Below are 57,671 nucleotides of genomic sequence, written 5' to 3' on the forward strand. Positions count from 1 at the left end.
AAGGGGGGGAGATAGATTTTCATACATTTCATTGTAAAAATTAAAATGTTACCCATAAACCAGAGAATTTATACCAGGACTAAAGAACTATTTTCTGTTATGCAAACGTAATGGTGACGCGGTTTTTGTAAATCAGTGTAAAAATTGTGTATGCAAAATAGTTAGAAAACTTGTATAATACGAGTTGTGGGCGAAACGAATCAAAAAAATCTCTCGTAAATTGTTGGATAATTTGATGAATTTCGTCATGCGGATTACTAGCTTTTATAGCTACATATTTTAAGGGAGGTCACACAGCATGAAGAAATCAAGATGGACGCTTGTCCTATCTCTTGTGCTTGTATTGAGCGTATTCCTGTCGGCTTGCGGCGGCGGCTCAAACAACGGGGGGAACAGTGGCGGAGAAGGCGACGGAGAAGGCGGTTCTGCTGAACAAGTACTTAACTTAGTAGAAACAGCTGAAATTCCTTCAATGGATACAACTCAAGCTACTGATAACACATCTTTTAAAGCAATGAACCAGGTTTTCGAAGGACTTTATCGTCTTGACGAAAATAACGAGCCTACACTTGGTATGGCTGCTGACGAACCAGAAGAAGAAGAAAAAGACGGTGAAACTGTTTACACATTCACAATTCGCGATGACGCTAAATGGTCTGACGGATCTGATGTCGTAGCAGGAGATTTCATCTATGCTTGGCATAAAGCACTAAATCCAGATACAATTTCTCCTTACGCTTCTATGTTTGGTACTGCAGGAATCAAGAACGGTAATGCGATCATTACTGAAGGCGATCCTCTTTACGGTAAAGTAGAAGAGCTTGGAGCTAAAGCAGTAGACGAGAAAACACTTGAAATTACTGTAGAAAATCAAGTTCCTTATTTCAAATCATTGCTAACTTTTGCAACTTTCTATCCACAACCAGAAGGTTATGCTGAAGAGCAAGGCGATAATTTTGCACTAGAAGCTGACACGATGCTTTACAACGGACCATTCGTATTCTCTGAGTGGAATCACGGTGAAGGCTGGACTTTCGAGAAAAACCCTGAGTATTGGGATGCTGACACTGTAAACCTTGAAAAAGTTACAACTAAAGTTGTACAAGATACAGCGACAACAGTTAATCTATACGAAACAGGCAAGATTGACCGTGCAGGTCTATCAGCTGACTTCGTCGACCAGTTCAAGGACAACGAAGAGTTCTCAACTCTTGTCGATCCTACAATGTACTTCATGCGTCTAAACCAGGAAACTGAAGCACTAGCGAACAAAGATATCCGTAAAGCACTTTACCTTGCATATGACCGCGAAGGACTTGTAAATGTACTTCTTAACAACGGATCAATTGCAGCTAAATATTTTGTGCCAAAAGACTTTGTAAAAGGTCCAGAAGGTGATGACTTCCGCGAATTCGCTCCAGACGGCTTCTATGCTGATCAAGGTGAAGAAGAAGCGAAAAAAGCTTGGGAAGCTGGACTTGAAGCACTAGGTACAGATTCTGTTGAACTTGAATTCCTAACAACTGATAATGAGCTTGCTGCTAAAATTGCAGAATATGCTAAAGATCAGTTTGAAACAAAGCTTGACGGTCTTACACTTACAATCAACAAGCAGCCTTGGAAACAGTTCCTTGAGCTTGAAGATTCAGGCGACTTTGATATCTCAACTGGTGGTTGGGGACCTGACTATCCAGATCCAATGACGTTCCTTTATATGTTTGAAACAGACGGCGCATACAACCGCATGGGTTACTCAAGCGAGAAGTATGACGAGTTAGTTTCAGGAGCTAAGAAAGAAACAGATGAAGCGAAGCGTTGGAAAATGATGCAAGATGCTGAGAAAGTTCTAATGGAAGAGGACATTGCAATCGTTCCTACTTACCAAAAAGGTAACGCAGTCCTTAAAAAGGATTACGTTAAGAACTTCTATGTTCACTCCTTTGGAGCTGACTCATCTTACAAATGGATCAAGATTGAAAAATAAGATTAGATTTTCAGGAGAGTATATGTCATCCTGACATATACTCTCTTTTTTACCTGTAATAAGAAATATGTCGAAAAGTAACCTAGATATGAAATAGATAGAAAATTTATTCTAGTGAAATTCCATTTTTCGACTTATAATAAACAGGCAGGTATCTTTTGAGGAGGTTGGTTGTAGTGGGACGTTATATTGGCGGAAGAATCATATCAATGTTGATTACCTTCCTAATTATTGCTTCGCTAACATTTTTTCTAATGAAGCTTCTCCCTGGTACACCGTTTAATAACCAGGATAAGCTAACAGAAACACAAATTGTTCAATTGAATGATAAATACGGTTTGAACGATCCAATTCCAGTACAGTACTTCAATTATATGAAGAACTTATTATCTGGTGACCTCGGTGTTTCCTTCCAGCAGGATGGCCGTGAAGTATCAACAATTATCGGTGAGCGTATTGGACCATCTGCTTACCTTGGATTACAGTCCTTAGTAGTTGGAACGATTATTGGTCTTTTCCTTGGAATCATTGCAGCATTAAAACACAATTCATTCCTTGATTATGGAACAATGGTGATTGCCGTTCTAGGTATTTCCATTCCAAACTTCGTTATCGCTGGCCTTATGCAATACTGGTTTGGCGTAAAGTGGCAGCTTTTACCAGTAGCTTACTGGGATGGCTTCGCCTATACGATCATGCCAACGATTGCAATAGCTTCGATTGTTGTGGCAACTATAGCTCGTTTTATGAGAACGGAAATGTTAGAAGTTCTTGGACAGGACTATATTATAACAGCGAAGGCAAAAGGCTTAAGTAGCACAGCGGTTGTTATTAGACATACAATCCGTAATGCTTCTATACCTATCATTACCATTATGGGACCACTGGTTGTAGGTCTAATGACAGGTACTCTCGTAATTGAGCAAATTTTTGTTATTCCAGGACTTGGTGAAAAATTCGTTAACTCGATTTTAACAAACGATTTCCCAATTATTATGGGTACAACGCTTTTCTTCAGTATATTATTTATTGTTGTTATCTTATTGGTAGATATTATGTATGGTATTATTGATCCTCGAATTCGTCTAGCGGGAGGTAAGAGTTAATGAGTATGAAACAAGAAAAGCTACACGACATCTCAGACGACATGTTTCAACCCGCTAAAATTGATTCTTCTGAAAATGAACAAATAGCACGTGAAAGCACAGGGTTTTGGAAAGATGCGTGGAGAAGACTAAAAAAGAATCCAGGGGCTATTACTGGACTGATTATCATCGTTGCGATTATTTTACTTGCGATTTTTGGGCCGGGAATGAATGAACACTCATATTCGGAACAAGAATTAACGCGTGCCAAGCTCCCAGCAAAAGTTCCTGTTTTGGAAAATGTTGATTTCCTCGGTGTAAATGGGGTCGATATTCGTGGAACGGATCAGTACGAAGCAAAAGGTTATGAAGACGAATACTTCTGGTTTGGTACCGATGAGTTCGGTCGAGACCAGTGGACGCGTGTATGGCAAGGAACGCGTATTTCTCTCTTTATCGCAGCAGCAGCAGCGTTTATTGATTTTGTAATTGGAGTAGCTTACGGTGGTATTTCCGCCTATTACGGTGGACGAGTGGATAATTATCTCCAGCGTATTATTGAAGTGCTAGTTGGTATTCCAAACTTAATTTTGATTATTCTCTTTATTTTAATATTTGAACCAGGTATATTCTCGATCATTTTGGCCTTATCAGTCACCGGCTGGATAGGGATGTCGCGGATAGTTCGAGGACAAGTTTTAAAACTTAAAACACAAGAGTTTGTATTGGCTTCTCGTACTTTAGGAGCTACAAGCGGACGAGTAATTGGGAAGCACTTAATTCCAAACGTGTTAGGACAAATTATTATTACAACGATGTTTACCATTCCGAGTGCAATATTCTTCGAGGCGTTCCTAAGCTTTATCGGTCTTGGACTACGCCCACCAGAGGCTTCACTAGGATCCATTATCAACAACGGATTTAAGAGTCTACAAATTTATCCGCATCTTGTGCTATGGCCATCTATTATCATTTCATTGATTATGATTGCCTTTAACCTTCTTGGTGACGGCCTTAGAGATGCATTTGATCCAAAGCTACGTAAATAGGGGGGAATTAGAATGGAAAAGATTCTAGAAGTGAACAATTTGCACGTCTCCTTTGATACGTTTGCTGGAGAGGTACAGGCAGTTCGTGGAGTAAACTTCCATTTAAATAAAGGTGAAACATTAGCAATTGTAGGAGAGTCAGGGTCAGGTAAATCCGTTACATCAAAAGCAGTTATGCGCTTGATTCCAAACCCTCCTGGACGTATTAAAGAAGGTGAGATCAAGTTCGGTGATCGTGATCTTGCTCAGCTGTCCGAAAAGGAAATGCAAAAACTTCGCGGATCTGAAATCTCAATGATTTTCCAGGATCCAATGACATCATTGAACCCAACCATGACAATTGGAAAACAAATCATGGAAGGGTTAGTAAAGCATCAAAACATGAGTAAGTCTGAAGCGAAAGAACGTGCGATCGAGCTTTTGAAACTTGTTGGTATTCCAAATGCAGAGGGAAGAGTGAATGAATTTCCTCACCAATTCTCTGGTGGTATGAGACAGCGTGTTGTTATCGCAATTGCCCTAGCGTGTAATCCACGTGTTCTTATTGCGGATGAGCCAACTACAGCACTTGATGTAACGATTCAGGCACAAATTCTTGAACTATTAAATGACCTTCAAGAAAAAATGGGTACGTCGATTATCTTTATTACGCACGACCTTGGGGTTGTAGCAAATATTGCAGATCGTGTAGCTGTTATGTATGCAGGTAAAATTGTTGAAACAGGAACTGTTGATGAAATCTTCTACAACCCTCAACATCCTTACACTTGGGGACTTCTTGGTTCCATGCCAAGTCTTGATTCAACGGATGAAGAGCTAATTGCGATTCCAGGTTCACCTCCAGATCTTCTTGATCCGCCTAAAGGTGACGCATTTGCACCACGTAATCCTTATGCGATGAAGATTGACACGGAGATGGAACCACCTTTATTCAAGATTTCAGATACGCACTATGCAGCTACATGGCTATTGCACGAAAAGGCACCTAAAGTAGAACCGCCTGCAGCGATTAAAAAGCGGATGCAGGGAATGGCTCCAAGCGAGCCGATCATTGGCGCGAAAGATGGTGGGAAGAATGTCTAGTCAAGAGAAACTATTAGAAATCAAAAATTTGAAGCAGCATTTTAAAGTAGGTAAAAGCACTGTAAAAGCTGTTGATGGTTTAACATTTGATATTTATAAAGGTGAGACGTTCGGCCTTGTAGGTGAGTCTGGTTGTGGGAAATCGACAACTGGACGAACGATTATTCGCCTCTACGATGCAACAGATGGTGAAGTTCGTTTTAATGGTGAAGATGTTCATGGAAAGAAGTCTGCAAAAGAGCTTAAGAAATTTAATCAAAAAATGCAGATGATTTTCCAGGATCCTTATGCTTCATTAAATCCGAGAATGACCGTTTCTGATATTATTGCTGAAGGCATTGATATCCACGGTCTTGCAACGTCTAAGAAAGCTCGTATGGACAAAGTGGTTGAGCTTCTTGAAACAGTAGGATTGAACAAAGAGCATGCGAACCGCTACCCCCACGAATTTAGTGGTGGACAAAGACAGCGTATCGGAATCGCTCGCGCCCTTGCTGTAGATCCGGAGTTTATCATTGCTGATGAGCCAATTTCTGCACTGGATGTTTCGATTCAAGCACAGGTCGTTAACTTGATGAAGAAGCTCCAGCGTGAAAAAGGCTTAACGTATTTGTTTATTGCGCATGACCTTTCGATGGTGAAATACATCAGTGACCGGATTGGTGTTATGTATCGTGGTCAAATTGTTGAGCTTGCTGAAAGTGAAGAGCTTTACCGTAACCCGCTGCATCCCTATACGCAGTCGCTACTTTCTGCGATTCCACTTCCGGATCCAGAATATGAGCGTTCAAGAAAGCGTAAAATTTATGATCCTGAAAAGCACCTTCCTAAAAATGGGGAAGAGCGTGTCCTTCGTGAAGTAGTGGAAGGCCACTGGATTGCTTGTACAGAAGAAGAGTACCAAAAGTATCAAGTAACGGTTTAAAACCGTTAAGGACCGCATTTCAGCTGAAATGCGGTCCTTTTCTATGATGCTTTTTTGTTTTTAAATTTTGTTACAAGATAAGCGATGTAAGTGATGAGTGGTACGATCAGAAATCCTTTAATATAAAGGGATAAGTCAGTGTACACCGAATAGTCTACTAAAATAAGGCCACATAGAATAAAAGTGGAAATGAGTAAACTAAGTTTCAATTTAGACATAAGAGCTCCTTTTGGATGGTGAAGTTTTAAATTAAGCTAGCGTTAAATACAAAATAGGTCGTTTAAAGAGGAGGTATTGTATGATTTTTTACGCATATAACCCTGACTTTGATAACGAAACACTCGAATCAATCAGGTCTGAAAACGTCATAAGAGTCGGAAATGCACCTTCCCCTTATTCTACAATATACCTTTTTGAATCAAAAGATCAAACAGTTGGTTACGTGTGGATGGAAAGTTTATCAGAGTGCATGGAGTTATTGGAGTTTTTTTATCAAGGTTCAGAAGAAAAAAGATGGGGTCTTTATGATTTTGTGGTTAAGTTAGCTGAAAAACAGAGAAAAAAAGCAATTAGAATGAAAACGCCGGCTAATGAAATGGGAGAGAAGTTTCTTAAAAAATGGGGAGGGATGGTGGTGGAAAGGGATGAAAGGGGGATGCTCATTGAAATCCCTTTCCTATGCGAATAGGAGTAAGTCTATACACTTTGTTGCCACTCATTTTGATTGTTTAAACTACTTTCAACTAAGTCATCCAATGCATTAAGTTCAGCTCTTGCTTCCTCTTCAGACATCACTTTGTAGTGGTGTTTGCCACCGGGCTCTTCGTCAGCTTCATCAGCCATAGCGACGACTTCTTGCAAAGCATTGCGGTTAACGGTACCCATAAAGTACGAATCTGTATGAAAAAGAATGGCGACGGCAATTTCTTTAGCTGATACAGGATTTTCACCGAGGCGAATAAGCATTTTGTGTGCTCGCTCAGCTCCCTTAATCGCATGAATGTCATTTTGTTTATATAAATTATAGTCCCATTGTCCATTGCGGTACCATGTATAGTGACCAATATCGTGAAGTAAAGCTGCTTTTGTCGCAAGATCGGGATTAACCTCATGCTTATTTGCAAAATGATAAGCGTGTTTGGCCACGGTAATCGCATGAGCCAGTCCAGCGCGTTTTAGGTATTTTCGTGCAAATGGAAGTTGGAAAATATCTGATAAGGTGACGTTTCTCATGTTAATGGCCTCCTAACTTTCTTGAATTTATTTTTCTAAACATCATACCATCTAGAAAAAAATAAATCAATCATAAGAGTTCACGAAAAAGACATGAGAAATTTTACTGGAAGTTCTTTCAAAGCCCGGTTATTCGTCTTATAATAGAGGAGGCAAACTAATAAAGGGGAGAGAAGCTGTGCGTATTTTTAAACTTGGGTTGAAAAGCCTGCTCGCGTCATTTTTGCTATTTTCTGTGTTCGGACAACCTGTATTTGCAGAAGATGGACGATCCGCGACAAATCTTAAAGGTTTTGAATTAGAAAACAAAGAATTAACACTTCCAGATCGTCTTCCAAGATTTGTATATGATTCTGGACTGGATTTTAAGTATCCAGATGCAGTACGAGGTATTTATGTAACGGGAAATTCAGCTGGGGGAAGTCGTTTTAGTAAGCTCACGGAGTTCGTGAATTCAACAGATCTAAATGCAATGGTCATCGATATTAAAGATGATTTTGGAAACCTTACATATGAACCAAAGAAGGACTCGCCATTGGCAGAGTACGAGATTGGGAAACCTTATATGAAAGATCCTCGTAGCGTATTAGAAGAAATGGAGAAAAACGATATTTATCCAATTGCGAGAGTAGTTGTTTTTAAGGATACTGTTCTTGCGGAAGCGAGACCAGAACTTTCCTATAAAGAGGGCGGTTCTGTTTGGAAAAATGGACGCGGAGAAGCGTTTGTTAATCCATTTAAAGAAGAAGTGTGGGATTATAACGTGGAAATTGCGATTGAAGCAGCTAAAATGGGCTTCAAAGAAATCCAATTCGACTACGTTCGTTTCCCAGAAGGATTTGAAACACGCGAAGACACATTAGAGTATTCGATGGGCAAGTATGCCGATATGGATATGGACAATGTCCAAAAACGAGTTCAAGCTGTCACTGATTTTGTGGAGTATGCTAATGCTAAGCTTGAACAATATGATGTGGATGTATCGGTTGATATTTTTGGCTACTCAGCGACGATTCCTGAAGCACCGGGAATTGGACAAAACTTCTCTAAAATTTCAAGTAATGTTGATGTGATTTCGTCCATGATCTACCCAAGTCATTGGGGATCTTACTTTGGCATCGCTAAGCCGGATCTTGAGCCATACAACTTAGTGAACGAATATGCGAAGGTAGAAAACGCAGTGTTAGGTAAGCTTGAAGAAGCACCTACAAGTCGTCCTTGGATTCAGGATTTCACTGCAAGCTATCTTGGTAGCGGAAATTATTTAAACTATGGTAAAGCGGAAGTTGAAGCGCAAATCAAAGCTTTAAATGACAACGGCATTAATGAATTCCTACTATGGGATGCGAGTAATAGTTATACAAAAAACGTCGATTATACACCATGATTTCAAGTAAAGACCGCCAATGATGGCGGTCTTTTCTAATTAGTTAGGATCATTCGATAATTTTTTCCAGTTTTTTTGACTACTATGAAGTGGTTTCTGAAAAATATTCTTTTTCTTTTGGAAAAGGAGACGACCTGAAGCATTTAAAAATATAGCAATAAAAGCTGTAAAAGTAATAAGTAGCGCAGCTAATAAAAGAAATTCACTAAAAAAATTCATGTCCTTCCTCCTCAAATCTTATTATAGTATGAGTGTACTAAATGTTTACTTATTTAAGAAGAGGGGAAAATAACGATTAGCATGTCTAGCACTATTTTACTGGATAAATGTGTTATACTGATAGTGAAGAATTAATTATAAGGGAGTAGATCAATGAACTGGTATGAGAAGCTGAAGCAATATTTCCCCATTGAAGAGATGAAATCAAAAGAGCATATGGACTTGCTATTGGAAGAAAAGGGTGACATTTACAATAAGGACGAGGGACCGCACCATGTTCTAATGTATGCCGATCTTCCTGATTTCATATTCGTGGACTATATTTTCGTTTCCAGGGATGCCAGAGGTCAGGGGCTAGGAAAGAAATTAATTGAACAATTGAAAGAAAAGCAAAAACCAATTATCCTTGAAGTTGAGCCAGTTGATTATGAAGAAACAGATACGGAAAAAAGACAGCGCTTTTATCTTCGAGAAGGTTTTAAACATGCGAAGTCAATTGGCTATCGTAGAAGATCTCTTGCTACTAACGAAATTAATGAAATGGAGATCTTATACTGGTCACCGAGTGAAGCTGGTGAGAAAGAAGTATACGAAGCAATGAAACATACGTATCAAGAGATTCACACCTATAAGGATAAACAGCTTTATGGTGAATCGTATCAGCCGGTAGAAGAAGTGCTGAGCCTTAAAGAAGAGAAGGAACTTATCGAAGAATAAGAGTACTGTTTTCGATCAGGAGGGAAACTTCTTATGAAGAATCGTGAGAAGAAAAAGCAAAAGAAGCGCGAATGGTTGAAGGATTTATTGAAAAGACGCTGGAAAACCTGGAAACCGCAGTCTTCGAAAGAGCCCGCCTCAAATACGAGAACCTCTGCTTAATGCTAGCGATTATAAAAACCGAAAGCCAATGACGGCTTTCGGTTTTTTCTATTGATTCATTTCCATTTTCTTTTCTAGCCGTTTTTGGCGACGAAGATCAATTAGGTAATACACTACTGGAATAAAGACTAGCGTAATAAAAGTGGCAACGCTTAGCCCAAATACAATGACAATCGCCATAGGCTGTTGAATTTCAGTTCCTTCTCCAAATCCAAGCGATAGTGGTACAAGGCCAAGGATCGTTGTTAAGGCCGTCATGAGGATTGGTCTTAAACGAATAGGTCCAGCTTCTAAAATCGCTTCTCGCGTGTTCATTCCTGTCTCACGTAGCTTATTAATATAATCAACAAGGACTATCGCGTTATTTACAACGATCCCAGTTAAGATAAGCATGCCGACGAGCGAACCTACGCCGAGAGGTTGGAAGGATATGAGCAGCCCAAAAATAATACCGATGGCCGTTAGTGGAACAGAGAACATGATAATAAACGGATAGAGAAAGGATTCAAATTGTCCGGCCATTACCATATAGACCAAAACGATAGCAAGCGCAAGTGCTCCAGATAATTTAAAAAAAGCATCATTCATTTGTTCATCTTGACCACCAAACGTGATTTTATAAGAATTACCTGGTAGCGGAACGTCTTTAACAAGCTTCTCACGAATTTCGTCGGTTACTGTTCCAAGGTCTCTGCCTAACAAACTGGCTGTAATTTCAACTTGCCTTAGTCGATCAGTACGTGTAATCTCCGAAGGACCTAATCCTCGCTCAATTTCAGCTACAGCGGAAAGAGGAACTTTTTCACCGGTTTGTGTTTCGATAAGCAGACTCGAGAGTGAATCTAGTGAATCTGTATATTTATCTTCGACTGCAAGGCGAATGTCCAGTTGGTTTCCGTCTCGAGCAAGATTACTCGCAACAAGCCCCTTCGTTGCATTTGAAATAGCGGTTGAAATTTGAGAACTTCCTATTCCATAACTAGCTGCTTTCTCGCGATCAATTAGGATTTGAACTTCAGGATTGTTGGATTCAATACTAGAAGTTGGTTCTCTTACGCCATCAACCTCTGAAATGCTTTCCATCACATCATCTGATAGCTCTTTAAGAACATCAAGGTCTGATCCAATAATATTAATCGAAATCGGATCAGCACTAAATCCAGAGTCACTTGCAGAAACAGATATATCAGCATTTGGAATATCTTTGAGTTTCATTCGTATATCCTCTGCTACTTCTAAATCGGACTGCTCACGCTCATCAATAGGTACGAGCAGTACGCTATAAGTAGCTCGATTCGTCTGGCTTCCTGCACCAATGCTAAAATTGTCAGAACCACCTGCCGTTAAATAAGAAAGGTCAACTTCAGGAATCGAATTTAACACATTGTCAATTTCCTCAGTAACGTTCTCGGTTGCATCTAAAGAACTTCCCGCAGGCAGATTAGCTGATATGTTTACGAAGCTTTGGTCCTGTGCAGGCAGAAACTCCGTGCCAATAAAAGGGGTTCCTGCTGCAGAAATGGCTAATAGTAAGACGGTAAAACCAACCGTCTTTTTAGGATGAGATAAGGTTTTATCTAATATCCGTCTGTACCAATTGTTCAGGCGATCGAATTTTAGTTGGAAAATGGATTTTGATTCATTTCGATTCATTAATAGTGAAGAAAGCAAAGGTACAATAATCAGAGCTGTAAACAGCGACGCCAATAAAGAAAATGTTACAGCAAGCGCCAGTGGTTTAAAGAGCTGAGCGGCAAGACCAGTAACGAACACGATTGGCAAGAACACAACAACGGTTGTGAGTGTAGACGCAATAATGGCGCTACCTACTTCTTTTGTTCCTTCTACAGCTGCTTCTTTCAGTGATTTTCCTTCTTGTCTTAACCGGTAGATATTCTCGAGAATAACGATCGAGTTATCGACCATCATACCAACGCCTAGCGCCAGGCCTCCCAATGTAAGAAGATTAATGGTTTGGCCGGAAAAGTACATTAAAATAAATGCCCCTACGATCGAGATTGGAATGGACAGACCAATAATCAGCGTGCTGCGAATGTTTCGTAAAAACAGATAAAGCACTGCAGCTGCTAAAAGGCTTCCTATGATAATGTTCCATACAACTGCACGAATGGATTGATTAATAAATTTAGCTTGATCAAACACCGTTTTAATTTCCATATTTTCTGGAAGAGAAGGCTGTATTTCTTCAAGCTTTTCATTAACCTGTTTCACGACTTGAACCGTATTTGCACCTGATTGCTTTTGAATTGAAAAGCCAATCGCTGGTTCACCGTTTAGGAAACTTTCTTGAACAGCAGGCTTCATCATCTCTTCAATTTCAACGAGCTGATTGAGCTTTACCGTACCGTTTTCTGTTGGAACGGATAGATTCTTTAAGTCATCTACAGATTTAAACTCACCAGTCACACGAAGCGGTAAGTTCTTATTTTCGGTTTCGATGGACCCGCTCGGTAGGTTAAGATTTTCTGAGCCAATGAGCTGCTGTAAATTTGTTAGTGTAACCCCATATTGACTAAGTTTATCGGGATCAGCTGTTAGTCGTATTTCTTTTTCAAGCTGTCCTTCAATGGTAACGGCAGCAACTCCAGGGACGGAGTCAAGTGATGGCTTAATTTGATCTTCAATCACTTTTTTAACAGCGGTAAGGTCTTCTTCTGAGCCGGCAACACCAAGCTGCATAATGGGGATATCACTTGGATTAAATCGCAATACTTTTGGGATTGGAACTTCAGATGGAAGAGTATCTCTCACGGCATCAATTTGTTCCCGCATATTAAGTGTCGCAAAATCCATGTCGGTACCCCACTCAAAAGAAACGAGGATTAACGCTCCGCCATTTTGTGAGACGGAAGAAATGCTTTCGACATTTGGAAGAGTCCCCATGACATTTTCAAGAGGGGAGGCGAGTAGATTCTCAACCTCTTCAGGTCCAGCGCCTTCATAAGTAACGGTTACCGCAGCAACAGGAAACGTTAAATCTGGGAAAAGGTCGACCGGCATGTTTCGAAGTGAAACGGTTCCGATGATGAGAATGAAAATAATGACCATCCCCATGGCAATGGGGCGAAACACGGAAAGCTTAGCAATATTCATATGGACTCAACTCACTTCTGTACCTGGATTTCGGATGCCTCATTTAAGCGGTCTTTTCCTTCTGTAATCACTTGGTCACCTTTTGAAAGGCCGCTTGTAATCTGGATGGTTTTATCAGTTTCTGCACCAAGTTCAACATTGACTTGTTTTACTTTCTTCCCTTGAGGAACGTACACAAATGTTTCTTCTTCACCATAGATGATTGATTCTTTTGGCACAACGATGGCATTCTCAATTAGGTCAGTCTGAATGGTAGCAGTAGCTTTCATGCCGCCTTTAATTTTTAAATCTTTATTCTCAAGAGGAATTTCGATTAGAAACGAGCCCGTTTGTTCATTAGCGGTTGGTGGGATGGCTTTTAATTTTCCATCAAATGTACCGTCAACTCCGTCGAATGTAATCGCTACATCTTGATCCTTTTTTAATTGCGATATTTGAAAGCTATTCACCTGAAATGTTGCTTTGATTGGATTTAAATTAACGACGACTGCAAGAGGCGTACTTGGAACGGCCGCTGCATTTTCTTCGGCATTAATCTGAGAAACAATGCCATTAATAGGTGATTCAATTGTTGTCGCATTTAAGACATCCTGTGCTTGATTCAAACTTGCTTTTGTTTCGGATAGCTGTGTTTCTAATTGTGTGACATTACCCGCAGACATTGAAGGTACCTGTGCAGCTGCTTGTGATAGCTGTGCTTGCTTGATTGTCACTTCAAGACTTTCTTTTAAAACATCTGCTGCTGTTACTTCTTCAGAATCCAATTCACTTAGAAGCTCTTTAGAGCGCTCGAGAGAATGATTTAATTCTGATTGAAGATCTTTCAGTTCCTGAGCACTTTTCTCAGCTTGTCCAGAAAGCTCCTTGGCTTGATTAACAGCCTTCTCGAGTTCGTTCACTGCATTAGTTAGTTGAGTGACATTTTCTCTTGCAGTTGAATCATCTAGAGCAGCAATTAAATCTCCCTTTTCGACTGTGCTTCCAACCGTCACGTTTATCTCCGTCACTTTAAGTGGAGAAGGTGCAGCAAGAGGGATGGTTACTCCAGGGGTAGCTTGACCGGATAATTCAAGATCATTTGAAATATCTTTTTGATCAACCGATGCTACTTCTACCGGTATTGGTTCATTTGCAGTTTCTTGATTTGTAATCTCTTCTGTTGTACAAGCGCTTGCAAAGACAAGCATACTAGCAAGGAAAACAGCCTTTTTCATATTATTCACCTCAGAATTAGTGTATCTCTTACGAATCGTATCATGTGAAGCAAACTTTTTTTATCTGAAATTCAAACATTTTTATAACAATACAGGTTTGGATAGTTGGCGATGGGGAATATAGGAGTTAGACTTAACATTAAACAATTGTATAGCTATTGTATAGCTTTTATGTAATTTTTGTCATCCCCTATTTATTTGATAAGAATTGTAGTATAATACAAATTGTGAAAAGATAATTTTTCTAATGTGGATTTGACGTTTACTTATAGAAAGGAGCAATTCCTTATGGTAACACTCTATACATCTCCAAGCTGCACATCTTGCCGAAAAGCAAAAGCGTGGTTGCAAGAGCATGATATTCCGTTTACAGAACGAAATATTTTTTCCGAGCCTCTAACAATCGAAGAAGTGAAAGAAATTCTACGGATGACGGAAGACGGAACAGATGAAATTATATCAACTCGCTCTAAAACATTCCAGGAATTGAACTTAAATCTTGATACGGTTTCATTACAGGAATTGTTTGAACTGATTAGCGAGCATCCCGGATTGCTTCGCCGTCCAATTATTTTGGACGAAAAACGACTTCAGGTTGGATATAACGAAGATGAAATTCGTCGTTTCCTACCTAGAAAAGTTCGTACGTTTCAACTTCAAGAGGCACAGCGTCTCGTTAATTAATAAAAAACTTCTACAGCATTGCCTGTAGAAGTTTTTTTGTTAGAAAAATTATTTATTGGATGTAAACGATATTCCCTTTTAGTTTCTTTACGAACCAGCCTCCAACAATTACTAAAAGAAGGAAGGCAACTTGAGTCGCAATTTCTAAGGAAGGGTAAGTATAGAAAAACGTTTTTAATTCAGCTGCGCTTGTTAACATTTTGGCCGATGTAAAAGCTAAAATTCCAGCACCGATGTAAATTAAAATCGGAAAATGATCAAGGGCATGCATGATCATGCGACTCCCCCATACGATAATAGGGATAGAGATCACTAATCCGAAAACAACAAGCGGTAATTTTCCTTCAGAAGCGCCTGCTATTGCAAGCACATTATCGAGGCCCATGATTAAATCAGCTACGACAATTGTACGGATCGCTCCCCAGAAAGAGAAAGTCGAATGAATGTTTTCACTGCCCTCACTATCAATCACAAGTTTAAAGGAAATGTAGAGAAGAAAGAGGCTACCGACAATTAATAAGAAAGGGAGCATTAATAAATAGACAGCCACTATTGTTAGTGCTATTCTAAGTCCAACAGCAATAGCTGTACCCATCATAATGGCCTTACTTCGATGAGAGGGAGGGAGATTACGACAGGCGAGTGCAATGACAACTGCGTTATCTCCACCAAGTACGATATCAATTCCGATAATGAAGAAAACCTGAGTAATGGTTTCTAAGTTAAACAAGGAATCCACTCCCGAGTAGCGAATTTTTTAATCTCATGACAGGAGCACTTTTGGGCAAGCTATACACATAAATAAATATATCGTGTATATGGTGTAATATGAGTGAAAAAATCAAACGATTTTTTATTTCCATTCTTTGATGGTTTATCATAGAATGGTATTACAAGAGAAAAGTGGTTAATTTGAACCGCTTAAGGGAAAGAGGAAATTAGGAGTATCCCAGAGGGAATAGCCTTCCGGTTAACTAAACAGGAGGGAGAGAGTGCACATGGAAATCGAACGCGTCAACGCGAATACATTGAAATTCTTTATTACGTATAGAGACATTGAAAATAGAGGATTCGATCGAGAAGAAATTTGGTACGACAGAGAAAGAGGAGAAGAATTGTTCTGGGAGATGATGGATGAAGCTCATCAAAGAGAACAGTTTTCACTCGAGGGCCCTCTCTGGATTCAGGTTCAAGCTCTTGAAAAAGGACTTGAGATCATTGTCACTCGTGCTCAAATGTCAAACGACGGATCTAAACTTGAATTACCGATTTCAGAGGAAAAGCAGCTTGATCTTCCACTCGATGAAAACATGGATAAAATTCTTGATGATAAGTTTGCCCTTCAGAATAATTTAGATCCAGAAGACGAGCCTGAACCTCTTGAAGGAGAAGAGCTTTCCTTTATGATCGCGTTTAGAGATTTTGAAGATGTCATTTCATTATCGCACGGATTTGATCCTGTTGGAGTTGAAAATGGTCTATACCATTATGAGGATCGTTACTATCTCCACGTTGTCTTTGATGATACATTGATAGAAGAAGATCAAGACAACCGTTTAAGTCAGCTGTTGGAATATGGATATGAGACAGAATTGACGATTCACCGCATACAGGAATACGGTAAGGAGATTCTCTCTGAGGAAGCTCTAGAACAACTCCGCGGACACTTCCCACTCTTATAAAATGATGCCGATTTCCAATGGGAATCGGCCTTTTTATATGTAATATACAAAATCCAGTTGCGAAACGAAGAAGGACTATGGACCTTCGAAGCGAATAGAGGTTAAGGAACAATTGAAAGAGAGGTGTTGTGATGTTAACAGCCCGAGCAATGAATGGAAATTTGCTCAATCTTGCAGACCGGCAATATCGTCTAGATGAACTTATCAAATTAAGACGTTCCACTTCCTACTTTTGTCCAGGATGTCGACAACCTGTCGTCATGAAACTAGGTGAGAAGAGGACCTGGCATTTTGCTCATCATGGAACTCACACGTGTGAAACCCAGTGGGAACGTGAGTCAAACGAGCATCTAACTGGAAAGCTTCAGCTCTATGAATGGTTGAAAAAAGATTATTCTAATGTGGAAGTGGAGTATTTCCTAACCAAAACTAATCAGCGCCCCGATTTATTTCTTCCTCATTCGCAAACGGCAATTGAATATCAATGCTCTTCTATTGAGGACAAACTTCTTACAAAACGAACGCTTTCTTATGAATCAGCAAACATTCAAGTTCAATGGATATTAAGTGCAAAGCGCCTAAGAAGATCGTACCAATCCGTTTATACGATGTCTTCAATGGATTGGGCAGCAGCTTCCCACCATCACCGTTTCCCAACCATTTATTATTATTGCCCCGTAGAACGAAAATTCGCGACTGTCCTTCTTCATCATAGCTTAACTCCCACCAAATTTATTTGTTCCACATTGTATACCTCTGCATTAAAGACATCATACAACCCCCTTTTTACAAAACTTCCTGATTGGGAAGAACAGCTACATTCCTATTCCATTTGGTTTAAGCAAAAGAAAATTTGGCGCCAAAATCCCCATGGTGAAAGGTCATATGCCTTTTTTTATCTGCGTAAACGTTTATATGCTGGCGGTCATTCAATTCGGTTTTTTCCTTCAGAAGCCGGCATTCCCTCTGACGATAATTACTGGATTGAAACACCTGCCTATTTGTGGCAGACGTGGATTCTCCTTTGCTACCTTCCTACGATCCATTTCCACAGTGGTTTTACCTTTCAATCATTGTTTCATGCATTTGCACAAGTTATTTCTTCTGGCTTGATTCTACCAAGATATTGTCCAGCTCATATTGATGGTGTTCGTGCTGCTCTTCAAGGTTATGTAAAGCAATTAGTTCGGTTAAAAGTGTTAAAAAAATGGGATAATGAACGATATGAAAAGCTTTATCAACCGACGATTCATAAACAGGTAGAACAGTGCTTCCATTTTGACAAATTGATGTATAAGAAGCTTATTTAGCTTGCAAGGTTTGTCGAGCGAAATTGTAAGCATCATTAAGAGAATATGGTACGATAATGAATGTGAGGAAATTATTTGATGGAGGTGTCGATTCATGGAAGAGAAAAAAGTAAATGCACTACCTAAAAGAGATGAAATTCCGGTTGAAGATACGTGGGAATTAGAAGCGATCTATGAAAACGATCAGCAGTGGGAAGAGGAATTTAATGAAATAAAAGCACTTCTTCCACAAATGAAGGAATATAAGGGAAAGCTTGCAGAGTCGGCTGATAAGCTATATAACGCTCTGCAAAAACAAGATGAAATTACGATTAAACTTGGTAAGCTTTATACATACGCTCATATGCGCTATGACCAGGATACAACGAATTCGCATTATCAAGGGCTTAATGACCGAGCGGCTAATCTTGCAACACAAGTTAGCAGTGAATTAGCCTTTGTTGTACCAGAAATTTTAAGCGTACCTGAAGAGACGATTAAGCAATATTTGAGTGACAAGAAAGAATTAACGCTCTATGAGCACGCCCTTGATGAAATTAACAGAGAGCGGCCACACGTTCTTTCAAAGGAAGAAGAAGCGATCCTAGCAGGTGTGAGCGATGTTACAAGCAGTTCCAGCAATACGTTCGGTATGCTAAACAATGCAGATATGAAGTTTCCGACCATTAAAGATGAAAATGGTGAAGAAGTCGAAGTTACACACGGGCGATACATCCGTTTTCTTGAAAGTAGCGATCGACGTGTAAGAAAAGATGCGTTTAAAGCTGTTTATGACACGTATGGTAAATTTAAAAATACGTTTGCATCTACTTTAAGTGGCGCAGTAAAAAAAGATAATTATTATGCAAAAGTGAGAAATTACGATTCAGCAAGACAGGCAGCGCTTGATAGTAATAATATTCCAGAAGATGTTTACGACAACCTAATCGAAACCGTGCATAATCGCTTGGATTTGCTACATCGATATGTAAAGTTACGTAAGAAAGCGCTTGGACTTGATGAGCTTCATATGTATGATATGTATACACCTCTCGTCTCTGATGTGAAAATGGAAGTTTCTTATAACGAAGCAAAAGAGTATATCGTAAAAGGGTTAGAACCACTTGGTGAAGAGTACAAGAATATCCTTGAAGAAGGATTTGCCAATCGTTGGGTAGATGTTCAAGAGAACGTTGGGAAGAGAAGTGGAGCTTACTCGTCTGGAACTTACGGGACGCGTCCTTATATTTTGATGAACTGGCAAGATAATGTTAATAATCTCTTTACGCTTGCTCATGAGTTTGGTCACTCGGTTCATAGTTATTATACAAGAGAAAATCAACCATACCCATATGCGAACTATTCCATTTTTGTTGCGGAAGTAGCTTCCACGACGAATGAATCATTGTTAAATCATTATTTACTTGAAAATACTTCAGATAAAAAAGAAAAGCTTTACTTATTGAATCACTATTTAGAAGGATTTAGAGGAACAGTGTTTAGACAAACGATGTTTGCGGAGTTTGAACATATGATTCATAAGAAAGCTCAGGACGGTGAGCCGCTAACGCCTGATTTACTTTCATCTCTTTACTATGACTTAAACAAGACGTATTTTGGGGAAGATCTTGTGATTGATGATGAGATTGCTCTTGAATGGGCGAGAATTCCTCATTTTTATTACAACTATTATGTGTTCCAATACGCGACAGGATTTAGTGCAGCAGCCTCACTCTCAAATCAAATTCTTGAAGAAGGGGACGACGCTGTCTCAAGATATATTGATTTCTTGAAAGCAGGTAGCTCGGACTACCCAATTGAGGTGCTAAAGAAAGCTGGTGTGGATATGACTTCATCTAAGCCTATCAGTGATGCGTTGGACGTATTTGAATCCATTCTAAACGAAATGGAAAACTTGTTGTTCGAAGCCTAATTAAAAGACCTTCTCCACTTTGGAGAAGGTCTTTTTTAGCGATTAAATCCTCTGAATTGATTGCGAGAATTGAACATACTAACAGTAAAGAGAATGGAAGCAAATAAAAGTGCTGCTCCAATTGGTACAGGAATGAATTTTAGTAGACCCATAAGAAACATTACAAAGCTAATCACAATGAAGGCAATGCCGATTATTAGATAGAAGCGCATCATTTTCCCTCCTCGACCTATACGTATGACACATTTACATACTTATAACTCGTATGAAAAAGCCGAAAAAAATAGCCCCGCTGGGACCATTTTTTTCTTTATCCATTTTTTACAGTACGCCAGAAAGAGCCGTGTTTGGCAGGAACTTTCTCTACTTTTTGTTTTAGTGCTAGCTTCTTCATCGCTGCATCCGCTTCTTCACAGCTCATGTCATACACGACTGCGACTTCTTTTGTCGCAACAAAGTGATACCGATCCATAAAAGCATCTAGAGACGGGAGCGGTTCTGGCGTTGGCTTTGTCTTCAACATTTCGGTAAGAATTCGTACATACACATCATAGTCATAAAGGCCTGTAATCTTTAGCCCTTCTTCTTCAATGTTTTCATTGAAAAAGACAAGTGTAGGTAGTTCATTGACTTCCATTTCAGACGAAATTTTCAAATCACATTGAAAGGCTTTTACAGCTGCTTGAGAATGAAGATCTTTTTTGAATTCGTGAACGTCAAGGCCCGTTTCTTTAGCAGCTTGTACGAGATTTTCTTCCTTCGTCATATTTTGCTTCTGTATAAAAAGTAATTCTCTCATTTTACGAAGGAAGTTAAAGCCAGGTAGCTTTCCTTGAAGCTCTGCAGCCTTAATGGCGATCGATGCGATATAAGGGGTGTCCATAGGGTCCTCATACCATAGATCGCCGTCACAGGACATGCCAGAGCGGCTTGCAGTTCGTTCCCAGCGTTCGGCTACATCAGCGTGTGTGGTGATGCCTTCATTTTTTCGTTTAAACGAGTTAAATGTTTTAATGTTTCCTCCAACTAAATGTCGGATCCGGAACGTATGTCCATATTCAAGTTGTAGTTTCTTAATCATTGGTTCAAGACCCCAGCAGTCAGGACAGAGAGGATCTATAAATGAATATATTTCGATCGGTTTGCCCTTTTGAGTCTGGGCTGAACATGCTACATCGGATTGTCCATTTGGATTGTAAGAATCGCAATAGGAACCAGTTACATTCGGTGTCAATTCGATTCTCCTTTCTCTTCCTGATCACCCGAGTTAACCATGTGATGGGCAGTGAACGTTAATCGTGTTAATAGGTGTTCTTTTAAATCTTCATCGAGTTGTACCTCATCCATCGCTTCTTGCATGCATGAAAGCCATGCCGTTGCTCGTCTCGGTGTAATTTCAAATGGGAGGTGTCTCGCTCTTAACATAGGATGTCCATGTTCTTCTGAATATAGCGGAGGACCTCCAAGAAATTGAGTTAGGAATTGAGTTTGTTTTCGAGCTGTTTCAGTTAAATCTTCTGGAAAGATTGGTTTTAATTCAGGATGCTCGGCAACCCGGTTATAAAAAGCAGTCACAAGCTGTTCTAGCTTTACACCGCCGATATGATCATACATGTTTTGCTTCATAATGATTTTCCCCTTTGGCAGGTAGAACCTTATTTCAATTTCATTTTAGCAACCTCCCTACATAACAGCAAATAATCCGATTTGAAATCATTGCCAAACAAAAAAGAACAGGCCGTCTAGACCTGTTCTTGGGAAGCAAGAAAGAAGCGTAAGATCTTGTTTTTCGCCTCTCGCTTTGGTATCTCATGCTTTTGAAGGAGGTGACTAAAAGCACGTTCCCCAGCTTCAAAAGCGCTAACTTCAAATTCGAGTTCAAAATCTTCTCGGTTAAGGTATTCGCTATGATCAAGAACGAGAAGTCCTTCATCCAGCATGTATTCTGCACGATGTGTTGTTAAACGTCCTAAATAGATAAGCTGATCCTGAATACCGAACGCTTGTAGTTGAGTTAAGACTTCTCCTTCGGGTAAAGAAGCACTTTTCTTAATCGCTTCAAATGTTTCAAATGAAATTGGCTGATGTGTTTCAAGCAATCCTTCATCTGCAGGTTGCTTTAATGTTAAGACAAACTTATCTTTTTTGTTGCGAACGCGTAATGCAGCTCCATTTTCTCGAATTAGAAAATCAGCTGTATCAAAATAATCATTCGTTTGCGTTTTAATGTTATTTTCTAACTTATGAGCAGTAAGTAAAGAAGTGTATTCTTCTTTCGTAAGCATATTTTTAAATTCAATTTCTAGTTCCTGTGCCAAGTACGAGTCCTCCTGTTTTGTTGGATATAAAAGAATTATGGCATATGTCTTGAAACAGAACAACAACGATGAAATCCCCCAATGCATTATGATAAACTATTAGGTGATACATAATGGAAAGATTGAGAGGAGAGGTATTTGTGCCAGAACAATACTACATTATAACAGGGGAACTAACCGATCACACACTTACCTTTGGTTTGAATGAAAAAGTTGATCTAAGCCTCTATACAGCGACAGGCAATATGCTAGTGGATTCAGATTCCTTATCGTTTGTTTATTTACTGGACGGGGGAGAAGGGTATACATACATTCGATTCCAGGAAGAAGTTTGGCCGATGTTAGCAAAAGTTCTTGAACAGGACGTGAACGTTACTGTTACTTCTGAACACGGTTCATCGTTAGAACTTGTCGATCTAAAAGAGGAACTTGGCTACCTCATTGAGAATATTAAAGGTAATTCGAACTATGGAGAAGACATGAATCAAGCTGTTGAGAAAGTATTTCTAACAGCCTCGTAATAGATATCGTCGTTGGTGGTGGTTGGATGAAAAATTGGGAAGAATTTTTAGCCCCGTATAAGCAAGCAGTAAACGAACTAAAGATAAAGTTAAAAGGTCTCCGTGAGCAGTTTGAAAAAGCCGATGATCATTCTCCTGTTGAATTTGTAACGGGGCGAGTGAAGCCCATTTCGAGCATTCTTGATAAGGCAAAAAACAAAAAGATTTCACTCGACCGGTTGCAAGAGGAGATGCATGACATTGCTGGGGTACGGGTCATGTGTCAGTTTGTGGAGGATATTAATAAGGTGATCCATCACCTTCGTGGAAGAAAAGACTTCGATATCATTGAAGAACGTGACTATGTGACGAATCAAAAAGTAAGTGGCTACCGTTCTTATCATGTGGTTGTCCAATATCCGGTTCAAACAATTCAAGGTGAACAAATGCTTCTTGTTGAAATTCAAATCCGCACGTTAGCGATGAATTTCTGGGCAACAATTGAGCATTCGCTTAATTATAAATACAACAAGAAGATTCCGGAGGATGTTAAAAAGCGTCTTCAGCGTGCTGCAGAAGCGGCATCTAAATTAGATGATGAAATGTCTGAAATACGCGGTGAAATCAAGGAAGCTCAAAAAGTATTTATGCAAAAAAAAGAAAATGAACAAAAGAAAGCTGAAAATTAAAGTAGACGAGGTGCCTATAGTGAAATTTGCGGTAAAGTCCAAAGGGGATCAAACCTCCAACCAACTTCAGCAGCGAATTAAAAATTATTTGCGTGATTTTGATCTAGACTATGATGAAGTAGAACCAGATATTGTGATTTCAGTTGGCGGCGATGGAACGCTACTTCATGCGTTTCACCATTATCAAGACCGATTGGCAGATACAGCGTTTGTTGGTGTTCATACCGGGCATCTCGGATTTTACGCTGACTGGACACCTGAAGAAGTCGAAAAGCTAGTGATTCATATTGCAAGAACGCCTTTTCAAATTGTGGAATACCCACTGCTTGAAGTAACGGTTCGTTATTTGAATAGCTCGAAAGAAAATCGTTACCTTGCACTTAATGAATGTACAGTGAAAAGTGTGGAAGGTTCTCTCGTCATGAATGTGGAAATTAAAGGCGATTTATTCGAAACGTTTCGTGGTGATGGGCTCTGCATTTCCACTCCTTCTGGAAGCACCGCTTATAACAAAGCGTTAGGAGGAGCGATTATTCATCCGGCGCTTCCTTCGATTCAGCTTTCTGAGATGGCGTCCATTAATAATCGCGTCTTTCGTACGGTAGGGTCGCCACTAGTCCTTCCGCAACATCATACGTGTCTTTTAAGACCTGTTAACGACGCTGATTTTCAAATTACAATCGACCATCTTTTCCTACTTCAGAAAGATGTAAAGTCGATTCAATATCGAGTGGCGGAAGAGAAAGTTCGATTCGCCCGTTTCAGACCATTTCCATTTTGGAAAAGGGTAAAAGAATCTTTTGTAGATGAAGTATATTAAGAAGAGAAAGTACTGTTCAATTTTGGACAGTGCTTTCTTTTTGCTAAAGTAGTAATGAGGTGAATTTTATTGGAAATTAAAATGAACTGGACAGTTTTAGAGAAAGAAGCACACATGGTACTTAGAGAATTTCTTTTAAGAGAAAAGAACCTATCACGAAGTATGTTAACGGATATCAAGTTTAAAGGCGGGCACTTGTTAGTAAATGGGGTCCACCAAAATGTCAGGACCATTTTAAATGAGGGTGATGTCGTCGAAGTAGTTTTCCCGGAAGAACAAATAAGCGACACGATGTACCCACAACAATTGCCATTAAGGATTTGCTATGAAGATGAGCACTTTTTGCTGATTAATAAGCAAGCAAATCTGCCAACAATCCCTTCTCGCCATTCGACAGCATCCCTTGCAGAGGGTGTTTTGCATTATTATAAAACAAGCAACTTAAACAGAACCATTCACGCAGTCAATCGCCTTGATCGTGATACGTCAGGTCTCGTTCTCTTTGCAAAACATCGTTATGCTCATGATCTACTTTCAAGACAGCAGAAAAATAAAGAAATGAAACGATCTTATCTTGCGTTAGTACATGGTGAGCTCAAAGAAGATGGTGAAGTAGAAGCCCCAATAGGAAGGAAGGATGATAGTATTATTGAAAGAACAGTGCGATCAGATGGACAGTACGCTTTAACCAGGTATCATACAGTGAAGCGATACAAGGGTTTCTCTCTTCTCCAACTATCCTTACAAACAGGGCGTACACACCAAATTAGAGTGCATATGGCTCATTTAGGACATCCTCTTCTAGGTGATGATCTTTATGGGGGGAAGAAAGAACTTATTTCAAGGCAAGCACTGCATAGTGCCCAGCTTGAATTTCACCATCCTTTCCTACAAAAAAAGCTCCGATTTGAAGCGGAGCTTGAAGAGGATATGCGTGAACTTATTGAAACGAAGTGAACTTCTCTGAAACGTAAGGCATGGATGATTGAACCGACGTTGTTTTCAGTTCCGGATAGCTCAGCGCTGTTAATTTGCCACCAAATACGCAACCGGTATCAATGTTCACAGTATGATTGACCCACCTTGGTTCTAAGACAGGGGTGTGGCCATAGACAATGAGCGCACCACCTTCATATTGACTTGCCCAGTCTTTGCGAATAGGCATCCCGTTTGGATGGGATTCGCCTGTTATGTCGCCGTAAAGTACAAAGGTTTTTACTTTTTTCCCAACTTGTCCAATGTATTTCTCTGGTATACCTGCATGTGCAACAATCAACTCTCCATCATCAAGAGACAAATAAAGCGGGGCATTCTCATATAGCGCAATAAACGATTCTTTTATCATCGTACGGTCTTTAGCTGGTAACGCATTAAGTTCGGCCGTCGTTGTCTCAAGACCGTGGGTTTGCTGAACGTTCCTGCCAATCAAATAACGATAGAATTTATTACAATGATTACCAGGGCAATAGAACGCCTGTCCACTTGTCACGAGTTGAGAAACGATTTTGACAACCGCTAGAGAGTCGTTCCCTCGATCTGTGATATCGCCAGGGAAAACAAGTTTTCTCCCATCAGGATGAAGGGGAACACCACTTTCCCAGTCATATCCAAGACGCATCGTGAGTGTTTTCAACTCATCATAACATCCGTGTATATCACTGATTATATCGAACACTTTCTATTCCCTCCTTATATGTTCTATCTTTTCCCTAAAGATAGAACAAGTATCACCATGAATCTAAGTTCCATATAAAAATAACCTGCCGCGGTGGCAGGTTATTCAAACATATACGTTTTAGTTCGAGAGCGAACGTTTAAGACAAGACCAACTGCAATCATGTAGGTTAAAAGGGCACTTCCTCCGTAGCTGACAAAAGGTAGTGGAATTCCGGTGATCGGTAAGATTCGAATCGTCATTCCAATGTTTTGAAATACCTGGAAAGTAAGCATTCCGATGACACCAGCACAAAGGTAGCTTCCGAATGATTCATTGCTTTCAAGAGCGGTATGAATCATGCGATAAATGAGCATGAAGAAAATCGAAATCGTAATGCTTGCACCAATGAAACCAAATTCTTCTCCGATAACGGCAAAAATAAAGTCAGTGTGTGCTTCAGGAAAGTAAACAGTACCATCTGCATAGCCTTTTCCTTCAAGTTTACCTGACCCAATTGCTAGAATCGCTTTCGTAGCTTGATAGCCAGCATCCGCATATTCTTCTGGAGCAAGCCAGCCGTAGAATCGGGCTAGTTGATACTCATCAAGTAAGTAAGCTTTAAAGAATGCGGGAAACTTGAAGAAAATAAAGACGAAAGTAGAAATACCCGCTACACCTATTAAACTTAAAAGAGAAAGAAGTCTCCAACGTACGCCGGATACTAGCGTAATGCTAACAACGATTGCTGTAAATACCATCGCTGTACCAAGGTCAGGTTGAGCCATAACAATAAGCAGAGGAGCAGCGGCAATACCGAAGATCTTCGCTAAAAGGATCAGATCTGTCTGAATGGTTTTTGATGGATGGTTTTCATGATGCGAGACAGAAGCTGAAGCAATGGCAATAATTAAAAAAATCTTCATAAACTCAGATGGCTGCACACTTCCGAGACCAGGAAGAACGAACCAGCTTTTGGCACCATTTCGAATTGGCGCGATTTGATAACTTCCAATATATTCTGGACTTACTGCTAGTAAAATTAGAAGAAGAATTCCAAATCCGTAGAGATACCAGGAAAGCTGCCTAAAGCGATCAAAATCAATGACCAGTGTGAGCGAAAGTACGAAAGCACCAACGAAATACCATGTAAGCTGTCTTCCTGCAAAGTTAAAGTTTTTCAATTCTCCAGGGAGTGAGGCCTGGGCACTGTAGATCGCAACAGTACTAATACACATCAGAAGAAATACAAAGAACAAAAGTGTAAAATCTATTTGTTGCCATGGTGTTTGATTGTCATTGTTCATGATATAATCCTTTCTAAAGAAAAGCGTTCCTTCTTTTAATCACATTTCCTATCTTATCTGAAATCCTTCCGTTTGCAAATCGGTTCCTGTATTTATTTTTGACAAAATAACTACACACCGACTAAGATAGGAAGGTAATTTTACTTTCTTTGCGTAATCGATTAAGGGAGCAGTACCTAAGCAAAGCTTATCGAAGTTTTACGATAAATGATATAGCCATATTTGAGCATTTGTAACTTTGTTATAAAAAACAACAGGGAGGTGTGCAGAGTGGCTTACCAGGAGCAAGAGACGCAGGCTTTATACGACGCACTCATACGTCACTTAGATCAAGAAGAAATAGACGCATTTCGTGAGTTATTTCTCGACATTCACCCATATGAACAATCGCAGTTCTTTTTAACAGTATCAGAACATATTAGGCTACTCGTGTACACCTATTTATCACCACGAGAGATGGCAGAAATCTTCCAGAACTTCGATATTGAAGAACAAGAAGAATATATTTCAGAGATGGAGCCGGCTTATGCGGCGAAGATGCTTGCTGAGATGTACGCCGATGATGCCGTTGACGTATTAAATGAGTTAAATCCAGAACAGATTGCAAGCTACTTAACCATCATGGATGATGATGCAGCGGATGAAATTAAAGAGCTGCTTCACTATGAAGAAAAGACAGCCGGTAGTATTATGACGACCGAATTTGTATCAATCCGCGCACACCAAACGGTAAAGCGAGCGATGCAAATCTTAAGGCAGGAAGCGCCAGAAGCAGAAACAATCTATTATATCTTCGTATTAGATGAACAAAAAACGCTCGTCGGCGTTATTTCTTTGCGAGATTTAATTATTGCAGAAGAAGATACGTTAATTGAAGAAATCATGAATGAACGAGTTGTTTCAATTTCGGTTGGCGAGGATCAGGAAGAAGCCGCGAGAATTATGCGAGATTATGACTTTCTAGCTCTTCCGGTTCTTGATTTTCAAAACCATTTACTCGGGATTATCACACACGATGATATCGTTGATGTAATCGAAGAAGAAGCATCAGAGGATTATTCAAAACTCGCTGCGATTTCAGATGACGGTTCATTTGATCGCAATCCGTTTTCTTCAGCAAAAAAGAGACTTCCCTGGCTGATTATCCTTCTGTTTCTAGGGATGATGACAGCGAGTTTAATTGGTCAATTTGAAGTAACGCTCGATAAGGTGCCACTTCTTGCGGTCTTTATCCCTCTAATAGCCGGGATGGCAGGGAATACGGGGACGCAGGCCCTTGCGGTTGTTGTTAGGGGACTTGCAACGGGAGATTTTGAAGAGAATAGTAAGTGGACCTTAATTGTGCGAGAAGCAGGAACTGGTCTCATTACAGGCGCAACCTCTGGTGTTCTTGTAACGATTATTATTTTTTTGTGGAAAGGAACCTTTTTACTTGGCTTATTGGTTGGCTTTTCGTTATTATTTACGTTGATTGTCGCAACACTCGCTGGTGCACTTGTCCCATTATTAATGCATAAGCTTAACATAGACCCTGCTGTTGCTTCAGGGCCATTCATCACGACGATTAACGACATTATCAGTATACTTATTTATTTTGGAATGGCGACTGCATTTATGAGCCAGCTTGTTTAGCGCTTAAATGCAGACGTTTGGAGGAGGAAAGAAATGGAACACGGTGCATCCGTATCATCACTTGTTATCGTAGTCGTTATCGCATTTGTTATACCGTTTATCTTACACCGCTTCAGACTGAATTTCTTGCCGGTTGTAGTTGCTGAGATTATTGCTGGGATCTTCATTGGCCAAAGTGGGTTTAATTTAGTTCAGGGAGATACGTGGCTTGATACGTTATCAACGCTAGGCTTCATTTTTCTCATGTTTTTAAGTGGTCTTGAAATTGATTTTTCGGTTTTTGCGAATAAAAAGAAAAAAGTAAAGCTCCCGAGCGGTAAGTTTGAACCAAATCGTGTTCTTGTGTCGTTCATTGTATTTGTTCTTATTTTCGTTGTATCCTATCTCCTTTCATTACTGTTTGTTGTTCTTGGATACACCGACAATGCGTTCTTTATGACACTGATTATCTCCACCATCTCGCTTGGTGTTGTTGTGCCGACATTGAAGGATGCCAACATAATGAAAAGCAGTATCGGACAAACGATTCTTCTAATCGCCGTTATTGCCGATCTTGCTACCATGATTTTATTGGCCATTTTCGTTTCTCTGAATTCAGGTGGAGAAGGGAATATGTGGCTGCTTCTCATTCTTTTCGGAGCTGGGATTCTACTTTATTTCCTTGGCGCTTATTTCAGACATCTTTCCTTTATTGAAACGATGTCAAAAGGGACCATTCAAATCGGCACGAGAGCCGTATTTACGTTAATTATTGTATTGGTAGGGATTTCTGAAACAGTTGGTGCTGAAAACATTTTAGGTGCCTTCCTTGCAGGGGCACTCGTTTCGTTACTCTCTCCAAATACAGAACTTGTCCAAAAGCTTGATTCATTTGGATATGGTTTTCTAATCCCGATCTTTTTCGTTATGGTTGGGGTGGAGTTGGATATTTGGTCTCTATTCCAGGACCCGAAAGTCTTAATCTTAATTCCACTTCTATTAATTGCGCTTTTCGCTTCAAAGCTTGTGCCAGTAGTCGTTTTAAGGAAATGGTATGATACAAAAACGGTGCTTGGTTCAGGAATGCTACTCACATCAACACTTTCTCTCGTTATTGCGGCCGCAGAAATTGGGGAACGTATTAACATCATTGATGATCAACTGTCATCTGCATTAATTTTGGTTGCGATTATGAGCTGTATACTAGCACCAATTCTCTTCAAGAAATTAATGCCGAAACCAGAAGAAAGTTCACATGCAAAGAAGCTTGCGATTATTGGGGCGAACCAAATTACGTTACCGATCTCGCTTGAACTTGATCCTGCGAATTATGAAACATCCATTTATCATACGAAGCAGGAAAAAGTGGATTCTGAGAAGCAAAGTAGTCACTTTAAAGTCATCGAACTATCTGATTATAGTATCGATACGTTAAAGAACAGTGCGGTTTTTGATGCAGATATTCTTCTTATTTCTTCAGGAGATGATGAGACGAATTCAGACATCGCTGTATTTGCGAAAGAATATGGAACCGAGCGTGTCATTGCACGAATTGAGCTTACTGAAATAGCGGATCAGCTACGAGAGCTTAATATTGATGTGTTTTCAGTGTTCTTCTCCACAAAAGCACTGCTAAAAGCGCTCATCGAATCGCCAGGTGTTGTGAATATCTTTACTCGCGAAGAAAACGCGCTTTATCAAATTAACATGAACAATGTGGAATACAATGGCGTTCCACTGCGTAGCTTCCCGTATCTCGGGGATACGATCATCGTTCGTATTTTCCGCGGAAAAGATTCCATTGTCCCTCACGGCGATACAGAACTTCGAATCGGTGATCGCTTGATCGTAACAGGAAGTAGTGAGAGTGTCGACGAAGTGCGCACGCTGTTAAGCTACTAGTGCTAACCCCTTTCTCATCATGAGAGAGGGGATTTTTATGTTTTGAGGGTTAGGGAATAAATGTATGGGACAGGGCGATACTTCTATCATAGGCGAACGGAAGGAGGAGAAGAGAATGAATACTGAAATTCCAAAAGTAATTTGTCCCGTTTGTGGAAGAACCAATGAGATGGAGAAGTCCATAACGGCTCAGTCAAATCAAAACATCATTTTTGAATGTCCCGCATGTGGTTATGAGAGACGAAATATTCAAACAAGTAAAGGGTGAAAAATCCTCATGGTACATGTTTGATAAACCATGTTATACTTAGGACGTGGTGCTAATAACTAATAATAAATTCGAGGAGGAGCATGGATATGAACCTGTCTCTTGAGAACCGTACATATGTTGTGATGGGCGTTGCAAACAAACGAAGCATTGCCTGGGGGATTGCACAGGCATTAAGCAGTGCTGGTGCAAGATTGATCTTTACTTACGCAGGTGAGCGTCTAGAGAAAAACGTTCGCGATCTTGCAGGTACACTAGATCGTGATGATTCCGTCATTTTACCTTGTGATATTACAAATGATGAGGAAATTGAAGCTACATTTGCTCAAATTAAAGAAGAAGTCGGTGTGATTCACGGACTAGCTCACTGTATCGCATTCGCGAAAACAGAAGAATTAAAAGGGGAGTATCTTGAAACAACGCGTGAAGGATTCTTGCTAGCGCATAACATTAGCTCATATTCCCTAACTGCTGTATCAAAAGCAGCTCGTCCACTTATGACTGAAGGTGGAAGCATCCTTACGATGACATACCTTGGTGGCGAGCGTGTTGTAAATAACTACAACGTCATGGGCGTAGCAAAAGCATCGCTTGATGCAAGTGTGAAGTACCTTGCGAATGACCTTGGCAAAGACAACATCCGTGTTAATGCGATTTCAGCTGGTCCGATTCGTACGCTTGCGGCAAAAGGAATTGGCGACTTTAATTCTGTTATTAAAGAGATTGAAGAGAAATCTCCAATGCGTCGCACGGTAACGAAGGAAGACGTAGGAAACACAGCACTATTCTTAATGAGTGATCTTTCTGGAGGAATTACTGGTGAGATGATTCATGTGGATAGTGGGTATAACATTATTGCTACTTGATCTAATACGAAACCAAGCCCATCTTACAATTTGGAGATGGGCTTGTTCTAATTAGAAATACATTCAAACTCAAAAAAAAATCAGCTCCATACTCTTATTCGCAGCCTAAATTTGTAATTTTTATACATGATCTGGGCGAACTTAGAGCTATTATTAGGTATTTTAGTTACTTTTGAATCAACATACGATATCAGAAATTGAAAGGTAATCTGAAATATTTTAGATACAAGTGTATCATCGTATGACAACTTAGAGCAGAATGTTTTCAGGGATAAAACGAATCATTGAAAATCAATACCAAACCATTATATGATTCGAAATTTATGTTTCTATGATACTGAGTCTAAAAACATCGTAAATACAATTTCGACGTTTGGAAAAATGCAATTAGACTAATGTGATTAATGATTGTTTCGGTCGACCTAAGTTTACTTTAGCTCTCTGTAGAAATGACTTTTTTTTAGTTATGAGAAAAGGGACGTATTGAAAAACAGCCTATTTATGTGAAGAAATTCGCATAAATAGGCTGTTTTTCGTTGTGTCTGACAACTTACTAACGATAATAACTGGAGAAGAGGAGACATATTATTGGAAATTCATCAGATGATCGTGACGGCGCTTCATTTTCTTTTCTTTTATATTAAACAAAGTCCTTGGGCCTTCTACCTTTACTACCTGAGAAAGTTTGATATTCACGTCAATCTGCTTGAAATAATTAGAGCTACAGTCCTCTTCCGTGCAGATCACTTTTACATCACAGCTATAGTCATTAATAAAGCAAGATACATTAGCGCCTTCCGGTCTATGAAGGAACAAATTTTCTATTATAGAAAATGGTTGTGCTAGTGATGTACATCCTTCGTTCATTGAATTCGTAAGTCGAATGACATAATAACCCTGTATGAGAAGTTTTACCTTTTGATAAACGACTATTTCACCAGAGGGAAGTAATATCTTCACATCTTTATGGCCGTTTTTAATCGGAATTTCAGTACATTGAAGATCATGAGAGGTTGTAGGATTGATAGGATACCCATCTGGATCAGACAAAAAACATTCACCAACGAGTGATTCTTTTTTATCTGAGTGAGCAAGTTCATCACATAGGAAGTCTAGCCTCACTAATCCATTACAACCTATGAAGCTTTGTGGAGGAACCTCAATTTTCCTGACAACATGATCATAAATGGGTTTATTGACACAAGGTCTATTTTTTGAATCTTTATTTAATAATTGCAATTCCCTCTCTCCTTAAGTCTATTTATATCTATTTTATTGAGGTTCAAAGGTACTTGTTCCATTATTCCACTATGGCCCTTTGCTTCAAAATTAGGTATCTCTACTTTTAAAGAGCATAACATTATAAGAGATCAGAATCCTTAAGTCTTACTGGAAAGGGGGGTTATCTGATATGTCAATGGTGATCCATACAATGCCTGTTATGCTACGTAACGATCGTGATCTATCAATGTTGAATTTATGTTTGGAGAGCTTGTCAAAATCAGAAGATAATCCTTTTATTGTTATGTTTAATCAAGGGGACTACACGAACGATAAGTTGAGGGAGATAGTGAATAAGCATTTGGTTAATTTCTATATTATGGGTGATGGAGAAAATACCGGTATCCCCTATGCTAGGCAAGCTTGCTTTGAGTATATATGGAAACATTACCCTCATTGCTCCTTTATTACCGAAATTCATCCAGACATGATCTTTTCTCCGCAATGGACGCTTCCTTTACAAGCATTCTTGCACAATAATCCTGATGAACCTTGTGTGTCTCCAGGAATACTAACAGCTAATGGCGAGTGGCATCCCCATCAGAAGGGGATACAAAGTGTAAAGATACCTGATTCGCTTGATATGTTAATCAGTCTATTAAATGAACATATTAGACCGGAAATAAAGGAAGGGTTTGTTCACCCAGTGATGCATCGTTCAATTGACCTTAAAAAAGTGGGCGGCTACATAATTGAAGATCTGCCTGGTAAACAAGGTTATGAAGATGATTATCTATTACTGTCTTACTATCATATACTGCGGTTACCAAAGAATTGGAAACCGAAAGCTGATCTTCGAAGCTGTGTTTTTCATTATACAATGGCTCAAAGGATGAGGTTACCCGGTATTGTAGAAGAGTCTAATAAGAATTTACAGGGTTTGATCCGTCGTTTTGGGACAATGGGGCTCCAGGAACTTAGAGGCATACAGGAAATTCCTGTTCAAAATGAAGTGACAAGTAAAAAACTTGTTCACTTTCGAGACGATGAGTATGGTGACCTAAGCGATGTTTCTAGCATACAGGGGTATTCTTCTATCGTGGTGTCAAGGAGAGAAGAAACTTCTCAGGGGAATGGATTCACATACCTTCCAATCTCAATGACAAAGCAACTTGATCCGCAATGTTGTATTGCGATCGTAAACCATCCATTTTGGTTCAAGGAAGTGAACCAATGGAGTCCGAAAGCCATCATCAGTTATATACCAGATTCGTTGCTTACGAATAATAGTGACCACATCGATTTTTATACGAATGCATTGTGCTTAAAATCAGATGTTATTATAACAGATTCAGAAGAGAGCTTTATTAAATTGTCATTAAACTATCCGGTTGTCTTTTGTTACTCGTCTTCAGCCTATTGCGATATCCATCAATCATCTATCGAATCGCCTCCTTCTGCAGATCAGAACACTTTATTATTAGAAATAATAAAGTGCCTAGAGAAAGATGGAATTGTCTCTTCTCAAGAACTTAGTCAATTGAGTTATAGGAAGAGGAAAGCTAGAATAGATGAATTAAAAATGTCTCTTGAATCAGAACCGCACCACGAAGAGAACCTTTTCTTACTGGCGAAGTATCTCTATTTGAGCGGTGACTTTTCTGAAGCTGAACATTACTTTTATCAGGCGTTTTCAAGAAATGTAGTATTTAACAGATTCGACGGATTAAAGAAATATTATCCATGGTGTTCTCTTGTTCAGGCTAGACAGGGAAAGACGAACTCTGCTCTTAATTCGCATGGAATACTTGCAACGACACCGGAATTAAAGGCACATTATTATCAGTTGATTGCTATATATGATGAACAAGCCTATTCATTTATTAACGCGGAGATTTGTCGAGTTCATGGTGACTCACAATATGCTTTGAAACAATATGAAAATGTTCAATTCAACTTAGCAAAGTTAATTAAATATAAGCTTTATAGAGAAAGAATGGAATTTGATCGAGCTTTGGATCTTTTATCAGAACACAAGGATGAGCTGAATATTAGAAAAGAGAAATGGCTAGTCCTTGGGGAGAAGGAAGAATTAATGGGAGACAAGAGCCGTGCAATTAATTATTATCTTCAAGCAGCCAGTCATGATGAAGCAGTAATAAGCAAGGTTCTTAGAATTGAAGCTATTGATCAATTTATCCGTTTGTTGTGATTCATCATACAAATGAAAGGAGGAGTATAGATGCAACCGGTTCGTAAAACATCTGAAAATACCCTAACAGCGCTTCTCCAAGTGCGTAATGAAGAAGGCCGCTATTTAAATGAAGTATTATCAGAGTTGAGCGATTATGTAGACGATATGGTCATAGTGGATGATGCAAGTACGGATCGAACAGTGGAAATATGCCAATCCTTTCCCAAGGTGAAGGAAATTATTCCACTTCCCCAAAGTCAATTTAACAGGGAATGGGAATTAAGAAGTACACTATGGCGTGAAGGCTGTAAATATGAACCAGATTGGGTTCTAGCGATTGATGCAGATGAGGTATTTGAATCTTCTTTCAAGACACACGTTCGTGATTTGATTAATCAAGATCAATTCGATTGGGTTAGTTTTCGAATGTATGATTTCTGGGGAGGTCGAACTCATTATCGTGAAGATGAATTCTGGAACTTGCACAGACACCATACGATGATGTTAGTTCGCTATTTACCTGATTTCCCTTACTACTATATACAGCAGGATCATCATGTGAATCGTTTACCCTTATCATATGGTGCTCTTACAGGGTATTTATCCGACATACGTGTGAAGCATTATGGTTGGGCAGGTGATGAATCGGATAGAAAGCGAAAATATGATCGATACATGAGTATTGACCCTGAAGGAAAGTGGGGAAACTTGCAACATTACAAATCTATACTTGATCCTTTCCCTAATTTGGTTGAATGGGAGGAGGGGGCTACTTGAAAAAAGTTTCAATACTAACTCACAGTTTCCTGGATGCTTATAATAATCAAATTACGAAGCTATATGGGGGAGGGCTGGAACGTTACCTTTATGAACTATGCCTCATTCTTAAAGAGAAAGAAATCGATGTGGAGGTTCACCAGCTCTCCTTCAATGAATCTTTCGAAACCAAGTTAGAGAGTACAGAGATCGCAGGAACGATTGTGTATGGTTACTATTGTGATGATCTTGATAAAATTGCTGATATTTTTGAAGAGATGGCCAAAAAGGCATCTGGTTCACTTATTTATGCAAGTTGCATCTGGCATCCCATTCAATATCGTCCTAATAGTCTCGGTATTTGCCATGGAATAAATTGGGATAGGATAGACTTAGTGATTGAAGCAAAGGATCAGGTAAAAGAAAATGTCCAACGAGCCGTCACCTCGTTATCAAAAATTGTATCGGTTGATTCACACTTTCTAAGTTACTGTCGCTCTGTTTGTCATTATGATGATCCTGAAAAAATTGAGTTGATACCTAATTTTGTTGATACAGAGAAATTCGTACCAGGGGATGCGAAAGCTGTTGAAGGAGGGCGCTTACGCGTACTCTTTCCTAGAAGAATTAGTCATGAAAGAGGTATCCTCTTAATGATGGCTGCCACTGATCTATTGTTACAGAAATTTCCTCAAGTCGAAATCATGTTTGCTGGAGAGATGATTAAAGAGACTGATATTTGTAGAGTATTTCAATACTGGATGAAAGTACACCCGAACAAGGATCGGATTATACATGAAGTTTGTTCGTTTGAAGATATGCCAGATGTCTATCAAAAAGCTGACATTGTTGTGATTCCTACTGTTTATTCAGAAGGGACTTCTCTATCATGTTTAGAAGCATTAAGTGCCGGATTACCTGTTATCGCAACGAACGTGGGAGGACTTAATGACATTATTGTTGACGGCTTTAATGGATATCTCATCACTCCTACAACGAACCGACTAGTGGCAACGATTTCAGAATTAATAACAAATAGAGAAAAGCGGTCGATGATCGCTTCGCATGCTAGAGAAACGGCAAAGGCTTTTGATCGAAGCATTTGGCAAAATAGCTGGAGAGGTGTCCTAGAAGAGTATTTGCAGGAATAACTAAGGAGGCGATCGTATGCCTAACTATAATGTGTTCTCAAACATTAGGGACCCCCTCACTACAGAGGATATTGCCGCTACGTCAGCAGCAAATGGGGTAAATTACCGAGCTACTACTGGTTCGGTGGGAGTAGCAGCTAACGCTTTCCTTGCTTTCCAATTGTTGAACCCCACCACCTCTAGATACGCAGCGAGAATCGGAAGGATATTGGGGGGCGCCGTAACAAATACCGCCATTTTTCTAATGCGTAACGCTACAGTTTCGGGTGCGACGACATTGCAGGCAATAAATACGAATTTTGGTTATGCCAATGCTAGTCAATTAATCCCTAGTTTTTCGACAAGTACAGTTAATCCTGTAGTAGGAGGAGGGACATTTAGTACACTGATACAGACAGCGGGGATTATTACGGATGATGAACTTGGAAAAGTGATTTTACCTCCGAACAGTCGTTTGGTCATTGATGTCCAGAACTTAACGAATCAAACGAATACATTAGCAATAACACTAGGATGGTCAGAAGTAAGTCCAACTTCTTAAACAGAATTCAGGAGAGAGTGCGTAGCGTGAAGCTAACTCTCTCCTTTACCTTTTTCTAAGAAGATAAATGAAAAGCAATAGCTATTAATCTATTTTCATCTACTAGCTTCTCGGATGATCCATGTTGTTTCGCTAATAAGTAATAGAGATAAGAAAGAGTGATTCGGGGTAAGGGGTTTGTGGGGGAATGAGTAATTAATGAGTTGAGAATTTCTTTTGCGCCATGATAGTTCTTAAGTTTCAGAAGAAGTATACTTAAAGTTAATTTTTCTCGTTCATTTAAATGAAGTAAGATTGAAGTCAGCTGCTTGACTATCCCCTTAATGAACCATTGAGGAGAAGCAAGGATCAGATAGAAATGGGACAACGGGTACAACATGTCCTCAGAAGTTAATGCTTGCGTCGTATTAATAAGGCGCAAATACCCTTTCCAACACTGCGTTTCTATAAGCATCAGCTTTGCAAGATACAAGGCGTATTTGTGTTCGTCGGATTGTTGTCCATGTTCCAATACTTCGTTAAGATTTCTTAAGACAAGATATTTCGAGGAATAAGTGTTCAAGAGATCTATGCCGTCTTGATTTTCTTCATAAACTATCGCCCATTGGAACAGAATTTCCTCCATCTTTAATTCACGCTTCTCCGAGTGGAGAGCGGCTAGCGCTTCCTGTTTATGTCCTTCTATAAAAAGTTTTATGGATACGGAAAGTGGTTTAATAGTAGATATTAGTTCAGCACGTATGTCTAGCGGGACTAAACCCCATATTTCTTCCAGAAAATGAAACTTTCCATTGTAGGTTAAAGATCTTATTAAAACTATCCATTGTTCTTTTGTTAGCTGCTCTTTCCAACTAGTTAATTTATTCATCATTTCAGATGAGGAAGAGAAGAATAAGTGCCCTAATACCCAACGGCTCCATGCAGGTATGTAAGCCGGGTGAAAATCTAATGCCACTTCATAATAATATAGTGCTTCAGTTGGTTCGAGGAGTTTCTCGTATATAGTGCCTAAAATATAAGCAGATCGATAGGATCCTGATCCAGATAAAGAAGAATAATTTGAATTGTCTCGATAAGAGTTTAATGAACGTAATAGCGTATTTTTTGCAGATTCATACTGGTTCAGAAATAGGTGAAGATCTGCTTTTACATCAAGAAGGTCAGGGAAATCTGGATAATAAGTTAGCCCCTGTTCGATAAGAAGAAGGGCTTTGCTATCCTGATGGAATAAGCGCATGAGATGAACGGTTTTTAGAAGTAGATCAGGTACATAATCTGAAGTTGGTGGGAGTTGTTCCAGCAGTTCGACAAATGTATTCAAAGCTTGAGAATTCTGACTTGCTTGTAAATGTTCAACCCCTAAAGCATATTTCATTCGTATATTCTCAGGGGTTACTTGTAATGCTTTCTCTATTATTCTTACATTTCTTGTGTTTTTTTTCTTGAGAGTAATCATGTCATCGAGATAGCCATAGTGAAAAATAGTCAAGTCACTTTCTTTTATTTGTAACTTTAGTTCATTCATTGAAGATGTTATTTCTTCATGGATCTTTCCACGAAATTGTATGTGAAAATGGTTTTGAAAAAGTCGACATGCACGATCGGTGAAATAATGGGCTTTATCAAATTTTCCGTAGTAATTAATGAAGTTCAGATAGTATCCTTCTGCATTTGATGTCGTGATGAGATCGACAAGTTTTGGATGGCAAAGAATATCAAGCTCCTCATCCGCATCTAGAATAAGAATCCAGTCACCTGTTGCCTCGTTAACTCCTCTGTTCCTAGCTTCACTAAAATCATCATTCCATGTGTAGTTGATAATGGTTGCCCCGAACGCTTCGGCAATCGTGACTGTTTGATCGGTTGATCCTGTATCTACTATGATGATCTCGTCAGCAAGATTCTTCACAGAATTTAAGCAACGAGTTAAGTAATGCTCTTCGTTACATACAACCATACAGACAGATAAACTTGTTTTTTTCACAATTTTAATTCTCCTTACTCAATTAATCCTTCTTCAAAAGGAAGTGTCATTTTGGCTGCACGAATTAACTCAAATGATGGATGGTTCTTTAAAACCTTATCAAAATGATGTTCAGCGTTAAATGAGAGTGTTTGGACAATTTGGAGAACCGAATGAGTTTGAAATTTCATTTCTTTCGTCGCATGTTCTTCCTTCCATTTTTCGATATACTGTTGAAATGCACGGTGAAATCCTTGTGAGTATAAGATCCTGGCAATTCTTTCTGTATTCAGTATGCTTGTTAAAGAATGACCATCTAATCTAGGGTGAATGTCTGAGGGGAGGTTTGTTTCTGAAGAATTCTGCAAGAGAAATAATCTCGACAATTGTTCATTTATAAGGAGTGGCTTCGGTGAATTTTTTTCCTTGTTCTGATAAGATGTGTCTAATAGTCTGCATTCTTCTTTAATCTGTCGCCAGAGGTCTTGATCCGCTATACTTGAATTGTTTTCTTCTAGCCATAACGTTAGTAATTGTTCAGCTGTGGAATAGCAGTGGGTTCGTAATAATATGTTCAAGATTACTTGTCGTTGCTCCTTAGAATCCAATTGGATTTTACTTGTTAATAATGTAAGTAAGTCATTTTGTCTTTCTGTAGAGCGTAATAATTGAAAAATCCGATAAAGTGGTCGGTGAGATGTTGGTAAGTATTGATAAGAGCAATAATAATGGTCAATCGCTTCATTATCTTCACTAAGACTTTCGTTCACTAATCCAAGCAAGTAATGAGTTGAGAACGTTCCAATGCCAGCCTCTGTATGGTAGTACTTGGGTTCTGATAATTGAATCGCTCTTGTTAGGCTTTCTTTTGCAGAAGGAAAGTCACCGCTGGCCATAAAGTAACTTCCTTTGTAATGATGAAGATCTGTATACTCAGGAAAAGCTTCAATTCCAGCATTACAACATGTGATTGCTTCATCAATTCGATTTAGTGCACCAAGACACCTGGCCTCACATTTATACAAGAGGTGAGTATAATTAACTTTCGGATCAACGAGTTCTCGTGATTTCTTAAAACAGCGTAGTGCATTCTCGAAGTCTGATAACTGTAAATACTCAATACCGATATTGTAAAGGTGGAAAGGATTGTTTGGATTGCTTTGTAACTCTTCCTTTAACAATGTAATGTTTCTTGTCGTTTTGTTTTTTTGATCACGGATTGTAGGTTGATACCCATAGTGATCGACACAAACGCTCGTCATCACAAAGCGAGCTTCTGGGTTAAATCTTTGGATGCTATCTGCAATTTGCTCATGAATAGCGCCTGAAAATCGGTACTCGGGACGGTTTTGGAACATCCTTATTGTTGGGTTTACACTTGCCTCTTTTCCTTTTTCTCCGAAATGGTTATACACTCTAAAGAAGTAAGCATCTGCATCGGGGTAAACGATCCACTTCTTCAATTCTTCAATGGATTCCGAACATAGTTCCTCATCAGCATCTAAAAACAAAATCCATTCCCCATTTGCGTGTTCAAGTCCGATGTTACGGGAAAGAGAGAAGTCATTCTTCCATTCTTCTTCGATAATAGTAGCATTATGTTGTTTGGCAATTTCTATCGTGCGATCCGTAGAGCCTGTATCAACTATAATGATTTCCGAAACAACCTCCTTGACGCTGTTCAAACAATTACTGATAAAATCCTCTTCATTTTTAACAATCATGCATAACGAGATGCTGTTTTTCATTATTTCGATTCCTCCTTTGGCGACCTCTCCAATTCGAATGCCAGCTGTATTTAGAAGATAATTCAATCGATAAATTGACTTTCTTTAAATTAGCCGTAAAGAGGGGGTACTCAGGTGTTTTTTCGTTCGAATCTTCAAGCAGCGCTTTAGCTTGCTGGTTGTAACAAAGGGAAGCGCCGATATGAGCTCTTACATCATCTGGTTGTTCCATTAGCACTTTCTCAAACAATAAAGACGCGTCATCCCACTTGCCTTGATCGTATAAATATTCTCCGATAAGAAAAGTTCCCTCAACGTCAATTGAACCTTCTTCCATTAGCCTAAGCAATTCATCATATCCTTTTTTTGCATACCCTTCATAATACTTCATTTTAGCAACGAACAAGTGAAATACGGTGTGTAAAGTAAGCAAGCGATTAAGCGTTTGTTCTGCACCTAGAATGATGGCTTGGTGTAAGAAATGTTTAACGAACAAGAGAAAGTCAATATCATTCTCGGACTCTTCTAAAGTAACGTTCGAATCCAATGATTTCTGTATTCTGTCATAGAAAGAAGCTTGAGGAAGTTTTTGGATATAGGAAATTAATTCTTTTGGAATAGGCTTCGCTTGTTCCAAATAAATCAAAACTAATGATTGAATAAGAGTATTTCGGATTGGTTGTACTTCTTCGGTCAATGCCATCAATTCATCACTAGCCTTCTTTAATTCACCTACTTGTAGATAACTCATTATGATATTTTCCTTCATGTTATTTGACTGATCTTCTAGATCGTCAATCACTTCTAGAAATTCTTGATAGCAGCCACCAGTGTATAGTACATTGGCCAGTTGTGTTAAACAATGTTGCTTTAAGTGTGGGGCGTCTGGTCTGTTTGCAAGTGATGGAGTTAATAAATGAATCAGTTCTTTCTTTATTTCCTGATTAGAGATGTTGGATGCAATTAGGATATCTACAAATCCATACAATGCATGATCGTAGTAAGGGCAATGTTGTAATGCATTCATATAAAATTGAAGTGCATCAGCATAAGCGAGCCATTTGACAGCGATATCTCCCATTAAAGTCCAAGCGCGAAATGTACCTGCTCCCATTTCGAGTACGTATTTAGAAGAGGGTGACTCTTTCGTTGCGTTTTGAAAAGCACGAATGGCTTTGTCTTCTTCGTTCATACTGAAATGACATAAGCCCAAATAATAATGAAGATCTGGATAGTTGGGATAATTTTGTATTTCCTTCTCAACTAACAAAATTGCAGAATCATATGATCCAACTTTTATCATCACTTTTGCAAGGTCACGTACGATAGTGGGTCTAAAAGACATGTTTTGTTCCGTTAGATTAAGTGCTTCCTGCATTAACTTGATGGCGTGATCGGATTGCGCCAATTGATCGTAAGTCAATCCAAGGTGATATAAATAGTATGGTGGTTGTGGAGTTTCTTCAATAGCCTTTTCTAAAATCTTTAGATTTCTCATCGGTTTCTGATTCACTCTAAGGGCATCAGGTAGGTATCCATAGTGAATGATTTTTGTCCCAATTTTACCCACAACTTCGATTGAGTGGTTATGCTCTAAGATAGATGGGAGGATGTCTTCATGTATAGGTCTCTGGAAAGAATAATATGGTCGAGATCGAAATATTCGAATAGAAGAATGAGATAATTTCTCGTATGGGAGTGGTCCTGTTAAATTTTCAATTTCTGTCCAAAAGGCTTCTTTATCTGTCTGCATTAATGTTTTACGAATTTCCTGTACATCTCCAGTGAAAATTTCGTCAGCATCCATATAGAGAATCCATTTGGTTTTCGCTTGTACTAGTGAAACATTTCGAGCTTTGGAGAAGTTATCATCCCATTTGATTTCAATCACGGTTGCACCGAAGGATTTAGCAATGGCGATGGTATTATCTTGCGAACCGGTGTCAACAATAATTATTTCGTCTACCAATGACTGAACGCTGCTAAGACATTTTGCTAAGTGTTCGGACTCATTTTTCACAATCATATGTAGCCCTATTAACATAAGAAGTTAGCCTCCTAACAAAAGGATCCCTCTGCTATGAACAGAGGGAGTATAGTTTGATTTCATTTTATGAGCCTTGCGCATTAAATATTACAGAGATAGTACCTGAAGCAAGAGTAGTTGAAGATCTATAGGAGAGTCTCGTATATTTTAAAAACCTCTGTGGAACAAGGACATCTACTGAGCCGGCTCGTAAAGCAATAGTTGTTACATCTGTGTACCAATTTGTTCCATTTGCGCTTATTTCTACAATTGCATCGACTGTTCCTGTAGGACTTGAATTATACACAAAGAATGAATAATCTTCTAAAATAGACGTCGTGATGGATGATAATGGTGTGAACGTAGAGCTTGTTGTGCCCACATTGACATTGAGAAAACTTTGTTCAATAAACGTATTCTGTGAGACGGCTGTAAGTGTTCCGCCTGTAATCGTAACGGAAGGAATTTCAGCTGTAAGTGTCCCAGTAATGGCATTAATTGTTCCACCTAATATAGTGGCATTGATGAAACCAGACGTGATTGTAGCGCCGAGCACACTGGTAATGGTTCCGTTCAAGATGTTATTGAGTGTACCGCCCAAAATGGTTGCGTTGATATTCCCGCCTGTAATGGTAGCGCCAAGGACACTTTGGACAACGTTAATAGTTCCACCAGTAATCGTAACAGAAGCGACTTCCGTCGTAACGGTTCCCGTAATAGCGTTAATGGTTCCGCCGAGAATGGTAGCGTTGATAAATCCGGATGTGATGGTAGCGCCAAGCACACTTGTAATGGTTCCGTTCAAAATGTTATTCAGGGTCCCACCCAAAATGGTGGCATTGATATTGCCAGCCGTTATCGTGGTACCTAAGACGCTTTCGACCACATTAAGCGTACCTCCTGAAATGGTAACAGAAGCGATCTCCGCGGTGACAGTACCCGTGATGGCATTGATGGTTCCGCCGAGAATGGTAGCGTTGATAAACCCTGATGTGATGGTAGCGCCAAGGACGCTCGTAATGGTTCCGTTCAAAATGTTATTGAGGGTACCACCCAAAATCGTGGCATTGATATTTCCAGATGTGATCGTCGCACCTAAGACGCTTTCGACCACATTGAGCGTGCCGCCAGAAATGGTAACCGAAGCAATATCAGCCGTAACAGTACCCGTGATGGCGTTGATGGTACCACCAAGAATGGTGGCATTAATAAATCCGGCCGTGATGGTGGCACCGAGCACACTATCTACGGTATTAAGTGTTCCGCCAACAATTGTAGCTGCCTGCAATTCATTGACGGAATCGAGGGTACCCGCCGTGATCGTCGCTCCCAAAAGATTTTCAACGACATTGAGCGTACCTCCTGAAACGGTAACGGAAGCGATCTCCGCAGTGACAGTGCCCGTGATGGCGTTAATGGTTCCACCCAGGATCGTGGCGTTGATATTCCCAGCCGTTATCGTGGCACCTAAGACGCTTTCGACCACATTAAGCGTACCTCCTGAAATGGTAACAGAAGCGATCTGAGCGGTGACGGTGCCCGTGATGGCGTTGATGGTGCCCCCGAGAATCGTGGCGTTAATAAATCCGGACGTGATGGTGGCGCCGAGCACACTTTCCACGGTATTAAGCGTCCCGCCGACAAGGGTAGCCGCCTGCACTTCATTGACGGAATCGAGGGTACCCGCCGTGATCGTAGCTCCCAACAAATTTTCGACGACGTTGAGCGTACCACCTGAAACGGTGACGGAAGCGATCTCCGCGGTGACAGTACCCGTGATAGCGTTGATGGTGCCGCCCAGGATCGTGGCATTGATGAAACCAGACGTGATGGAGGCACCTAAGACGCTATCCACGGTATTAAGCGTCCCACCCACAAGAGTCGCCGCCTGAACTTCATTGACGGAATCGAGGGTACCCGCCGTGATCGTAGCTCCCAACAAATTTTCGACGACGTTGAGCGTACCACCTGAAACGGTAACGGAAGCAATCTCGGCGGTGACCGTACCCGTGATAGCGTTGATGGTGCCACCTAGAATCGTGGCATTGATAAACCCTGAAGTAATCGTAGCCCCAAGCACACTTTCGACGGTATTAAGCGTCCCACCAACAAGGGTAGCGGCCTGCACTTCATTGACCGAATCGAGTGTACCAGCGGTGATCGTCGCTCCTAAGAGATTTTCGATAACATTGAGCGTGCCCCCTGTAACCGTAACGGAAGCGATCTCCGCGGTGACAGTCCCCGTGATGGCATTAATCGTTCCGCCGAGAATGGTTGCGTTGATAAATCCTGAAGTAATCGTAGCGCCCAGGACACTTTCGACCGTATTAAGTGTTCCCCCAACAAGAGTCGCAGCCTGAACTTCGTTGACGGAATCAAGCGTTCCCCCAACAAGAGTCGCAGCCTGAACTTCGTTGACGGAATCAAGCGTTCCAGCTGTAATAGTCGCCCCTAAAAGATTTTCGACGACATTGAGCGTGCCACCTGAAACGGTAACGGAAGCGATCTCGGCAGTGACAGTTCCCGTAATGGCGTTGATGGTGCCGCCAAGGATCGTGGCATTGATGAAACCAGACGTGATCGTGGCGCCTAAGACGCTATCCACGGTATTAAGCGTCCCACCAACAAGAGTAGCCGCCTGGACTTCGTTGACGGAATCCAGTGTTCCCGCAGTAATCGTCGCTCCCAAAAGGTTTTCGATGACATTGAGCGTGCCGCCTGAAACGGTAACGGAAGCGATCTCGGCGGTGACGGTTCCCGTGATGGCATTGATGGTGCCGCCGAGAATGGTGGCATTGATAAACCCTGAAGTAATCGTGGCCGCAAGCACGCTTTCCACGGTATTGAGGGTCCCGCCGACAAGGGTAGCCGCCTGCACTTCATTGACGGAATCCAGTGTACCAGCTGTAATGGTCGCCCCAAGAATGTTTTCAACGACATTGAGTGTGCCCCCTGTAACCGTAACGGAAGCGATCTCCGCTGTGACCGTTCCCGTAATGGCGTTGATGGTGCCGCCGAGAATGGTTGCGTTGATAAATCCTGAAGTAATCGTAGCCCCAAGCACACTTTCGACGGTATTAAGTGTGCCCCCGACAAGAGTGGCAGCCTGCACTTCATTAACCGAATCCAGTGTTCCCGCCGTGATCGTCGCTCCCAAAAGGTTTTCGATGACATTGAGCGTGCCACCCGAAACGGTGACAGAAGCGATTTCAGCTGTGACAGTGCCTGTGATGGCGTTAATGGTGCCACCCAGGATGGTAGCATTAATAAACCCGGACGTAATCGTAGCCCCAAGCACACTTTCGACGGTATTAAGCGTCCCACCAACAAGAGTCGCAGCCTGAACTTCATTGACGGAATCGAGGGTACCCGCCGTGATCGTCGCTCCCAAAAGATTTTCAACGACATTGAGCGTGCCACCTGAAACGGTAACGGAAGCGATCTCCGCTGTGACCGTTCCCGTAATGGCGTTGATGGTGCCGCCGAGAATGGTTGCGTTGATAAATCCTGAAGTAATCGTAGCGCCCAGGACACTTTCGACCGTATTAAGTGTTCCCCCAACAAGAGTCGCAGCCTGAACTTCGTTGACGGAATCAAGCGTTCCAGCTGTAATAGTCGCCCCTAAAAGATTTTCAACGACATTGAGCGTACCACCTGAAACGGTAACGGAAGCAATCTCGGCGGTGACAGTGCCCGTGATCGCGTTGATGGTGCCGCCAAGAATGGTAGCATTGATATTGCCAGCCGTTATCGTGGTACCTAAGACGCTTTCGACCACATTAAGCGTACCTCCTGAAATGGTAACAGAAGCGATCTCCGCGGTGACAGTACCCGTGATGGCATTGATGGTTCCGCCGAGAATGGTAGCGTTGATAAACCCTGATGTGATGGTAGCGCCAAGGACGCTCGTAATGGTTCCGTTCAAAATGTTATTGAGGGTACCACCCAAAATCGTGGCATTGATATTTCCAGATGTGATCGTCGCACCTAAGACGCTTTCGACCACATTGAGCGTGCCGCCAGAAATGGTAACCGAAGCAATATCAGCCGTAACAGTACCCGTGATGGCGTTGATGGTACCACCAAGAATGGTGGCATTAATAAATCCGGCCGTGATGGTGGCACCGAGCACACTATCTACGGTATTAAGTGTTCCGCCAACAATTGTAGCTGCCTGCAATTCATTGACGGAATCGAGGGTACCCGCCGTGATCGTCGCTCCCAAAAGATTTTCAACGACATTGAGCGTTCCACCTGAAACGGTAACGGAAGCGATCTCCGCAGTGACAGTGCCCGTGATGGCGTTAATGGTTCCACCCAGGATCGTGGCGTTGATATTCCCAGCCGTTATCGTGGCACCTAAGACGCTTTCGACCACATTGAGCGTACCACCTGAAACGGTAACGGAAGCAATCTCGGCGGTGACCGTACCCGTGATAGCGTTGATGGTGCCACCTAGAATCGTGGCATTGATAAACCCTGAAGTAATCGTAGCCCCAAGCACACTTTCGACGGTATTAAGCGTCCCACCAACAAGGGTAGCGGCCTGCACTTCATTGACAGAATCGAGTGTACCCGCGGTGATGGTCGCACCCAAGAGGTTTTCAATGACATTGAGTGTGCCACCTGTAACCGTGACGGAAGCGATCTCGGCGGTGACGGTGCCCGTGATGGCATTGATGGTGCCACCAAGAATGGTGGCATTGATAAACCCGGATGTGATTGTAGCTCCCAGCACACTTTCGACAGTATTAAGTGTTCCGCCAACAAGAGTCGCAGCCTGCACTTCATTGACGGAATCGAGTGTACCCGCCGTAATGGTGGCTCCCAAGAGGTTTTCAACGACATTGAGCGTGCCACCTGAAACGGTAACGGAAGCGATCTCCGCTGTGACCGTTCCCGTAATGGCATTGATGGTACCGCCGAGAATGGTTGCGTTGATAAATCCTGAAGTAATCGTAGCCCCAAGCACACTTTCGACGGTATTAAGCGTGCCCCCGACAAGAGTGGCAGCCTGCACTTCATTAACCGAATCCAGTGTTCCCGCCGTGATCGTCGCTCCCAAAAGATTTTCGACGACGTTGAGCGTACCACCTGAAACGGTAACGGAAGCAATCTCGGCGGTGACCGTACCCGTGATGGCGTTGATGGTGCCACCTAGAATCGTGGCATTGATAAACCCTGAAGTAATCGTAGCCCCAAGCACACTTTCGACGGTATTAAGCGTCCCACCAACAAGAGTCGCAGCCTGCACTTCATTGACGGAATCGAGTGTACCCGCCGTAATGGTGGCTCCCAAGAGGTTTTCAACGACATTGAGCGTTCCGCCTGTAACGGTAACGGAAGCAATCTCCGCGGTGACGGTGCCCGTGATGGCGTTAATCGTGCCGCCGAGGATCGTGGCATTGATAAACCCGGATGTGATCGTGGCACCTAAGACGCTTTCCACGGTATTAAGCGTTCCGCCCACAAGGGTAGCGGCCTGAACTTCGTTGACGGAATCGAGTGTGCCAGCAGTGATGGTCGCACCCAAGAGGTTTTCGACGACGTTGAGCGTGCCACCAGTGACCGTAACGGAGGCGATCTCCGCAGTAACGGTTCCAGCAATGGCATTGATCGTTCCGCCGAGGATCGTGGCATTGATAAAACCAGATGTGATTGTGGCGCCAAGAACACTATCGACGGTATTAAGTGTCCCCCCAACCAGGGTAGCGGCCTGGACTTCCTTGACGGAATCGAGTGTACCCGCGGTAATCGTCGCTCCCAAAAGGTTTTCGATGACATTGAGCGTACCACCAGTGACCGTAACAGAAGGGATTTCGACGGTGACGGTTCCCGCAATGGCGTTGATGGTACCGCCGAGAATGGTAGCGTTGATGAAACCAGACGTGATGGTAGCTCCCAGCACGCTTTCGACGGTATTTAGCGTTCCACCGACAAGAGTGGCAGCCTGCACTTCATTGACGGAATCAAGCGTTCCAGCTGTAATGGTCGCCCCTAAAAGATTTTCAACGACATTGAGCGTCCCGCCGACAAGAGTAGCGGCTTGAACTTCGTTGACGGAATCCAATGTTCCTGCAGTAATCGTCGCTCCCAACAGATTTTCGATGACATTGAGAGTGCCACCCGTAACCGTAACGGAAGCAATCTCGGCAGTGACAGTCCCTGTAATGGCGTTGATGGTGCCACCTAGGATCGTAGCGTTAATAAATCCGGACGTGATGGTGGCTCCAAGGACGCTTTCGACCGTATTAAGTGTTCCCCCAACAAGAGTTGCAGCCTGGACTTCGGTGACGGAATCCAACGTACCCGCCGTGATGGTCGCTCCGAGGAGATTTTCAACGACATTGAGTGTTCCACCGGTAACCGTAACGGAAGCAATTTCCGCCGTGACAGTCCCCGTGATGGCATCAATAGTGCCGCCAAGAATGGTGGCATTGATAAACCCTGACGTAATCGTAGCCCCAAGCACACTTTCGACGGTATTAAGCGTCCCACCAACAATTGTAGTGGCCTGGACTTCGTTGACGGAGTCCAGTGTTCCGGCTGTAATGGTCGCCCCTAGAACACTTTCGACTGTATTAAGTGTTCCGCCGACAAGAGTGGCTGCCTGCACTTCATTGACGGAATCGAGTGTTCCAGCGGTGATCGTAGCTCCTAAGAGATTTTCAATGACATTGAGAGTGCCACCCGTGACCGTAACGGAAGGAATCTCGGCGGTGACGGTTCCCGTGATGGCATTAATCGTTCCGCCGAGAATGGTGGCATTGATATTACCGCCCGTGATAGTCGCGCCTAGGACATTTTCAACCGTGTTGAGTGTCCCACCCACAATAGTAGCCGCTAAAACGTTTTTAACAACGTCCACCTTTGGACAACAACAATGACCTGGCTGACATTTACATTTTGCGTTTGCTATTCCTTGTAAAGAGCAGTCAATCTTTGGATCTTCTTTCTTACGAGGTTTGGAGTTATTATCGTCGTTACTAGGATGATAGCGGCTGATAAAAATCACCCCCAAAGTTGGATTTATAAAGTGAAAAAATTTATTTTTAGCGAAAATGCACGCGAAAAATAACCGATAAGCTCTTTAATCATATAGAAGAATATGGATTGATTTAATAAGCTATTTACTCACCGGTAAACAATTCGACAATTTATTAAATAATTTGACGGATTAATTTTCCCTTGAAAGTTAGTTGGATTGGCATAAATAATCATAATTAGCATCCCATTATACAGTTGCCTCAAGGTGATATATCCACTTTGTGAATATATCCAACATAATTGATAAGTGCATAGACAGGTTTATGTGATTTCAATTTTCTAATGGCTATAATTAGGAGAGGTTTTATTCATTAATTCCTTTTTTGTTTGAGCAAAATGTTTATTTCTCGATTTATGGGTCAGTTGAGTAGGTCATTCACTTTACTCGTTTATCAGCTATGGTGAAAATTTGTAAGGACCTCCCAACCCTAAGCCCTATTCACTGAAATGATAGGTTATGAATAGCGGTAATGTGGGGATAACGCATAGTGTTTTTAATATTCTATTCTTTTTATAGAGATATTTGCGTATTTTAGCAATTAAAGAAGTTGTACAAACCAAATGTAGGAGGAGAATTATAGTTTATTGATGTAGGTGGAAGCATCCTTACGATGACATACCTTGGTGGCGAGCGTGTTGTAAATAACTACAACGTCATGGGCGTAGCAAAGGCATCGCTTGATGCAAGTGTGAAGTACCTTGCGAATGACCTTGGCAAAGACAACATCCGTGTTAATGCGATTTCAGCTGGTCCGATTCGTACGCTTGCGGCAAAAGGAATTGGCGATTTCAATTCGGTAATTAAAGAAATTGAAGAGAAATCTCCAATGCGTCGCACGGTAACGAAGGAAGACGTAGGAAACACGGCACTATTCTTAATGAGTGATCTTTCAGGTGGGATTACTGGAGAGATGATTCATGTGGATAGCGGATATAACATCATCGCAACTTAATAACAAAAAAGACAATGGGAAGTTAAAGGTTGTACATGCATACCGTGTATAATTCTTTAACTTCCTTTTTTACATAAGGGTATATTGAATCAGTTATTATCTACCGCAACCCGCAGTTGCATGAGATTGCAACTAGAGTTATCTTTACTATTATTCATTCTATCCATAATAATGGAGAATAAGAAAAGAGGTGATAGATGAAATGATTTTCGGTGAGAAATTAAAAAGTGAACGAAAGAATAAAGGCTGGTCCCAAGAAGAGTTAGCTGAACAGCTATTCGTAAGTAGACAGTCCGTATCGAAATGGGAGAATGGTCAGAACTATCCAAGCATTGAAATCATTATCAAGATTAGTGATCTATTGGGTATTACAATTGACGAATTGTTAAGAAGCGACGAAGACTTGAAAGAAAAGGTTATTCGAGATAGTCAGCAGTTAGCACATCCGAAGTTAAAATTTTTATTTGATGTGTTATTTTTAATAGGTGTCACTCTTTTGATGATTAAAATTGGCCTTGTGCTTCTATCAAAATTCACTTCTTTAGACATTACCTTATCTGGCGGGTGGTTCTTATGGAATTTTGGGCCATTGATACTGATGGTTGGTGCAGGGATTGGGTCAGGCATTCTTAAAGAACAATACATAAAAGAGTGAAGCGTCACAAGGAAAATTTTGAATACAAAAAGAGCAAGTCGTTAACGATGACTTGCTCTTTTTACTATATTGATATGTGTCTTCTATGATTATAGATTAAAGAAATTGAGAAAGTTGTTCTTTCTTACGCTCTTCATACTGGAATGCAGCCATTAATTCTTCTGGCATGATGTCATTCTTTCTTCCAAAGCGTTCACTTGCAGTTTCATAGAGTTCATAGGGAAAAAGCATATCAATGTACATGACATTTTTTTGTTCTGAGGTGAGTGGTGAGCGTTCTTCATAAGAAGCAAGCATCAGATCGAACAACTCCTGATCCCAGGTACCTGTATCGCCCATCAAAGGAATAATCACTTTTCGTAAGTCGCGTATAGGCAGATCGAAAGTCGTCGTGTCTAGATCAATGATCCAGATTTGGTCGTTTGATAATAGCGTATTCCCCGTACCATAGTCTTGATGGCAAAGGTTAGGCTGTTTTTTGCACTGCTTTACCCATTCTGGATAATGGGATTGTTGAAGTAACTTTAGCGTACTTCTCCCAGATGAAATGTATGAATCAATTTCGTTTAAATAAAGTTGGCAAAATGGATCATCTGGCGACTTTTGCGCAATCAATTTCCAACTCTCCATCTGTTGGCATCTTTTGATATAGTGTTTTGGCCATTTTCCTAGCTTAGAGAAAACTGGAGCAGCAGGTGGAGGCGTATAGCCAATTGATTCAGTATGATAATCGGCAAGGCCTCTCATGATCCACTGGAGGTCGGTAGAGACAGTTAAATCAAATGATCTGCCTTCAATCCAATCATAAACAACAAAAAGAAATGGGCCGTGTTTTGTATACAAGTGGCCATCACGATTAGGAATGATGGCAGGAACGCGCATTCCTTTTTTAGCTAAATAGTCTTGAGCATGAATCGAGAAGAGGGCCTTCTTCTCAGGACGGTGAATTCTTTTTAAACATTTTGGTCCTTCATCCGTCATGAATTTCCACACTAAGGCCATTTGTCCTCCTTGAATCACTTCGATTGATTGTACGTTTACCTCCCAATTAGGTAGTAAAAGTTCAGCCAATTTAATCAGCTTTTCCTGCATTTCAGGGGTAAGCTCTTGCACAGATTCTTCTTTCTTTTCTTCTTTCTTTTCTTCTTTTACTTCTACTTTCTTTCGTTCGCTCTGCTTCTTGATGCTCTCCTCACTTTTTAAAGAAGGCTTAGGTGCGTCACTTGAGCGAAATATCGTCTGATTATTGGTTGGAATGTTACTTCTCTTCTGCCAGTTCGTCATAAACTTCACCTACCAATTAAGTCTTTTCATATTACCGTATGGAACTATCTAAGGTCATGACACAACTTTCAAAGGATTTAGTAGAAAGTTGGATAATCAAGCCCTTTTTCATAAATAAGAAAATGAATTCGCACAACCCTCAATTCCACTCCGTATCATGGCTAATAAACGTCTATTTGTTAGTTATAGGTATATCCTTTGCTCGACGACAAAACGCTGGCGTGACATAGGAGAAAAGCTGTTCTTCTTTGTATTTAAAGGAGGGTGAAAATGAAAATTGCCTTAATTGCGACTGAAAAATTGCCTGTGCCAGCCATTAGAGGTGGCGCAATCCAAATTTACCTTGAAGCTGTTTCAAAACTATTGGCTAAACATCATCATGTGACAGTGATATCGATTAACGATTCAGATCTTAAGCAATCAGAGACAGCTCAAGGTGTCCATTATGTGCGACTTAATAAAGACAACTATGTGGCTGATATCAAACAATTTATTGAATCGAATCATTTTGATGTGATTCATGTTTGCAATCGACCGCTTTGGATTGAAGAATTAAAAGCGGCTTCACCAAAGAGTAAGTTTATTTTAAGTGTGCATAATGAAATGTTTGCTCAAGGAAAAATGACAGATGAAGAGGGGAATCAATGTCTTTCCCATCTTTCAAAGGTCGTAACAGTAAGTGATTACATTGGTAAGACGATAACGAGACGTTTTCCAACTGCAAAAGGAAAGGTTCAAACCCTTTATTCTGGCGTTGACTTAAGCACCTATCATCCCAAATGGACAAATGAAGGGAGAAAATTAAGAGAAGCCATCCGCTCTCAATTAAATTTAACTGATAAGAAAATCGTTCTTTTTGTAGGGCGACTAAGTAAAGTCAAGGGTCCACATATACTCTTGCATTCATTACCAGAAATTATTGAGAAGCATCCTGATGCCCATATGGTGTTTATTGGGTCCAAGTGGTTTGGTGAAAATGATGTAAATAACTATGTCAAGCATCTCTATACGCTTGGCGCAATGTATCCAGATAACATTACCTTTATTAAATTTGTAGAACCAAAAGATATTCCTAAACTGTATTCAATGGCAGATGTGTTCGTCTGTTGTTCACAGTGGCAGGAACCGCTAGCGCGTGTTCATTATGAAGCAATGGCGGCTGGTCTTCCTGTTATCACAAGTGATCGCGGCGGAAACCCTGAGGTAATCAATGAAGGGAAAAATGGTTATGTAGTTCACCAATTTGATCAGCCAGAAGCCTACGCGCAAATAATTCAATCTCTCTTTTCTAGCGACTCATTACGTGAAAATCTAGGGAAAAATGGGCGTGTGAAGGTAGAAAGCGAATTTGGATGGAATCGCGTAGCGAGTAATTTAAAAACGGTCTACGAAAATGCAGGGAAACGTTAGAGGAAGGTGAGGGAGAAGAAGTGGGGGAAGAAAACAATTTTGACCTAGAGGAAAACGAAGAAAGCTCTAAAAAGCATTCTATTCCGCATATGGAAGAGTTGAAAAATGTCTTAAGCTTTTACCCAATTGAGGTAAAAGACATCTCTTTACTTTTCAGTCGAGGCGGAAGAACAAAGTGGATAATCGAGTCAAACCCTGGCTCCTATGTGCTAAAGCAGGAATACATTCGACCGGACCGGATGTTGTATATAGCAGGAGCTCATTGGCACTTACAAGAAAACGGACTACCAATCGCGAGATTAATTCCAACAAAAAATAATGGATTATGTTTATCTGGAGAAGACCATGCTTATGTTTTATATGAACACTTTGATGGAGAGCCAATGCTGTATTACGATACGGAACAGGTAATGAAAACAATGGCCTTTATTGGTCAATTTCATCATGCCTCAAAAGGTTATAAACAACCTGACGGGAGCAAGAAAAGAAGTCGTATCGATAAATGGCATAAGCTGTATCGATGGAAAATTCAAGAATTAGAAGGGTATCAAAAACTGGCAGCCAATTACCTTGATGATCCTTTTTCAATTCTTTTTCTAGAAAATGTTGACCGTATGCTTACCCGTGCCAGAGAATCATTAGCCGAGTTAGATCAGCCTCATTTCAGTAGCTGGACAAAGGAAGTCTTTGAGAATAAATCATTCTGTCAACAGGATTTTACGATGGCTCGAATGATTGAAAAAGACGAAAGAGCGTTTATGAAAGATCTTCATTCTGTCAATGCAGACTTACCTGCACGTGATTTGCGTATTTTGCTAAACAAAGTTATGAAGAAGCTAGCTGTATGGGATGATCAGCTTGCAACTGAAATGTTAATCAACTATGATCAAGTTCATCCATTAACGGAAGGGCAATACCGTGTCGTTTGGTCTGATTTGAAATTCCCACACTTATTTAGTGCGATCGCTCATAAATATTACCTCAGTCAGAAGAGATCATGGTCTGATGAGAAATACATGATGCATATTCGGAATGTTGTATCGGTTGAAAATTCAAAAGAAGATTTCCTTCATTCATTTGATGAAACTTTTCAAAAGATTAAAGGAGGGAGTCAATAAGTGGCACACACATCTCAACATATGTCCATTCCTAAATTGGACTTAGAAGAATTCCATTTCTCTCCTCCTGGATCAATGGGTTGGAGCTATGCTGAATATGAAAAAATTGTGGATCATGATGACGAAAAGTTAGAAATAACGACGACATCAAATCTTCCTAAGACAATAGCTAGCCAAAACTTAGTTGAGCTCCCTGCCGGATCGGCTGTAGAAATACAGGAAGAGGTCGAAGAAGAGAAGCAGATTGAAAAAGAAGCGGGGTCTTCTGAGGAGCATTTGGAAATAGCCCCTATTGAAGAAAAGCAAAAAGTAGTTGTTCACAATGAGAGTGCTTTAAGGGTGAAGGCGATCTCACAACCACGTCAACTGTTTAATAAAAAACTGAAGCCTCACACACAAGAAATTCATACTGCGAAAGATACAGTAAGAAGTATGAGATTAGTGCCTGAAACAATTGAGGAGGATATAGAAGAAAGTGAAAGCCCTGATGTAACGAACGAAGTTGATCAGGAGTTGCTTCAAGAAACGAATTCAGAATTAGAAAACGAAACGACCTTAGTCGAATTAGAGCAAGATGAAGATGATGCGGAAGAAGAGTCTGAAGAAGAAATCGACTATGATTTTCAAATGAAATCGAAAGGTTCCACAAAAGCACCATGGCTTTCTATAAAGATAAGCTAAAAAATTACCATACTGTATCAACTGACCTATACAAATCAATTGCATAAGCATATCTTATAAAGAATTCTTTTATAGAATACTAAAAACATACGGGAGGAAAGTAAAAATGGCTGAAAATGCAAAGCATCAAGAGGTATTGGCAAAGCTACAAGAATTACTTGCAACGAATGAAGTAGAAGAAATTGGTCTTAAATTTGAAATGGTGAATGGAGAAGAGCATAAGTTTGAATTTGATTTAACTGAGGACGAAGAAGAAGAAGAAGAAGAGGAAGAAGAAGAAGAAGAAGAGGAAGAAGAGGAAGAAGAGGAAGAAGAAGAGGACGAAGACGAATAAACAGAAGAAGAGATAGAACCCCACGGTTCTATCTCTTCCGCTTTCTGTAGGATCGATCAACAATCCATTTTTTATGAGTAATTTTAGAGGGAATCTCATTTTTTAATTCAACTTCAGGTTGTAAATATGATTTATCTTCAGACTCTTCTTCCGACTCTTCGATGGCAGGATCGTTTGATTGCATGGAAAAATGACCGGCATAGGCTTTTAAATAAATCCTCTCTAACCGTTCTGCCACATGAAAATATTGGTGATTCGCTTCAACGACCTTTCTTCCATTTAAGCTAAACTCAAGTGCCTGATGGGGATGGCTAAACAGATCACAGATCGCAGCAGCAAAGTTAGCTGGGTTTGAATAATTTTTCAACACAAGCCCATTATGCATATGTGTGATCACCTCTGCATTGCCACCACGTTTTGTGGTGATGAGGGGGACGCCTGCTGCCATGGCTTCATAATGAACTCTGGCGAGTGGCTCTTGCCACTGTGAGCTACATACAAAGACATCACCAAGTAAAAAGGAGTGTGGAATTTGGTCATGCGGGACGTATTGTGTAAAGCGAACATGTTCACCTAATGGCTCAGCCATTTTGTGTAACATCTTAACATACTTATTCGGACGATTATCACTAAACCATTTACCACCACAAATGACGAGTACCGCATCAGGATATTTTTCAAGCACGTGTGGCATCGCTTGAATAAGGAGGTGTGGCCCTTTTGTTTTACTTAATCTTCCTATAAATAAAATTACTTTTTTTCCTGATAAATTGTTCTTTTGTTTAAGATACGAACTTATTTCTTGGCCTCGTTTTGTCCACTTCGGTTCAAATTGTTTTAAGTCTACTCCAGAATAAACAACGTGTGTTTTTTCAGTTGCCTCGGGAAATCGTAAGATCACTGTCTTTCGAATAT

Annotated in this window: 49 protein-coding genes and 1 pseudogene (1 of these 50 cut by a window edge); 31 read left to right on the forward strand and 19 right to left on the reverse strand. The window is 40.6% G+C overall.

The features are described from left to right. The first annotated feature begins 298 nt into the window (after nt 1-298). The 5 genes from ATG70_RS04235 (at nt 299) to ATG70_RS04255 (ending at nt 6,126) form a co-directional block, all read left to right on the forward strand. The gene (locus ATG70_RS04235; RefSeq protein WP_098443124.1) at nt 299-1,984 is read left to right on the forward strand and encodes a peptide ABC transporter substrate-binding protein; all 1,686 of its coding nucleotides are present in this window, start codon (nt 299-301) and stop codon (nt 1,982-1,984) included. Nucleotides 1,985-2,160: 176 nt separating this feature from the next. After that, on the forward strand, nt 2,161-3,090 hold the full coding sequence (gene opp3b, locus ATG70_RS04240; RefSeq protein ID WP_098443125.1) for an oligopeptide ABC transporter permease: 930 nt from the start codon (nt 2,161-2,163) through the stop codon (nt 3,088-3,090). 5 nt (nt 3,091-3,095) lie between these two features. Beyond that, the gene (gene opp3C, locus ATG70_RS04245; protein WP_098445710.1) at nt 3,096-4,118 is read left to right on the forward strand and encodes an oligopeptide ABC transporter permease; all 1,023 of its coding nucleotides are present in this window, start codon (nt 3,096-3,098) and stop codon (nt 4,116-4,118) included. A gap of 12 nt (nt 4,119-4,130) precedes the next feature. Then, complete coding sequence (locus tag ATG70_RS04250; protein ID WP_098443126.1) at nt 4,131-5,201, forward strand: ABC transporter ATP-binding protein; 1,071 nt, start codon at nt 4,131-4,133, stop codon at nt 5,199-5,201. After that, entirely contained in the window at nt 5,194-6,126 is a 933-nt protein-coding gene (locus tag ATG70_RS04255; RefSeq protein ID WP_098443127.1) for an ABC transporter ATP-binding protein, read from the forward strand. Before ATG70_RS04250 ends, ATG70_RS04255 begins: the two co-directional genes overlap by 8 nt. A 41-nt stretch (nt 6,127-6,167) precedes the next feature. On the opposite strand, the gene ATG70_RS22340 is transcribed toward ATG70_RS04255, so the two are convergent. Next, the gene (locus ATG70_RS22340; RefSeq protein WP_179886183.1) at nt 6,168-6,344 is read right to left on the reverse strand and encodes a hypothetical protein; all 177 of its coding nucleotides are present in this window, start codon (nt 6,342-6,344) and stop codon (nt 6,168-6,170) included. 80 nt (nt 6,345-6,424) lie between these two features. Between ATG70_RS22340 and ATG70_RS04260 the strand changes: the two genes are divergently transcribed. After that, nucleotides 6,425-6,814, forward strand: a complete 390-nt coding sequence (locus ATG70_RS04260) for a hypothetical protein (protein ID WP_098443128.1) — start codon at nt 6,425-6,427, stop codon at nt 6,812-6,814. Between the two features lie 8 nt (nt 6,815-6,822). Here ATG70_RS04260 and ATG70_RS04265 read toward each other — a convergent pair whose 3' ends face one another. Then, complete coding sequence (locus tag ATG70_RS04265; protein WP_098443129.1) at nt 6,823-7,359, reverse strand: HD domain-containing protein; 537 nt, start codon at nt 7,357-7,359, stop codon at nt 6,823-6,825. 178 nt (nt 7,360-7,537) lie between these two features. On the opposite strand from ATG70_RS04265, the gene ATG70_RS04270 reads away from it, so the two are divergent. Continuing rightward, on the forward strand, nt 7,538-8,746 hold the full coding sequence (locus tag ATG70_RS04270; protein ID WP_373560755.1) for a putative glycoside hydrolase: 1,209 nt from the start codon (nt 7,538-7,540) through the stop codon (nt 8,744-8,746). 39 nt (nt 8,747-8,785) lie between these two features. Here ATG70_RS04270 and ATG70_RS04275 read toward each other — a convergent pair whose 3' ends face one another. Then, on the reverse strand, nt 8,786-8,965 hold the full coding sequence (locus tag ATG70_RS04275; protein WP_098443130.1) for a hypothetical protein: 180 nt from the start codon (nt 8,963-8,965) through the stop codon (nt 8,786-8,788). A gap of 153 nt (nt 8,966-9,118) precedes the next feature. On the opposite strand from ATG70_RS04275, the gene ATG70_RS04280 reads away from it, so the two are divergent. Continuing rightward, nucleotides 9,119-9,682, forward strand: a complete 564-nt coding sequence (locus ATG70_RS04280) for a GNAT family N-acetyltransferase (protein WP_098443131.1) — start codon at nt 9,119-9,121, stop codon at nt 9,680-9,682. A gap of 33 nt (nt 9,683-9,715) precedes the next feature. Next, nucleotides 9,716-9,844, forward strand: a complete 129-nt coding sequence (locus tag ATG70_RS22730) for a hypothetical protein (RefSeq protein ID WP_255462008.1) — start codon at nt 9,716-9,718, stop codon at nt 9,842-9,844. Between the two features lie 48 nt (nt 9,845-9,892). On the opposite strand, the gene ATG70_RS04285 is transcribed toward ATG70_RS22730, so the two are convergent. Beyond that, nucleotides 9,893-12,958, reverse strand: a complete 3,066-nt coding sequence (locus ATG70_RS04285; RefSeq protein ID WP_098443132.1) for an efflux RND transporter permease subunit — start codon at nt 12,956-12,958, stop codon at nt 9,893-9,895. Nucleotides 12,959-12,969: 11 nt separating this feature from the next. After that, the gene (locus tag ATG70_RS04290; RefSeq protein ID WP_098443133.1) at nt 12,970-14,172 is read right to left on the reverse strand and encodes an efflux RND transporter periplasmic adaptor subunit; all 1,203 of its coding nucleotides are present in this window, start codon (nt 14,170-14,172) and stop codon (nt 12,970-12,972) included. Between the two features lie 288 nt (nt 14,173-14,460). Between ATG70_RS04290 and spxA the strand changes: the two genes are divergently transcribed. Beyond that, complete coding sequence (gene spxA / locus ATG70_RS04295; protein WP_098443134.1) at nt 14,461-14,856, forward strand: transcriptional regulator SpxA; 396 nt, start codon at nt 14,461-14,463, stop codon at nt 14,854-14,856. A 52-nt stretch (nt 14,857-14,908) separates the two neighbouring features. Here spxA and ATG70_RS04300 read toward each other — a convergent pair whose 3' ends face one another. Further along, nucleotides 14,909-15,586: a TerC family protein gene (locus ATG70_RS04300; protein ID WP_098443135.1), complete on the reverse strand. Its 678-nt coding sequence runs from the start codon at nt 15,584-15,586 to the stop codon at nt 14,909-14,911. 268 nt (nt 15,587-15,854) lie between these two features. Here ATG70_RS04300 and mecA point away from each other — a divergent pair, with 268 nt between their 5' ends. From mecA to pepF, 3 genes are all read left to right on the forward strand, one after another. Then, a complete protein-coding gene (gene mecA / locus ATG70_RS04305; RefSeq protein ID WP_098445712.1) occupies nt 15,855-16,538 on the forward strand; it encodes an adaptor protein MecA in 684 nt (227 codons plus the stop codon). A gap of 131 nt (nt 16,539-16,669) precedes the next feature. Further along, complete coding sequence (locus ATG70_RS04310; protein WP_098443136.1) at nt 16,670-17,848, forward strand: competence protein CoiA; 1,179 nt, start codon at nt 16,670-16,672, stop codon at nt 17,846-17,848. A 94-nt stretch (nt 17,849-17,942) separates the two neighbouring features. After that, nucleotides 17,943-19,760: an oligoendopeptidase F gene (pepF, locus tag ATG70_RS04315; protein WP_098443137.1), complete on the forward strand. Its 1,818-nt coding sequence runs from the start codon at nt 17,943-17,945 to the stop codon at nt 19,758-19,760. Nucleotides 19,761-19,795: 35 nt separating this feature from the next. Here pepF and ATG70_RS04320 read toward each other — a convergent pair whose 3' ends face one another. The 4 genes from ATG70_RS04320 to ATG70_RS04335 form a co-directional block, all read right to left on the reverse strand. After that, the gene (locus tag ATG70_RS04320; protein WP_240904099.1) at nt 19,796-19,972 is read right to left on the reverse strand and encodes a hypothetical protein; all 177 of its coding nucleotides are present in this window, start codon (nt 19,970-19,972) and stop codon (nt 19,796-19,798) included. Between the two features lie 98 nt (nt 19,973-20,070). Further along, the gene (locus tag ATG70_RS04325; RefSeq protein ID WP_257147762.1) at nt 20,071-20,898 is read right to left on the reverse strand and encodes a ClpXP adapter SpxH family protein; all 828 of its coding nucleotides are present in this window, start codon (nt 20,896-20,898) and stop codon (nt 20,071-20,073) included. A gap of 92 nt (nt 20,899-20,990) precedes the next feature. Continuing rightward, nucleotides 20,991-21,386 carry a globin domain-containing protein gene (locus ATG70_RS04330; RefSeq protein ID WP_179886184.1) on the reverse strand — a complete coding sequence of 132 codons (396 nt, stop codon included), beginning with the start codon at nt 21,384-21,386 and terminating at the stop codon, nt 20,991-20,993. Between the two features lie 116 nt (nt 21,387-21,502). Further along, complete coding sequence (locus ATG70_RS04335; RefSeq protein WP_098443141.1) at nt 21,503-22,078, reverse strand: CYTH domain-containing protein; 576 nt, start codon at nt 22,076-22,078, stop codon at nt 21,503-21,505. A gap of 113 nt (nt 22,079-22,191) precedes the next feature. On the opposite strand from ATG70_RS04335, the gene ATG70_RS04340 reads away from it, so the two are divergent. From ATG70_RS04340 to ATG70_RS04355, 4 genes are all read left to right on the forward strand, one after another. After that, nucleotides 22,192-22,599, forward strand: coding sequence for a hypothetical protein (locus tag ATG70_RS04340; RefSeq protein ID WP_098443142.1), 408 nt, complete (start codon nt 22,192-22,194; stop codon nt 22,597-22,599). 26 nt (nt 22,600-22,625) lie between these two features. Next, on the forward strand, nt 22,626-23,267 hold the full coding sequence (locus ATG70_RS04345; RefSeq protein ID WP_098443143.1) for a GTP pyrophosphokinase: 642 nt from the start codon (nt 22,626-22,628) through the stop codon (nt 23,265-23,267). Nucleotides 23,268-23,286: 19 nt separating this feature from the next. Beyond that, complete coding sequence (locus tag ATG70_RS04350; RefSeq protein WP_257147614.1) at nt 23,287-24,087, forward strand: NAD kinase; 801 nt, start codon at nt 23,287-23,289, stop codon at nt 24,085-24,087. 81 nt (nt 24,088-24,168) lie between these two features. Next, on the forward strand, nt 24,169-25,044 hold the full coding sequence (locus ATG70_RS04355) for an RluA family pseudouridine synthase (RefSeq protein WP_098445713.1): 876 nt from the start codon (nt 24,169-24,171) through the stop codon (nt 25,042-25,044). On the opposite strand, the gene prpE is transcribed toward ATG70_RS04355, so the two are convergent. After that, nucleotides 25,028-25,762 (reverse strand): bis(5'-nucleosyl)-tetraphosphatase PrpE, encoded by a 735-nt coding sequence (gene prpE, locus ATG70_RS04360; RefSeq protein WP_098443145.1) that lies wholly within the window; start codon nt 25,760-25,762, stop codon nt 25,028-25,030. The two genes, ATG70_RS04355 and prpE, sit on opposite strands and share 17 nt — an antisense overlap. Before the next feature lie 101 nt (nt 25,763-25,863). After that, a complete protein-coding gene (locus tag ATG70_RS04365; RefSeq protein WP_098443146.1) occupies nt 25,864-27,048 on the reverse strand; it encodes an FtsW/RodA/SpoVE family cell cycle protein in 1,185 nt (394 codons plus the stop codon). 270 nt (nt 27,049-27,318) lie between these two features. Here ATG70_RS04365 and mgtE point away from each other — a divergent pair, with 270 nt between their 5' ends. From mgtE to fabI, 4 genes are all read left to right on the forward strand, one after another. Then, complete coding sequence (gene mgtE / locus ATG70_RS04370; RefSeq protein ID WP_098443147.1) at nt 27,319-28,680, forward strand: magnesium transporter; 1,362 nt, start codon at nt 27,319-27,321, stop codon at nt 28,678-28,680. A gap of 33 nt (nt 28,681-28,713) precedes the next feature. After that, on the forward strand, nt 28,714-30,561 hold the full coding sequence (locus ATG70_RS04375; protein WP_098443148.1) for a monovalent cation:proton antiporter family protein: 1,848 nt from the start codon (nt 28,714-28,716) through the stop codon (nt 30,559-30,561). A 115-nt stretch (nt 30,562-30,676) separates the two neighbouring features. Beyond that, nucleotides 30,677-30,829, forward strand: a complete 153-nt coding sequence (locus ATG70_RS22345; protein WP_098443149.1) for a hypothetical protein — start codon at nt 30,677-30,679, stop codon at nt 30,827-30,829. Between the two features lie 89 nt (nt 30,830-30,918). After that, entirely contained in the window at nt 30,919-31,695 is a 777-nt protein-coding gene (gene fabI / locus ATG70_RS04385; protein WP_098443150.1) for an enoyl-ACP reductase FabI, read from the forward strand. Between the two features lie 585 nt (nt 31,696-32,280). Here fabI and ATG70_RS04390 read toward each other — a convergent pair. Further along, the gene (locus ATG70_RS04390; protein ID WP_098443151.1) at nt 32,281-32,934 is read right to left on the reverse strand and encodes a hypothetical protein; all 654 of its coding nucleotides are present in this window, start codon (nt 32,932-32,934) and stop codon (nt 32,281-32,283) included. A gap of 172 nt (nt 32,935-33,106) precedes the next feature. On the opposite strand from ATG70_RS04390, the gene ATG70_RS04395 reads away from it, so the two are divergent. Genes ATG70_RS04395 through ATG70_RS04410 form a run of 4 tightly spaced genes read left to right on the forward strand, consistent with a single transcriptional unit; the run spans nt 33,107 to nt 37,558 of the window. After that, nucleotides 33,107-35,128: a tetratricopeptide repeat protein gene (locus ATG70_RS04395; protein WP_098443152.1), complete on the forward strand. Its 2,022-nt coding sequence runs from the start codon at nt 33,107-33,109 to the stop codon at nt 35,126-35,128. Nucleotides 35,129-35,158: 30 nt separating this feature from the next. After that, complete coding sequence (locus ATG70_RS04400; protein ID WP_098443153.1) at nt 35,159-35,887, forward strand: glycosyltransferase family 2 protein; 729 nt, start codon at nt 35,159-35,161, stop codon at nt 35,885-35,887. Continuing rightward, nucleotides 35,884-37,017, forward strand: coding sequence for a glycosyltransferase family 4 protein (locus tag ATG70_RS04405; protein WP_098443154.1), 1,134 nt, complete (start codon nt 35,884-35,886; stop codon nt 37,015-37,017). Before ATG70_RS04400 ends, ATG70_RS04405 begins: the two co-directional genes overlap by 4 nt. Nucleotides 37,018-37,033: 16 nt before the next feature. Continuing rightward, nucleotides 37,034-37,558, forward strand: coding sequence for a hypothetical protein (locus ATG70_RS04410; RefSeq protein WP_098443155.1), 525 nt, complete (start codon nt 37,034-37,036; stop codon nt 37,556-37,558). Nucleotides 37,559-37,613: 55 nt separating this feature from the next. On the opposite strand, the gene ATG70_RS04415 is transcribed toward ATG70_RS04410, so the two are convergent. The 4 genes from ATG70_RS04415 to ATG70_RS04430 form a co-directional block, all read right to left on the reverse strand. Then, on the reverse strand, nt 37,614-39,542 hold the full coding sequence (locus ATG70_RS04415) for a tetratricopeptide repeat-containing glycosyltransferase family 2 protein (protein ID WP_098443156.1): 1,929 nt from the start codon (nt 39,540-39,542) through the stop codon (nt 37,614-37,616). Between the two features lie 14 nt (nt 39,543-39,556). Beyond that, complete coding sequence (locus tag ATG70_RS04420) at nt 39,557-41,269, reverse strand: glycosyltransferase (RefSeq protein ID WP_098443157.1); 1,713 nt, start codon at nt 41,267-41,269, stop codon at nt 39,557-39,559. Next, nucleotides 41,235-43,292: a glycosyltransferase gene (locus tag ATG70_RS04425; protein ID WP_098443158.1), complete on the reverse strand. Its 2,058-nt coding sequence runs from the start codon at nt 43,290-43,292 to the stop codon at nt 41,235-41,237. The genes ATG70_RS04420 and ATG70_RS04425 overlap by 35 nt, the downstream gene beginning before the upstream one ends. Nucleotides 43,293-43,359: 67 nt before the next feature. Continuing rightward, the gene (locus ATG70_RS04430; RefSeq protein ID WP_142329557.1) at nt 43,360-50,289 is read right to left on the reverse strand and encodes a DUF6385 domain-containing protein; all 6,930 of its coding nucleotides are present in this window, start codon (nt 50,287-50,289) and stop codon (nt 43,360-43,362) included. A 625-nt stretch (nt 50,290-50,914) separates the two neighbouring features. On the opposite strand from ATG70_RS04430, the pseudogene ATG70_RS04435 reads away from it, so the two are divergent. Further along, nucleotides 50,915-51,274: pseudogene (locus tag ATG70_RS04435) on the forward strand (SDR family oxidoreductase); the annotation flags it as partial. A gap of 202 nt (nt 51,275-51,476) precedes the next feature. Beyond that, on the forward strand, nt 51,477-51,929 hold the full coding sequence (locus ATG70_RS04440; protein ID WP_098443160.1) for a helix-turn-helix domain-containing protein: 453 nt from the start codon (nt 51,477-51,479) through the stop codon (nt 51,927-51,929). A gap of 96 nt (nt 51,930-52,025) precedes the next feature. On the opposite strand, the gene ATG70_RS04445 is transcribed toward ATG70_RS04440, so the two are convergent. After that, entirely contained in the window at nt 52,026-53,021 is a 996-nt protein-coding gene (locus ATG70_RS04445; RefSeq protein ID WP_179886326.1) for a CotS family spore coat protein, read from the reverse strand. Nucleotides 53,022-53,483: 462 nt separating this feature from the next. Here ATG70_RS04445 and ATG70_RS04450 point away from each other — a divergent pair, with 462 nt between their 5' ends. The 4 genes from ATG70_RS04450 (at nt 53,484) to ATG70_RS04465 (ending at nt 56,756) form a co-directional block, all read left to right on the forward strand. Then, nucleotides 53,484-54,623: a glycosyltransferase family 4 protein gene (locus tag ATG70_RS04450; protein ID WP_098443162.1), complete on the forward strand. Its 1,140-nt coding sequence runs from the start codon at nt 53,484-53,486 to the stop codon at nt 54,621-54,623. An 89-nt stretch (nt 54,624-54,712) separates the two neighbouring features. After that, nucleotides 54,713-55,741 carry a CotS family spore coat protein gene (locus ATG70_RS04455; protein ID WP_098445714.1) on the forward strand — a complete coding sequence of 343 codons (1,029 nt, stop codon included), beginning with the start codon at nt 54,713-54,715 and terminating at the stop codon, nt 55,739-55,741. Further along, nucleotides 55,742-56,422: a hypothetical protein gene (locus ATG70_RS04460; RefSeq protein ID WP_098443163.1), complete on the forward strand. Its 681-nt coding sequence runs from the start codon at nt 55,742-55,744 to the stop codon at nt 56,420-56,422. A 106-nt stretch (nt 56,423-56,528) separates the two neighbouring features. After that, entirely contained in the window at nt 56,529-56,756 is a 228-nt protein-coding gene (locus ATG70_RS04465) for a hypothetical protein (RefSeq protein ID WP_098443164.1), read from the forward strand. 28 nt (nt 56,757-56,784) lie between these two features. On the opposite strand, the gene ATG70_RS04470 is transcribed toward ATG70_RS04465, so the two are convergent. After that, nucleotides 56,785-57,671: the 3' portion of a glycosyltransferase family 4 protein gene (locus tag ATG70_RS04470; protein WP_098443165.1), read on the reverse strand. 418 nt of this gene lie beyond the right edge of the window; the window shows 887 of its 1,305 coding nt (coding positions 419-1,305); its start codon lies off the right edge, out of view; it ends in the stop codon at nt 56,785-56,787.

Origin of the sequence: Bacillus sp. es.036 (assembly GCF_002563635.1) — a bacterium.
Classification (GTDB): Bacteria; Bacillota; Bacilli; order Bacillales; family Guptibacillaceae; genus Guptibacillus.

What these genes read in the sequence shown, in the direction of transcription:
- ATG70_RS04235 (WP_098443124.1), top strand. Translation starts at nt 299, where the DNA reads ATGAAGAAATCAAGATGGACGCTTGTCCTATCTCTTGTGCTTGTATTG.
- opp3C (WP_098445710.1), top strand. Translation starts at nt 3,096, where the DNA reads ATGAAACAAGAAAAGCTACACGACATCTCAGACGACATGTTTCAACCC.
- ATG70_RS04250 (WP_098443126.1), top strand. Translation starts at nt 4,131, where the DNA reads ATGGAAAAGATTCTAGAAGTGAACAATTTGCACGTCTCCTTTGATACG.
- ATG70_RS04255 (WP_098443127.1), top strand. Translation starts at nt 5,194, where the DNA reads ATGTCTAGTCAAGAGAAACTATTAGAAATCAAAAATTTGAAGCAGCAT.
- ATG70_RS22340 (WP_179886183.1), bottom strand. Translation starts at nt 6,344, where the DNA reads ATGTCTAAATTGAAACTTAGTTTACTCATTTCCACTTTTATTCTATGT.
- ATG70_RS04260 (WP_098443128.1), top strand. Translation starts at nt 6,425, where the DNA reads ATGATTTTTTACGCATATAACCCTGACTTTGATAACGAAACACTCGAA.
- ATG70_RS04265 (WP_098443129.1), bottom strand. Translation starts at nt 7,359, where the DNA reads ATGAGAAACGTCACCTTATCAGATATTTTCCAACTTCCATTTGCACGA.
- ATG70_RS04275 (WP_098443130.1), bottom strand. Translation starts at nt 8,965, where the DNA reads ATGAATTTTTTTAGTGAATTTCTTTTATTAGCTGCGCTACTTATTACT.
- ATG70_RS04280 (WP_098443131.1), top strand. Translation starts at nt 9,119, where the DNA reads ATGAACTGGTATGAGAAGCTGAAGCAATATTTCCCCATTGAAGAGATG.
- ATG70_RS22730 (WP_255462008.1), top strand. Translation starts at nt 9,716, where the DNA reads ATGAAGAATCGTGAGAAGAAAAAGCAAAAGAAGCGCGAATGGTTGAAG.
- ATG70_RS04285 (WP_098443132.1), bottom strand. Translation starts at nt 12,958, where the DNA reads ATGAATATTGCTAAGCTTTCCGTGTTTCGCCCCATTGCCATGGGGATG.
- ATG70_RS04290 (WP_098443133.1), bottom strand. Translation starts at nt 14,172, where the DNA reads ATGAAAAAGGCTGTTTTCCTTGCTAGTATGCTTGTCTTTGCAAGCGCT.
- spxA (WP_098443134.1), top strand. Translation starts at nt 14,461, where the DNA reads ATGGTAACACTCTATACATCTCCAAGCTGCACATCTTGCCGAAAAGCA.
- mecA (WP_098445712.1), top strand. Translation starts at nt 15,855, where the DNA reads ATGGAAATCGAACGCGTCAACGCGAATACATTGAAATTCTTTATTACG.
- ATG70_RS04310 (WP_098443136.1), top strand. Translation starts at nt 16,670, where the DNA reads ATGTTAACAGCCCGAGCAATGAATGGAAATTTGCTCAATCTTGCAGAC.
- pepF (WP_098443137.1), top strand. Translation starts at nt 17,943, where the DNA reads ATGGAAGAGAAAAAAGTAAATGCACTACCTAAAAGAGATGAAATTCCG.
- ATG70_RS04320 (WP_240904099.1), bottom strand. Translation starts at nt 19,972, where the DNA reads ATGCGCTTCTATCTAATAATCGGCATTGCCTTCATTGTGATTAGCTTT.
- ATG70_RS04330 (WP_179886184.1), bottom strand. Translation starts at nt 21,386, where the DNA reads ATGAAGCAAAACATGTATGATCATATCGGCGGTGTAAAGCTAGAACAG.
- ATG70_RS04340 (WP_098443142.1), top strand. Translation starts at nt 22,192, where the DNA reads ATGGAAAGATTGAGAGGAGAGGTATTTGTGCCAGAACAATACTACATT.
- ATG70_RS04345 (WP_098443143.1), top strand. Translation starts at nt 22,626, where the DNA reads ATGAAAAATTGGGAAGAATTTTTAGCCCCGTATAAGCAAGCAGTAAAC.
- ATG70_RS04355 (WP_098445713.1), top strand. Translation starts at nt 24,169, where the DNA reads ATGAACTGGACAGTTTTAGAGAAAGAAGCACACATGGTACTTAGAGAA.
- ATG70_RS04365 (WP_098443146.1), bottom strand. Translation starts at nt 27,048, where the DNA reads ATGAACAATGACAATCAAACACCATGGCAACAAATAGATTTTACACTT.
- ATG70_RS04375 (WP_098443148.1), top strand. Translation starts at nt 28,714, where the DNA reads ATGGAACACGGTGCATCCGTATCATCACTTGTTATCGTAGTCGTTATC.
- ATG70_RS22345 (WP_098443149.1), top strand. Translation starts at nt 30,677, where the DNA reads ATGAATACTGAAATTCCAAAAGTAATTTGTCCCGTTTGTGGAAGAACC.
- fabI (WP_098443150.1), top strand. Translation starts at nt 30,919, where the DNA reads ATGAACCTGTCTCTTGAGAACCGTACATATGTTGTGATGGGCGTTGCA.
- ATG70_RS04395 (WP_098443152.1), top strand. Translation starts at nt 33,107, where the DNA reads ATGTCAATGGTGATCCATACAATGCCTGTTATGCTACGTAACGATCGT.
- ATG70_RS04400 (WP_098443153.1), top strand. Translation starts at nt 35,159, where the DNA reads ATGCAACCGGTTCGTAAAACATCTGAAAATACCCTAACAGCGCTTCTC.
- ATG70_RS04410 (WP_098443155.1), top strand. Translation starts at nt 37,034, where the DNA reads ATGCCTAACTATAATGTGTTCTCAAACATTAGGGACCCCCTCACTACA.
- ATG70_RS04420 (WP_098443157.1), bottom strand. Translation starts at nt 41,269, where the DNA reads ATGAAAAACAGCATCTCGTTATGCATGATTGTTAAAAATGAAGAGGAT.
- ATG70_RS04425 (WP_098443158.1), bottom strand. Translation starts at nt 43,292, where the DNA reads ATGTTAATAGGGCTACATATGATTGTGAAAAATGAGTCCGAACACTTA.
- ATG70_RS04440 (WP_098443160.1), top strand. Translation starts at nt 51,477, where the DNA reads ATGATTTTCGGTGAGAAATTAAAAAGTGAACGAAAGAATAAAGGCTGG.
- ATG70_RS04445 (WP_179886326.1), bottom strand. Translation starts at nt 53,021, where the DNA reads ATGCAGGAAAAGCTGATTAAATTGGCTGAACTTTTACTACCTAATTGG.
- ATG70_RS04450 (WP_098443162.1), top strand. Translation starts at nt 53,484, where the DNA reads ATGAAAATTGCCTTAATTGCGACTGAAAAATTGCCTGTGCCAGCCATT.
- ATG70_RS04455 (WP_098445714.1), top strand. Translation starts at nt 54,713, where the DNA reads ATGGAAGAGTTGAAAAATGTCTTAAGCTTTTACCCAATTGAGGTAAAA.
- ATG70_RS04465 (WP_098443164.1), top strand. Translation starts at nt 56,529, where the DNA reads ATGGCTGAAAATGCAAAGCATCAAGAGGTATTGGCAAAGCTACAAGAA.